47 protein-coding genes and 1 pseudogene (1 of these 48 cut by a window edge) are annotated in these 57671 nt (G+C 38.0%); 4 read left to right on the forward strand and 44 right to left on the reverse strand.

What is annotated here, in order from left to right; genetic code table 11:
- A pseudogene (locus CZ490_RS15250) lies at positions 1 to 1072 on the forward strand (IS3 family transposase); the annotation flags it as partial.
- A gap of 49 nt (positions 1073 to 1121) precedes the next feature.
- Here the strand turns inward: CZ490_RS15250 and csrA are convergent.
- The 12 genes from csrA to CZ490_RS15310 form a co-directional block, all read right to left on the reverse strand.
- Positions 1122 to 1355, reverse strand: coding sequence for a carbon storage regulator CsrA (csrA, locus tag CZ490_RS15255; RefSeq protein WP_077619695.1), 234 nt, complete (start codon positions 1353 to 1355; stop codon positions 1122 to 1124).
- Positions 1356 to 1366: 11 nt separating this feature from the next.
- A complete protein-coding gene (gene fliW, locus CZ490_RS15260) occupies positions 1367 to 1804 on the reverse strand; it encodes a flagellar assembly protein FliW (protein WP_077619696.1) in 438 nt (145 codons plus the stop codon).
- A gap of 12 nt (positions 1805 to 1816) precedes the next feature.
- Positions 1817 to 2407, reverse strand: coding sequence for a DUF6470 family protein (locus tag CZ490_RS15265; RefSeq protein ID WP_077619697.1), 591 nt, complete (start codon positions 2405 to 2407; stop codon positions 1817 to 1819).
- A 45-nt stretch (positions 2408 to 2452) separates the two neighbouring features.
- Positions 2453 to 3331 carry a flagellar hook-associated protein FlgL gene (flgL, locus tag CZ490_RS15270; protein WP_077619698.1) on the reverse strand — a complete coding sequence of 293 codons (879 nt, stop codon included), beginning with the start codon at positions 3329 to 3331 and terminating at the stop codon, positions 2453 to 2455.
- A 9-nt stretch (positions 3332 to 3340) separates the two neighbouring features.
- A complete protein-coding gene (gene flgK, locus CZ490_RS15275; RefSeq protein ID WP_077619699.1) occupies positions 3341 to 4894 on the reverse strand; it encodes a flagellar hook-associated protein FlgK in 1554 nt (517 codons plus the stop codon).
- A 66-nt stretch (positions 4895 to 4960) separates the two neighbouring features.
- Positions 4961 to 5443 carry a flagellar protein FlgN gene (locus CZ490_RS15280; RefSeq protein ID WP_077619700.1) on the reverse strand — a complete coding sequence of 161 codons (483 nt, stop codon included), beginning with the start codon at positions 5441 to 5443 and terminating at the stop codon, positions 4961 to 4963.
- 20 nt (positions 5444 to 5463) lie between these two features.
- The gene (flgM, locus tag CZ490_RS15285; RefSeq protein ID WP_077619701.1) at positions 5464 to 5724 is read right to left on the reverse strand and encodes a flagellar biosynthesis anti-sigma factor FlgM; all 261 of its coding nucleotides are present in this window, start codon (positions 5722 to 5724) and stop codon (positions 5464 to 5466) included.
- 75 nt (positions 5725 to 5799) lie between these two features.
- Positions 5800 to 6204, reverse strand: coding sequence for a TIGR03826 family flagellar region protein (locus tag CZ490_RS15290; protein ID WP_077619702.1), 405 nt, complete (start codon positions 6202 to 6204; stop codon positions 5800 to 5802).
- Positions 6205 to 6287: 83 nt separating this feature from the next.
- Positions 6288 to 6992: a ComF family protein gene (locus tag CZ490_RS15295; protein WP_077619703.1), complete on the reverse strand. Its 705-nt coding sequence runs from the start codon at positions 6990 to 6992 to the stop codon at positions 6288 to 6290.
- A gap of 3 nt (positions 6993 to 6995) precedes the next feature.
- A complete protein-coding gene (locus CZ490_RS15300; RefSeq protein ID WP_234987246.1) occupies positions 6996 to 7259 on the reverse strand; it encodes a late competence development ComFB family protein in 264 nt (87 codons plus the stop codon).
- 206 nt (positions 7260 to 7465) lie between these two features.
- The gene (locus tag CZ490_RS15305; RefSeq protein ID WP_077619705.1) at positions 7466 to 8053 is read right to left on the reverse strand and encodes a class D sortase; all 588 of its coding nucleotides are present in this window, start codon (positions 8051 to 8053) and stop codon (positions 7466 to 7468) included.
- A gap of 66 nt (positions 8054 to 8119) precedes the next feature.
- Positions 8120 to 9610 carry an ATP-dependent helicase ComFA gene (locus CZ490_RS15310; protein WP_077619706.1) on the reverse strand — a complete coding sequence of 497 codons (1491 nt, stop codon included), beginning with the start codon at positions 9608 to 9610 and terminating at the stop codon, positions 8120 to 8122.
- Between the two features lie 103 nt (positions 9611 to 9713).
- On the opposite strand from CZ490_RS15310, the gene CZ490_RS15315 reads away from it, so the two are divergent.
- Positions 9714 to 9956 (forward strand): hypothetical protein, encoded by a 243-nt coding sequence (locus CZ490_RS15315; RefSeq protein ID WP_077619707.1) that lies wholly within the window; start codon positions 9714 to 9716, stop codon positions 9954 to 9956.
- 65 nt (positions 9957 to 10021) lie between these two features.
- On the opposite strand, the gene CZ490_RS15320 is transcribed toward CZ490_RS15315, so the two are convergent.
- From CZ490_RS15320 to CZ490_RS15430, 23 genes are all read right to left on the reverse strand, one after another.
- Complete coding sequence (locus tag CZ490_RS15320; RefSeq protein ID WP_077619708.1) at positions 10022 to 10864, reverse strand: DegV family protein; 843 nt, start codon at positions 10862 to 10864, stop codon at positions 10022 to 10024.
- A gap of 140 nt (positions 10865 to 11004) precedes the next feature.
- Positions 11005 to 11541, reverse strand: coding sequence for a BsuPI-related putative proteinase inhibitor (locus tag CZ490_RS15325; protein ID WP_159439965.1), 537 nt, complete (start codon positions 11539 to 11541; stop codon positions 11005 to 11007).
- Positions 11542 to 11641: 100 nt separating this feature from the next.
- The gene (locus CZ490_RS15330) at positions 11642 to 16150 is read right to left on the reverse strand and encodes a S8 family serine peptidase (protein WP_077619710.1); all 4509 of its coding nucleotides are present in this window, start codon (positions 16148 to 16150) and stop codon (positions 11642 to 11644) included.
- A 411-nt stretch (positions 16151 to 16561) separates the two neighbouring features.
- Positions 16562 to 18562, reverse strand: coding sequence for a methyl-accepting chemotaxis protein (locus CZ490_RS15335; protein ID WP_077619711.1), 2001 nt, complete (start codon positions 18560 to 18562; stop codon positions 16562 to 16564).
- Between the two features lie 21 nt (positions 18563 to 18583).
- Positions 18584 to 19318 carry an EAL domain-containing protein gene (locus tag CZ490_RS15340; protein WP_077619712.1) on the reverse strand — a complete coding sequence of 245 codons (735 nt, stop codon included), beginning with the start codon at positions 19316 to 19318 and terminating at the stop codon, positions 18584 to 18586.
- Between the two features lie 511 nt (positions 19319 to 19829).
- Entirely contained in the window at positions 19830 to 20789 is a 960-nt protein-coding gene (locus CZ490_RS15345; protein ID WP_077619713.1) for a DUF4145 domain-containing protein, read from the reverse strand.
- 88 nt (positions 20790 to 20877) lie between these two features.
- Positions 20878 to 22257: a CorA family divalent cation transporter gene (locus CZ490_RS15350; RefSeq protein ID WP_077619714.1), complete on the reverse strand. Its 1380-nt coding sequence runs from the start codon at positions 22255 to 22257 to the stop codon at positions 20878 to 20880.
- A 79-nt stretch (positions 22258 to 22336) separates the two neighbouring features.
- Positions 22337 to 23680: a J domain-containing protein gene (locus tag CZ490_RS15355; RefSeq protein ID WP_077619715.1), complete on the reverse strand. Its 1344-nt coding sequence runs from the start codon at positions 23678 to 23680 to the stop codon at positions 22337 to 22339.
- Between the two features lie 74 nt (positions 23681 to 23754).
- A complete protein-coding gene (locus CZ490_RS15360) occupies positions 23755 to 25050 on the reverse strand; it encodes a tetratricopeptide repeat protein (protein WP_077619716.1) in 1296 nt (431 codons plus the stop codon).
- A 10-nt stretch (positions 25051 to 25060) separates the two neighbouring features.
- A complete protein-coding gene (locus CZ490_RS15365) occupies positions 25061 to 26794 on the reverse strand; it encodes an Hsp70 family protein (protein ID WP_077619717.1) in 1734 nt (577 codons plus the stop codon).
- Positions 26795 to 27142: 348 nt separating this feature from the next.
- Positions 27143 to 28213, reverse strand: a complete 1071-nt coding sequence (grpE, locus tag CZ490_RS15370) for a nucleotide exchange factor GrpE (protein WP_077619718.1) — start codon at positions 28211 to 28213, stop codon at positions 27143 to 27145.
- Complete coding sequence (locus tag CZ490_RS15375) at positions 28210 to 29673, reverse strand: AAA family ATPase (RefSeq protein ID WP_077619719.1); 1464 nt, start codon at positions 29671 to 29673, stop codon at positions 28210 to 28212. Before CZ490_RS15375 ends, grpE begins: the two co-directional genes overlap by 4 nt.
- A gap of 17 nt (positions 29674 to 29690) precedes the next feature.
- Complete coding sequence (locus CZ490_RS15380; protein ID WP_142255389.1) at positions 29691 to 31109, reverse strand: J domain-containing protein; 1419 nt, start codon at positions 31107 to 31109, stop codon at positions 29691 to 29693.
- Between the two features lie 25 nt (positions 31110 to 31134).
- The gene (locus CZ490_RS15385; RefSeq protein ID WP_077619721.1) at positions 31135 to 31809 is read right to left on the reverse strand and encodes a vWA domain-containing protein; all 675 of its coding nucleotides are present in this window, start codon (positions 31807 to 31809) and stop codon (positions 31135 to 31137) included.
- Complete coding sequence (locus CZ490_RS15390; RefSeq protein WP_077619722.1) at positions 31802 to 33592, reverse strand: hypothetical protein; 1791 nt, start codon at positions 33590 to 33592, stop codon at positions 31802 to 31804. Before CZ490_RS15390 ends, CZ490_RS15385 begins: the two co-directional genes overlap by 8 nt.
- Positions 33593 to 34744, reverse strand: a complete 1152-nt coding sequence (locus CZ490_RS15395) for a hypothetical protein (protein WP_077619723.1) — start codon at positions 34742 to 34744, stop codon at positions 33593 to 33595. It lies immediately after the preceding gene.
- 51 nt (positions 34745 to 34795) lie between these two features.
- On the reverse strand, positions 34796 to 35899 hold the full coding sequence (locus CZ490_RS15400) for a PP2C family serine/threonine-protein phosphatase (protein WP_077619724.1): 1104 nt from the start codon (positions 35897 to 35899) through the stop codon (positions 34796 to 34798).
- 16 nt (positions 35900 to 35915) lie between these two features.
- On the reverse strand, positions 35916 to 36602 hold the full coding sequence (locus CZ490_RS15405) for a vWA domain-containing protein (protein ID WP_077619725.1): 687 nt from the start codon (positions 36600 to 36602) through the stop codon (positions 35916 to 35918).
- Positions 36603 to 36620: 18 nt separating this feature from the next.
- The gene (locus CZ490_RS15410; protein ID WP_077619726.1) at positions 36621 to 38606 is read right to left on the reverse strand and encodes a protein kinase domain-containing protein; all 1986 of its coding nucleotides are present in this window, start codon (positions 38604 to 38606) and stop codon (positions 36621 to 36623) included.
- 2 nt (positions 38607 to 38608) lie between these two features.
- The gene (locus tag CZ490_RS15415; protein ID WP_077619727.1) at positions 38609 to 39484 is read right to left on the reverse strand and encodes a hypothetical protein; all 876 of its coding nucleotides are present in this window, start codon (positions 39482 to 39484) and stop codon (positions 38609 to 38611) included.
- A 12-nt stretch (positions 39485 to 39496) separates the two neighbouring features.
- A complete protein-coding gene (locus tag CZ490_RS15420) occupies positions 39497 to 41644 on the reverse strand; it encodes a hypothetical protein (protein ID WP_077619728.1) in 2148 nt (715 codons plus the stop codon).
- 227 nt (positions 41645 to 41871) lie between these two features.
- On the reverse strand, positions 41872 to 42561 hold the full coding sequence (locus tag CZ490_RS15425; RefSeq protein WP_077619729.1) for a response regulator: 690 nt from the start codon (positions 42559 to 42561) through the stop codon (positions 41872 to 41874).
- Between the two features lie 195 nt (positions 42562 to 42756).
- Positions 42757 to 43896: a sensor histidine kinase gene (locus CZ490_RS15430; protein WP_077619730.1), complete on the reverse strand. Its 1140-nt coding sequence runs from the start codon at positions 43894 to 43896 to the stop codon at positions 42757 to 42759.
- 239 nt (positions 43897 to 44135) lie between these two features.
- Here CZ490_RS15430 and CZ490_RS15435 point away from each other — a divergent pair, with 239 nt between their 5' ends.
- A complete protein-coding gene (locus CZ490_RS15435) occupies positions 44136 to 44771 on the forward strand; it encodes a YigZ family protein (protein ID WP_077619731.1) in 636 nt (211 codons plus the stop codon).
- Between the two features lie 36 nt (positions 44772 to 44807).
- The gene (locus tag CZ490_RS15440; protein WP_077621089.1) at positions 44808 to 45803 is read left to right on the forward strand and encodes an LCP family protein; all 996 of its coding nucleotides are present in this window, start codon (positions 44808 to 44810) and stop codon (positions 45801 to 45803) included.
- Positions 45804 to 46129: 326 nt separating this feature from the next.
- Here CZ490_RS15440 and CZ490_RS15445 read toward each other — a convergent pair whose 3' ends face one another.
- From CZ490_RS15445 to CZ490_RS15485, 9 genes are all read right to left on the reverse strand, one after another.
- Complete coding sequence (locus tag CZ490_RS15445) at positions 46130 to 49114, reverse strand: N-acetylglucosaminidase (protein WP_159439966.1); 2985 nt, start codon at positions 49112 to 49114, stop codon at positions 46130 to 46132.
- A 184-nt stretch (positions 49115 to 49298) separates the two neighbouring features.
- Complete coding sequence (galU, locus tag CZ490_RS15450; RefSeq protein WP_077619733.1) at positions 49299 to 50174, reverse strand: UTP--glucose-1-phosphate uridylyltransferase GalU; 876 nt, start codon at positions 50172 to 50174, stop codon at positions 49299 to 49301.
- Between the two features lie 5 nt (positions 50175 to 50179).
- Positions 50180 to 51283, reverse strand: a complete 1104-nt coding sequence (locus CZ490_RS15455) for a glycosyltransferase (RefSeq protein ID WP_077619734.1) — start codon at positions 51281 to 51283, stop codon at positions 50180 to 50182.
- A gap of 33 nt (positions 51284 to 51316) precedes the next feature.
- Positions 51317 to 52567, reverse strand: coding sequence for an O-antigen ligase family protein (locus tag CZ490_RS15460; RefSeq protein WP_077619735.1), 1251 nt, complete (start codon positions 52565 to 52567; stop codon positions 51317 to 51319).
- Position 52568: 1 nt separating this feature from the next.
- Positions 52569 to 53726: a glycosyltransferase gene (locus tag CZ490_RS15465; RefSeq protein ID WP_077619736.1), complete on the reverse strand. Its 1158-nt coding sequence runs from the start codon at positions 53724 to 53726 to the stop codon at positions 52569 to 52571.
- Entirely contained in the window at positions 53723 to 55057 is a 1335-nt protein-coding gene (locus CZ490_RS15470) for a flippase (protein WP_077619737.1), read from the reverse strand. The genes CZ490_RS15465 and CZ490_RS15470 overlap by 4 nt, the downstream gene beginning before the upstream one ends.
- 85 nt (positions 55058 to 55142) lie before the next feature.
- A complete protein-coding gene (locus CZ490_RS15475; RefSeq protein ID WP_077619738.1) occupies positions 55143 to 56456 on the reverse strand; it encodes a nucleotide sugar dehydrogenase in 1314 nt (437 codons plus the stop codon).
- Positions 56453 to 57199: a Wzz/FepE/Etk N-terminal domain-containing protein gene (locus CZ490_RS15480; RefSeq protein ID WP_077619739.1), complete on the reverse strand. Its 747-nt coding sequence runs from the start codon at positions 57197 to 57199 to the stop codon at positions 56453 to 56455. Before CZ490_RS15480 ends, CZ490_RS15475 begins: the two co-directional genes overlap by 4 nt.
- 9 nt (positions 57200 to 57208) lie before the next feature.
- Positions 57209 to 57671 carry the end of a DegT/DnrJ/EryC1/StrS family aminotransferase gene (locus tag CZ490_RS15485; RefSeq protein ID WP_077619740.1) on the reverse strand. The gene runs 647 nt beyond the window's last position, so only the last 463 of its 1110 coding nucleotides appear in the window; its start codon lies beyond the right edge, outside the window; the stop codon is at positions 57209 to 57211.

Here is a 57671-nt window from a genome sequence, read left to right on the forward strand (position 1 = left end):
TTGCTTGGGGAACGGAAAAGACTTTCGAAGAACAGCCGAGACCTTCAAGGTCTCATATCAACAAGTATACCAATGGGTTAAGAAGTACGAAATTATTGGGGATGAAGCACTTAAAGATGGGCGTGGAAGGAAAAAGGAAGCAGCTGAATTAACACCAGAAGATAATTTCAAACTTCAGTTGAAAAAATTAGAAAGCGAAATCCGATTTGAAGATACATATTTAGCAATTCAAGAACTTCATGAGAAAGAAGATTTTAGTATTATCATGCTTTGTAAAATCGCTCGTATATAACGAGCAGCTTACTATAAATGGTTAAAGCGTACACCTTCCGCAAGAGAACTTCAGAATGAAGTAATTATTAAAGAGATGAAAGCTATCCATGAAAAAGTGGAAGGCATCTATGGTTATCGTAGAATGATGATGACCATAAATAGAAAACTAGATGAACGATTCAACCACAAACGCTTTTACAGACTAATGAAACTGGCTGGAATAAAGTCTGTAATTCGAATAAAAAGGAAGCTTCATAAGCACTCTACTCCTCAACATGTGGCGGAAAACGTATTAAACCGCGAATTTGCCGCAGAAAAACCAAATAAGAAATGTGTTACAGATGTAACAGAATTTAAATATGGTTCATCAAAGAAAGCTTATTTAAGCGCCATAAAAGATTTATATGATGGGTCTATTGTTAGTTATGTTTTAGGGCATTCAAATAATAATAAACTTGTTTTCGAGACCTTTGATCAAGCTATAAAGTCGTTGGATGGAGAACACCCACTTATTCATAGAAATCGTGGTTTCCAATACACTTCTCATGGCTTTAAACGTAGAATAGACAAGGCAAAGATGACACTAAGTATGTCCAGAGTTGGAAGATGTATCGATAATGGACCAATGGAATCATTTTGGGGAACACTCAAATGCGAGAAGTACTATTTGCATAAATATGAGACATTTGAAGAATTAACTAAAGCTATAAACCAGTATATACATTTCTATAATCATGATAGATATCAAAAACGACTAAACGGCCTCAGCCCTATGGAATATAGAGCTAAAGCTGTTTAAACACCTTTTTATTATTTCCACTGTCTACCTGACAGGGGGCAGTTCATGGTTAACGGGTATTTCTAAAATTTTTATTAAATTGTTTTAACAAATCAATCGAGGCTTGGGAGGCTTGATTGTTTTCGTTTTGAATTTCAAGGTAAACTTCTTTTCGATGAATTTCGACGTGCTTTGGTGCATCTATGCCAATTTTTATTTGTTCCCCACTTACTGATAAAATGGTAATTTCAATTTCATCACCAATCTTTATCGATTCATTGATCCGTCTCGTTAGTACAAGCATGCTCCCACCTCCTATTTTGTTGATACTTTGTCAAAAATATTATGCTTTGTTTGGTAACTAGTATTTGTTAAGATTACCTGTTTGCCAAGTTTCTCTTTATTATTTATCACAATTGGTGCTTGTAGGTTTGCAGTTGTTTTTTCAAACGGATCCTGGACGGTTAAGATTACATAGACAATAACATCTTTTTCCGATTCAAGCTGTAGTTGGTCAACAACTTGATCTTCAATAGTAAAATCGTACTCCTTAAAAAAGAAAAAAGGGTCAGTTATTACAAATGCAAGTTGAACATTCTCCACTGCCTGTAGTATTGAAATTCCCGTTTCCTCACCGAATGGTAAAATCACGAATTTCTTATCTTCTAAAAAACCAGGAATACCATTCTCAAACGTAATAATCTCATTTTCATCTATATGTATCTCGCCATGGTATTTCGTATCTAGTTTCATTTTTTCACATCCTTATATCTCTAGCTCGTAGTTTACACCTACGAATTTTAAATTAGCAAAATCAACATTAAGTGACTGCCTTTGTTCAAGTGTTATATCGACTTTCCCTGGTGTATACTCGTGGATAGATTTATTGATGGTGGAATTAATTTTCGGCTTATTCACGTTCACCTGTATATCGACCTCAGCCGGTACATAATTAGTCTTGACACTAAAATGTGATGGTATCCATCCAACGTTGAATTGTAATTCTGGTCCTTCGCTATTGCGTTTCGCAATTTGGGAAATTGGAGTACCGCCATTTTCAATCTTCATTAACTCATTACCTTCTTGTGCACGTCTTGCAATTCCCTCAAGTGAATCTTGATAGCCTTTATCTGCAGCTTCTGCTATTCTTCGTGAAATATGTTTTAGATCCATATCAGCCCAGGCTTCTGTTTGGTCAATTGATAGCTTTCCTGGTGTAGTTTCTATCAACAGTTCAGCCGTTGGCTGTTCGATAGATAAATCTGCCTTTGGTTGTTGAATTTCTTGAACTGGTTTTGTTGTTTGAATTCCAATTTTAGCACTTTGTGAATTTAAGCGAATTTGTGCTAACTCCATTAGTATATCGCTCCTATCAAAAAAGCTATCTCATAACAAGATAGCTTAACGTAAAAAGTCCATTAGTGTTGGTTGAATAATTCTAGATCCAATACCCAGTGATGCGCGGTGTACGGCTTCTGCGGTTGTTAAACCAATAATCACCTTTTCCATTTCGGCATCTTCATTCTCAGAAATTATTTTATTGGCAATGACTTCTTGTGAACCAAGTCGATCATCAATAAGTTCAATCCGATTGTATCTTGCACCTAGATCAGCTCGAACTGCAATAACGTTCGTCATATGAGAATCTAGAGAATCGAGGTAACTGCTAACATCACCGTCAGAATTTAAATCATTTACTAGGTTATCAAGCTCAGTAAAAATATCATTTGTATTACTACCTTTTAATAAATCATTAGGCTTTACATTCACATTGATATGGACATTCTTAGAAACTTCTAGTAAAACATCATTTGTTGATAACGAAATTTGATTACCTGCCAAATTTACCGGCGCATCTGTGGTATTCGTACCATTAAAGAGATGTTTATTCCCAACCTTCGTATTAGCAATCGTTGCAATATGCTCTTTTAATTGCTTAATTTCAACTGCGATATTTTCTTTTTCATCCGGTCCATTCGTACCTGTGCTAGCCTGTACAGTTAACTCTCTGACACGTTGCAATGCCTGTGTCATTTTATCCATCGCATCGTCAGAAGATTCCATCCATGTATATGCCTCTGATAGGTTACGCTTATATTGTTCAATTTCATTAAGGTCAGTCCGGTATCTCATTCCCTTAATCGCGATAACGGGATCATCCGATGGTTTGGTAATCTTCTTTTGTGTATTCAATTGATCTTGATATTTTCCAAGTCTTTCATAGCTGTTGCTTAGGTTTCGCAACATATTATTCGTAAGCATCGTTTGTGTTACGCGCATGTTTTACACCTACCTTCCGCCAGTTCCTAGTCCGTTTATGATACGTTCAAGCATTTCATCAAGTACTGTAATCATTCTTGCTGAACCGTTGTATGCGTGTTGGAATTTAATCATGTTTGTCATTTCTTCATCTAGTGAAACCGCACTTATCGATTGGCGTCGATTTTCAACTGAATCCTTCAGAACGGCTGAATTATCTGCCATCCGAATGGATTCCTGTGAATCTACTCCCATTGAACCAATAAGGGATTCGTAGAAAGTTTGAATGCTACCTGCTGTAATCGGAAAACCAGGTATTTTTCCAAAATCATCATTTTTCACATTTGCTAGATTTGTAGCATTATAACCATTACCAGACTCACCTTGAATCGTAGAAACGGCGATATGACTGATATTATCAATGTTAGAAGATACTTTCATTGTTGCAGCTGCATTTTTATAACCATTAGTAAATGGCTCAAAAAAGTCTCCACCTGCAACACTCTCTTCAGTTGAAGTCTTCAGTGTATAACCTTGGTTATGGACATTATTAAATTGCATCGCAAATGAATACGCCATTTTATCAAGGTCATCTATCATTTTCGAGTAAATTCCTTTTTCATTTCCATTGGCGTCAACATATCCAAAGGATTCTACTAATGCTTTTAATTCTCCATTTCGAACAATAGGGATGGCTTGTCCATCTAGTTGAAATCCTGTGACGGAACCAGTTGGCTGGTCGTTTACTCCGTCTCCGTCAGAATCCATAGCTGGAGCAACTGAAAGCTTTTTATAATTGCTGCCATCTATTAACTTCGTTTCTGTCCCATTTTCGCCAACGATAGAGATATCTAGTATTCCTTCTGCTACGGGAAGTGAGTCTCCACCACTACTTCTTGGAGGATGCACTTTGATTTCAACAAACTTAGACAACTCATCAATCAATCGATCGCGCTCGTCGTACAAATCGTTCGGTAAATATCCAACAGGTTCTATCTCGGAAATTTGCTTATTAATCTTGCTGATTTGATCAGAAAGCGAGTTTACTGTTTTCACAGTTACACTGATTTGTTTACCAAAGTCATCTTTTATCGCAGTTAGCGAGTTTGATAGATAGTTGAATGTATTAGCTACCATTTCACCACGTTGGCGCACTACCGAACGTGCTCCCTGGTCTTCTGGGTTTGCCGCTAAGTCTTGCAATGACTGCCAAAATTGGTTCATCGTATTCGCAAGGCCAGTTTCAGTTGGCTCATTCATAATTTCTTCCATCTTCCCTAATGCATTTGCACGAGTTTCCCAGTAGCTTGTTTTTGTTTGCTCACCACGAAATTGAACGTCTAAAAAGCTTTCGCGCACACGCTGGATTGTACCTGCCTCTACACCAGTTCCAATCTGACCAGGCATTCTTTCAGCATTAAGCCCAGGAGACGGAAATGGATTTGATTGAACAAAATTAACACGTTGTCTTGAGTAACCAGGTGTATTTGCATTCGCTATATTGTGTCCAGTTGTATATAACGCACTTTGCTGTGTCATCATGCCACGGCGTGCTGTTTCTAATCCATGAAAAGTTGATACCATTTTTTCCTCCTCGGGGCCTGACCCCCACTGTGATAAAGTATTACAGTGTTAAAGTGAATAAAAGAGTTAAGCTTTCGAGTCAAACATCGAGCGTGCTTGCTTTTTCTCTTTTGTTCCCGCTGGGTTTCCGTAGGTTGCAGTTTGCTCGTGCGGCATAAGCATGTCCATTGACATGTTCACATACTGCAGTGACTGGTGTGTGAGCTGTTGGTTTAATTCGTTCACTGCCTTTAAGTCTGCAGTCACATTAACCAGTTCTTCATGTAATTCCACAAGTTCTGATCGCACAGGCTCCTTTGAAGCCTCAATACATTTAGACAATGTCTTCTCTTGAACCCGTGGTCCAAGCAGCTTTTCAACAATGGCAATCCGTTCGTTTTCCACTTGTCTGATGGCTAGAATGTATTTCTGCTCTTCCTTCATTTGTTCGTTGAGGGCATCAATGTCACCTTTTTTCAAGATGTCTGTTTTACGCTCTGAAAGCTTAAGTAAGTTCTGATGTAACAGTAGTATCTTTTTTAGCGTTGTGACTAAGTTTTCAGCTGACATAATGACCCTCCGTTCTCAAACTACTTTTTAAAATAAAAATCGTATACGCTTTTCGCAACGTCTTCTGCGTTCACCTTATAGGTTCCGCTTTGAACTTGTTGCTTGAGCGCTTCAACCTTTTCCTGACGAGCTACTGTTATTGGTGATGTTTCTTGTAGTTGCTTTGCAGCAGAAGAAATTTCAACCTTGTCTGTCTGCGCTGACTTTTCAGTAGCAGCCATTTTGTTCATTTGCTTTTTATATGGATTCATTCCTACTGGACCGAATTGATTAATCTTCATCGTAAAACCTCGCTTTCTCTCCGAATCGCACGTCTTTTTATTATTATCGGTAAGAACGCGATATTGTTTAGTATTTTACTTTACAAAATACGTTCTTTTTTCACGTTCACGAAGCTCTTTTAACCGTTCCTCTTCTTTTTCGAAGGTGGATAGCTCGGTTCTTAGTTCCTTTGCACAATCGTCGCATAAATTTCCTTCGCGTATTAGGGTGCTACATTTCTGACATGGATATCCAAGGTTAGGGAATTGTGCTAGTTTAAGCTTACCTGTCCGTATGAATTTTATAATTAATTCTTCATCGACACCGGTTCCTTGTGATGCCTCTAGAATTGTTGCAGTTCGGTTTTCACGTTTACGAATAAATGTATAAACCGTTTCAAACGCCATTTGTTCTTCTTTATAGCATTTTTCACAAACATCACGAAGATTTGTTTTAACAAAAAGACCACCACAATTAGGGCAATTCATTAGTTCACCCATCGTAAATCACTCCTGTACACCTTTTTTCTATCTATTATATCGGTGTTTTAGCAGATGTTTATAGTGTCAGTTTTTTGAAAAAATTAGCCCCTCATCAACGTCAACGACGAAACTGTCTTCGCCCCAGCCTCTAGTAACACTTTCCCAGCCTGCCGCAACGTAGATCCTGTGGTATAAATATCATCGATTAGTAGAATGTCTTTATCTGTTACTTCACCAACTACTCGGAACACATTTTCTCCCGAAATCCGCTCGGTTCGGCCTTTTTTCGATTGTTTCTCTAAATGCGTACGTGCTAGTACTTCATGAACGGGCATGTCCAACAAACCGGCCAGCGCGCTTGCTTGATTAAACCCACGTTCATATAGACGCTCGTCACTTAATGGAATTGGAACGATAAAATAGGAAGGATTAAAATGAGTTTTGAATGCTTTTTTAAGAGGTGTTTTATAAATAGAGGATATAGCGTAGTCACCACGGAATTTATAGAGGGATATCACATCTTTAGCAAAATCATTGTAGAGGTAAATCGATTGGTTCTTTTTAAGTACACCCTGCCAGTATGAATCGTTTTCCCATCGAACACAGTCATAACAGAGGTTTCCTTCTCTGTACTCACCTGGCACATCGCTAAAAGGACGACTACAGATTTCACAACGTTCACCGTCAATTTTTTCAAATTTATCGCTGCAGGATGAACACAGTGGATCAGGTGCTGCCAGCGAAAACAGGGTTGCCCATGAATCCACCTCTTCAAATGAAAGATGGCACAGCATGCATGTAGACATAGCTCAACTCCTTTTTAAATTTTCACATTGAGGATTTTTTGCGACGATACTTACAGCTTCGGCAATTTTGACATAAATATTAGCCATCATTTGTTTATCAAAATATTGCGCTTTCACATACGCCACGCCATTTTCCTTCGAGACATAACGTGGTGTTAAACTATTTAATGTGAGGGCGAATACATCGTTTTTACATTGTTCACATCGACATGGTAGATTGTATTCGGACCAATTTTCATTGATTGCTTCTGCGACTAGCGGCTCCATTGCGTTAAAGACCTTCACACGAAACTCCCCATTCTCTTCTAACTACCCTTATTATTGCACAATAAACATAAATTGGAAATATTTTTATTTATTCCTCATTTAACCATAATAGATTTCAAATCGACTTGTAAATTCCCCTTTTGGCCTAGAAATGCCTACTTCTTCCGTATTAGAAAAACCCTAAGTTGGGAGCTTAGGGTTTCTCATTAATCTACCATTTTTGCATAAAAAATAAATCGGTCTGGTGCATTTCCAATGTATCCGAATGGATAACAGGTTGTCACAACAAGTTCTTCGTTTGGAGCCGTTGATTTAATAATCGTTCGATCATCCGCATCGACAATTTTTGTATCGACAATTTCATAGGTGAATTCGCCGTATTCCAATTTCACAACAAAGGTGTCGCCAATTTCGAGCTCGTCAAACCGTCTAAAAACAGTATCTCGGTGACCTGATAAAACAATTTGATCATTTTGCGTTGGAAGCGCGGTGCCAGTGTAATGTCCAACGCCTACCTCGAGCTCTTCCTCATCTGTTCCTTCAATAATTGGCATTGATTTACCAAGCTTCGGTACCTCTAGAACGCCCATTGTATCGCCTTTTTCGTAAGTTGGAATGACAATTTCCTTGTCGATTTGCTCGTTAGCAGGAGGGGAAGATATTAGTTCCTCCGCTTGAACCAATGCATCTTTTTGTGCCTGATTGGAATCCCAAATTTGAAAAATTGAATAACCTGTCAATGATAGTCCGCCGATGATGAACAAAAGTGCAACCGTATAAATACCCTTTTTCACTGGAAAACACCGCCTTATTCGTACTTTGTCCGTTACCTTTAATCATAATAAAAATAACGCTTAAAATCAATCAACGAAGCCATTTTGCACTGCTTCTTTATTCATATTTTCTATATGCTGTTTTGCTTTAATCATTTCTCTAGTTCTTCCGTAATGAAAAAATATAATCTCACCAGTTGGGTGCTTCGCACTTCTTCCAACACGACCTGAAATTTGCACTAAGGCACTCTCGGTGAAAATTTTGTCTTCTGCACCGAGAACCGCTACATCAATATCCGGCACGGTTACGCCTCTTTCTAAAATAGTGGTGGTCACAAGGATGGGTATTTCTCCTGCTCGAAAACGTGCCACCTTGTCTTTTCTGTCAGGATCCTCTGCATGAACGCCTTGAATTCTGGGGTCAATTGCTTGTAATAGGGAAACCATTTTTTCGAGATAAGTAATCCGCGGTACAAACAAAAATGCCTGCTTATTCATTTTCAGATGTTCCTTAACCCAGAACACCACGTTTCTCGGAAGCTTCTTCTTTTTCAATAACTTCTCCCAGTTGCCACACCACACAAACTCTGGCACTGGCAAGGGATAGCGATGATACCTAGCTGGAATCGTTACTGCTTTTCGTTTACCTGCTACAATTTCCTTTTTCCAGGTTTGATTGGGTGTTGCAGTAAGGAAGATGGTGGAGGAAATATTTTTTTTAGCTTGATTCACCGCATATTGCAGCATCGGTTCGGCTGAATACGGAAAGGCATCGACTTCATCGATAATAATTATATCGAAGGCTTTGTAAAAGCGGAGTAGTTGGTGGGTGGTGGCTAGTGTAATAGGAGCTGTCTTGTTGCGGTCCTCACTTCCACCATACAAGGCGATGACATCGATTGCCGGGAACGACTCCTTAATCCGAGGAGCAAGTTCAATTACAACATCGGTCCTCGGTGTTGCAATGCAGACATTTTTACCCGTAAGTAAGGCCGTCTCCATTCCCTCAAATAAAATCTCTGTTTTCCCCGCTCCGCACACAGCCCAAATCAAAAGCTCGTCATTTGAATGGACCGCTTGAATAAGTTCTGTGGAAGCTTTCTGTTGGCCTGCAGAAAGTGTTCCCTCCCACGCGAGTGGCTTAACCGGAATTTGCGTGTTCGTATTTGGACCACTCCAGGTTACAAGCACCGTACACTCACTCATCCGCCCCATATTGATGCATTTCCTGCAGTACGTACATTCCTCTTTACACCTTGCACAGCCAAAAGATGCAAAAAGTTTCTGATCAGCATTCCCACATCGTACGCAGGAATAACCATCCTTCGTTTTCTCGATGCATTTTCTGTAGTGTAAATATCCATTGATATAGTGGGTATGTATTTCTTCTAAGGAAAAAGGGAGTTCTTCGAGGAGGAGCTGCTTGCCGGTGAGTAGATTTTGAAGTTCAGTGGAGTATTTAAAAGAAGGATTTAATGGTTGGGGAAAGCTTGATTCGTAATCGGAAATTCGCTTGGAGTCAGGCTTGTTCGATAATGACTCAGGGATTAATGTTTCGTTTTCTAGTGAGAATCGCATATAAAACCTCCAATTTTTATTGTGCTTACGTGGGATGATTCTTCATACATGTTTATTTTTCCAACTATTTGGAGACTACTATTGGTGAAAGGGAGGGATTGAAATGATGAAGTGGATTTTAGAACATGGGTTGTTGCTTTGCATCGGTTTGATTCTACTCATCGGATCATTTGCGGTTTTATTTCAGGAGAAAATACAAATTACGTCCTCAACATGGACAGTTCTTTTGTTAGTTTATTTTATTGTACTTAGCTTGTATAGTAGCTATGAGCACAAACAAACTGTCGCCGAGGAAAATAACAATAAAGAGAATACCCCTCAAGATGAACAATTACTCAAAAATTAGGAGAATCTCCTAATTTCTTTTTTTGCCCAAGAAGAGCGCCGCACCCCTAGCACGGCGCACCATTTTTATTTCTGATACCAACCTAGCCCAATCGCACCTTCACCAAGATGGGTTCCGATAACAGGTCCGAAATAGCTTAGTAAAAATTCAACATTTGGGTATTTCTGTTCGAGGTCAACCTTCATCAACTTCGCTTCTTCCTCAATGTTTCCATGGATGAGCACTGCACGCATTGGCACGCCTTTACTTGCATCCTCATCGAACAATTCGAAGACACGATTCAATGCTTTTTTACGAGTGCGGATTTTTTCAAATGGCACAATTACCTTATCTTCAAAGTTAAGGATTGGTTTCACTTGAAGCAGGCTTCCCACAAATGCCGCTGCTCCGCTCAAACGACCACCACGCTGTAAATTCGTTAGGTCATCGACCATAAAATAAGCACGCATGGTTTTCTTCATTTCATTAAGTCGTTCCATAATTTCATCAGCAGGCTTACCTTCACTAGCCATCTCTGCCGCTTCAAGTGCATAAAAGCCCTGAACCATACAGCTGATTTCAGAGTCAAAGGAATGTACCTTCACTCCTTCTACCATTTCTCCAGCCGTTACGGATCCTTGGTAAGTACCACTAATACCACTTGATAGATGTACACTAATAATCGCATCATGTTCTTTACCGAGCTGTTCAAAAAGCTCCACAAATTCACCAGTCGGTGGTTGTGACGTCGTCGGAAGGTCTTTTCGAACCTTTAGTTCCTCATAAAAAGCCTCAGCCGTAATATCGACTTCCTCACGATAACTCTCGTTACCGAATACAACACTAAGTGGAATCATATGTATATTATGTTTTTCACGTAGATCCTTTGGTATGTAAGCTGTACTATCAGTTACAATCGCCGTTTTCATATTTTTACCATCCTGTCCTATACGTTATATTTCCCATTTTATATGATATTGACGGGGATGTCACTTGTTTATATAGTGGTTAGGAGTCATGGAACATCCCATTCACGTATCTTAACGATATATAGCTAAGCTATCCTAGTTTAATCTACCGTAAATGTTAATTCCTCTTTAAGGTGATTCAATTCTCTAGCAGCCACCCAAAAAATCACCTTATATTCGCCTTTCTCTAGTTGGGGAAGTCCTGCTACAAAGGTCAAGGTCTTGCCTTTTGCAAATAGAACATTCCTAATGACTTGTGCAAAAACATGTTCATCTGAGTAACGGTACACCAACTCTCCAGCTTCATTATAAATTTCGTAGTCATATTCTTGGCTGGATGTAAATTGTAGACGGAGATCTTCGTCTCCTGCGTTATGGATTTCAAATGTTATTGAGATACCTTGGTCCGTTTCCGTTTTTGAAATGGAGGTTTCAATTTTATCTAAACCAACAATTTTTTTCTGTGAACTACTAATTTTACCTATCTTTTTCCGATTATCCCTCAAATCTACTTCCTCCTCTTCCTTAATTGATTCTACATTCTTCACCGTTTTATCTATTTTCTTATCCTGTCCAATTATGAGAATCACACTGACCAACGCTAGCCCGCCAATTATGTATAGTAGGATTCTTTTCATTTCCATCTCCTTTTCATGACTTATACTACTATATTGTGGCACTTACAAAAAAATCCTACCTTTACCGAATTTCTTGTAGTAAAGGTAGGTTTTCGTTAGCTTAGAGTGTTACTTTTTTATTTCTTCTGTTTAGGATAAACAATGCAAGTGCTCCAGCTACCAGTAATACTGCACCAATTACAAGATAGTTAAACATTGATGTTGCAGTTGACGGAAGCTTACCACCCTTATCATCGTTACCTTTATCAGATCCACCTGGTTGATTTCCTGAGTTGCCCGGATTTGGATTTTGTGGCTTTGGATTTTTTGGATCTTCCGGCTTTGGTTGCTCAGGACCTGGATTTTCCTTACCAGGGTTTTCCGGTTGTTTAGGTGGTTCGTTATCATCCGGGTCCCCAGTTTTAATATTCTTCACTTCAACTACTTGAACAGCTTCAACACCGTCACTATTTTTAATGTAGACTGTGTATTTACCATTCTTGACGACTGAGAATGATTTTTCCTCAAGATCAATATTCATTCCATCATTTTGGAAATCAGCGGCTGTCTTTTCACCTTCTAGCCACTTCATTTCAACAACATCACTGTTAACATTAACGAAAATCTGTACTGGACCTTCTGTTGGTTCTGTTGTAGATGGTGTTAGTTCAATCGTAACCTCTTCTGTTGGCTCGATAATATTTTCAACAGTAATTGTTTGTAGAGCCTCAGCACCATCAAGATTTTTCACATAGACTGTGTAGGTGTCATTTACTACAACATCAAATGATTTTGTTTCAGGATCAATATCTGCTCCTCCATTAACAAAATCTGCTGCTGTCTTTTCACCTTGTAGCCATTTCATTGCAACTAGTTCACTTTCACTATCAGTAGCAACTGTAATCGATACAGGACCTTCTGTAGGCTCAGTTGTTGATGGTGTTAGTTGAACGTTGATAGGTTTAACTGGTTCAACAATATTGTCCACTACAATTGTTTGTGCTGCTTCTACGCCTGCAGTGTTCTTCACATAAACGGTGTAACTACCATTCGCGGATACATCAAATGACATGGTTGCAATGTCAATTTCATTTCCTGCCTCCGCAAAATCAGCAACCTCTTTCTTTCCTTCTAACCATTTTACAGCTTCCAATTCTTCGATGCTGTCATGAGAAACGGAAATAGTAATCGGACCTTCTGTTGGTTCTGTAGTAGAAGGACTAAGCTCCACTTTAATAGGTGTTGGTGGTACAACAATGTTCTCGATAGAAATCGTTTGTACAGCTTCCACACCTACACTATTTTTAGCATAAACAGTGTACGTACCATTTTCCATTACGTCAAATGCCATTGTTTCAAGGTTGACGTCAATACCACCTTCAACAAAGTCAGCAGCTGACTTCTCACCTTTCAAATATTTCACTGCAACTAGATCTTCTTCACTGTCAGTAGCAACTGTGACAGTAACTGAACCTTCTGTTTCTTCAGTTGTAGAAGGTGTTAATGAAACAGTAAACTCTTTAGGTGCTTCATTTTCTTTTACAGAAAGCTTAACTTCTTGTTGGGCAGTATTTGCAGCATAGTCCTCTACAAATAGAGTTAATGTATTTTCTCCGCCTTGTAAGCCTGTTAATGGAATTTCAAATGAACCATCTTGTGCGATTTCAATCGAATCTTGTGCGATAATACTACCATCTTTATTTTTAAGTTCATAAGAAACGGCCATTACGTCGTTAACGTCGTAGCTGATTCCAAAAGTTCCTGCCCAATTAACACTTGTTCCAAAGTCAACAAACTTATCGTTAATGTTTCCTGTTACCTTGTAATCAGAGCCTTCAATTTCTCCATCAACTGCGTTGAATGCAATTTCAGGAGCAGATGTTTTCACGAAGAAAGGACCATCCCACGCTAGGAATGTAATATCTCCATTGGTTAAATCCCAAGAGTTGAAATCAACCGTATATACTCCTTCTGGAATTTCTGTTTCTTCATCAGTTCCCCAATCATAATACGTACTACCAATTGGGAGTCTCCAGTACCCTTGAGGGATTATTGAAAATTCTAAATATCCTAAATATCCATCACCAAAGTACCCATCTTGAGGATTTTCAGCATTCCATAATTCAATTGATGCAGCTTGTTCATTAAATAAACCAAAATATAAATTTGTAGTATCTAATTTACCATCTCCATTTGGTGAAATAGCGTAATTTTCAAGTTCGAAATACTCTACACCAGTAGGACCTTCATCAGAAAATGCAGCGGCAAATGGTAATGCTAGTTTAGTTCCTTCACTTGCAATATGGATATATCCAAGTAATTCGTTACCCGGTGAATCCTCACCTGCCGGTACTGTTAATGTAACAGTCAGAGTCTCTTTTCCACTAAGTGTAAACGATGATTTATCGACTGTTACCTTAGCACCTGCTAGAGCACCAGTCGCTGCCTTCGTGACATCAACACTAACGTCAAAGTTACCTGAACCACCAGCTAAATCTCTTACTTCAATTTCTTTAGTAATAACTGTTTCTTTATCTGGATCCGGAACGACTTTACCGAACGTAACCGTTCCTTTTTCATGCTCGTGTATCTTGTCTTCAAATTCAGTTGTGTCTAAAGCATAAGCTAATGCCTTTGCGTTAATAGCTTCTAGTGGCTGAACAAGACCAGCACCTTGAGCAAAAACATCATATTTTTCAGTATCAAGTTGTTTTGCTGTGTTTGATAGAGCTACTTTTATGTCAGATGGCTCTAAATTAGGGTTCTTAGATAATAATAATGCCGCAATTCCCGCTACATGCGGTGTTGCCATACTTGTACCAGTAAAACGGTCATAGCTTTTAGAGTAATCAGCATCAGGGTAATCTTTACCATAAGCTGGTACAGAAGACATGATATTTGTACCAGGCGCTGATACATCTGGCTTGATATCGAAGTTTGGAGTCGATGGCCCACGTGAGCTTGAATCGTTAATATCGTCTCCTGCTAACGTCGATTTCTTATAATTACTAAAGGTTACTTGCCCTAACTTATTATCAGTAGCCGCAATTGCGTCTCTGAATTCGTTTCCTTTTGCTGTTGGAATATCGTATGTAGGGATGAAATTAAATGAATCCCCTAACAATATGTTCGCTGCTCCAGCACCATCCACATTATTGTGAATAATGATACCTAGCGCTCCCGCAGTTTTTGCAGCCGCAATCTTATCAACAAATGCAATTTCTCCACGTGATACGAGCGCGATTTTCCCTTCAACATCAAGACCTTCATAGTCTGTAGCTGCTCCTAGTCCTGGAACTGCAACTACATCAAATGTTCCAGATAGGGTATCTGCAGGGTCTGATGCAAATGTCCACCCCATTAAATTCACGTTATATTGATCTTCAAAGTCACCAGCTTTAACAGCCATTGTAGCTTCAATCTTATCTGATGGTACTGTAGAATTCCCTACAGCAATGGCAAGTGTTGCTGTAGATGGATTTCCAATTGTAGAACGATTTGGACCACTATTACCAGTTGCAACAACTGCCGTTACACCAGCAAGCACCGCATTGTTGATTGCGATAGAATCTGGAGCGGTTTCGCTATTGCTTCCTCCACCTAGTGAAAGGTTAATAATATCCATTTCTTCTTCTACTGACTTCTCAATAGCAGCCATAATACCGGAAGTTGATCCACTTCCATAAGCACCTAATACACGATAGGCATATAAATCTACTTTTGGTGCAATTCCTTTGATCCCATATTCATTGGCACCAATTGCAGCGATTGTCCCTGCCACATGTGTTCCATGGTCCGTATAGAATGTCCGCCCTGACGCATTAACCTCAGGCATGTGGGCAGGTCTTTCCTCTGGTGTTGTCTCATATGGGTCATTATCCGCACGGTCTCGCGCATAGTCATTGCCATGCGGAACAAAGTTATGTCCTCCTTTATAAATGCCTTCAAATTCTGGGTGCTCATAGTCGATACCCGTATCAAGTACAGCAACTTTAACATTTTCACCCTCGTACCCCATATCCCAAATAGCAGGAATATCTAGGTGCGAATTACTTGTATTCATGCTTGCTGAAACTTCTCCATCAACAGGAGTCATTTCCTGCAATGCATAACGCTCACTATCTGGTTCTACCCTTACGACACCTTTAATATTCACAAGCTTTTGGATGTCCTTTGCAGGTAGCGTTAAAGCTACACCATTAAATACTTTCTTATAAGAATGACCTTTTACTCCTGTGATTTTTGCCTCTTTTAGCTGTTTTTCAAATGAGGCTTGTTGCGATGTTACTTTCTTTTCAACATCTACTGCTTGTGCTGCAGAAAATGTTTTTCCTTCAAGTTCTCGCTTTCCTTTTTCAAGGGCAACTGGATCTTCAGAAAGTTGAACGATTACTGATACTTTCTTATCTCCGTTTAAATTGACTAAAGAAGGATGAATGGACGGCTTTTTTGAAGTCAAAGCCTCTTGTGCTTCAATGACTTGTTGAATTTTTGCCATTCTTTCATCTACGTTTATTTTTTTCGTGAAAGTTGATTCTGCGGATACAAGTCCTGGAGCAAAAAATGAAAACACTAGAACAAAGGTTAGTAAACTCGTAAATAATTTGTTGAACCTACTACTTTTCGACAATACCTATTCCCCTCTCTCATTCTCATATCTTTTAATACCCCTTCTACAGTTCTACTACTATATCCCTCCTTTCGAACCATTAAATGGTAGATATATGAAACACTGTAAATGTTACTACACTATAAAGAGTCAATAAATATATAAAATTCGGAATAATACGACACTATATTTACCGTTTGACATTTATTGCAATAATATGTAGTTATTTAGACGGAAATACAATCCTAACCTATCATTTCTAATAAATATATGAGTTTGAAGTCAAAGCGCGTCAAAAAAATCGTAGTATTTTGTCTATGAAATAGTAATAAAGCACTACATTATCTACCCCCAAAAAAAGAACCGAAAATGCGTCTATCTACATTTTCGGTTACTTACTATATAAAGCTATCAATTTATTTTAGTAGTTGATTACAACCTAAACTTCCTAACCGCTTCTTGTAGTTCTTCTGCCATGTACGATAGCGAAGCAGCTGATGATGCGATTTCCTGCATGGAAGCAAGTTGTTCTTCAGTTGCTGCCGACACTTCTTGCCCCTGTCCAGTTGTCTTTCTCGCAATTTCATCGATTTCACTTACCGCATCCACGACTTGGTGTGCACCTTGCGTCATTTGCGCAATCGATGCTGACACTTCTTGGATTTGTGATGAAACGTTATCGACAAATTGTTGGATCTGCGTAAAGGATTGACCAGCATTGTTAACGACAGTGATCCCCTTCTCTGCCTCTTCAGTTCCCTTGTTCATGGAGTCAACCGCTTGTTTGGTATCGTCTTGAATAGTTCCAATTAGTTGACGAATGCTTTCAGTAGATTTTGCTGATTGTTCAGCTAGCTTTCGCACCTCATCTGCTACAACCGCAAACCCTTTTCCATGTTCTCCAGCTCTTGCCGCTTCAATCGCAGCATTTAAAGCTAATAGGTTTGTTTGACTCGCAATATCAGAAATTACATTTACAATTTGATTAATCTCTTCGGATCGTTCTCCAAGTGAATGAATGATTTTTCCTAAGTCTGCTACCGATGTATTAATAGTTTGCATTTGTTGAATCGATTCCTGGATGGCCTGCTCACCATTTTCTACAATACTTAAAGCCTCAGTCGATGTTCGTGAAACGTTTTGAGCGTTCTTTTCAATTTGTTGAATGCCGATCGACATTTCTTTAACCACATCTGTTGTATGTCGAACCATTTCAGTTTGCTGCTCAGTCCCAACTGCAACCTCCTGAATCGCATTTGCAACCTGTTCAGTTGCTTGACTATTTTGTTCAGAGCTTGCTGTTAACTGTTCTGAAGATGCTGCCAATGTTTGTGATTTATCATCCACATTTGTTAACAGTTCTCTCAACGAATCCAACATCTTATTAAAGCTATTGCCTAATTGTCCGACCTCATCACTATTTTTCACATTAATGGATTGTGTCAGGTCTCCATTACTTACTTGGTCCGTAACCTGAACTAATACATTCAGTGGTCTGGTAATGCTTCTTACAATTAAGATAGCGATGATGATTCCAATTAATACAAAGATAGCTACAACTAAAAACGTTGTATATAGGATGCCTTGAGTAGCTTTGTCGATTTCACCTTGCTCCATAACACCCGCAATTTTCCAACCTGTTAAATCATTCGTGACATAAGTCGTTTCATACGTATTGCCTTCAAATTCATCAGTCAAATGACCTTCATCTTCTTCATAGATTAACTTACTATACGTTTCCCCTTGTGGTTCTGACCCGGTTTCTTGGGTAGGGTCTATTAAGTATTTTTTCTGAGCAGTTAAAATAAATGTGTATCCATTTTCACCAATAGTTAAACCATTTGTGATTTCACGTAATGATTCTAAATTGATGTCTAACCCAACGACACCAGAACCGTCCTTTATTTCTTGAGCGATGGTTACCAGAATTTCGCCTGTAGCTAAATCCTCGTAAGGTTCAGTGATAATTGCCTTCCCAGATTCAGAAACAGCTTGTTTATACCAGTCACGCTCTCTTGGGTCAAAATCCTCAGGAAGATCTGCGTGAGGGAATAAGTACATGTTTCCGTCCTTTGTACCTGAGAAAACTGTGATAACTTCAGGATGAAGGAGGGAATATTGTTCAAGTCTTTCTAATAACACAGGTACTCCTGAATCAGAGAATGATTCTTCGTTAAGGGTTGATGATAAATACTCCGCATCTGCAAACTTGGTCGAGATGCTATCTAGTATAAAATCATCTAAAATAGCGACTTTCTCGCCTGATTCATTCAGCATTTGTTCTTTAATTTTCGTTTGAGAGGTTTGGTAAGAGGTAAAACCAATCGTTAAACTCGGTAGTAAGATAATAATAATAAATGAAATGTATAATTTCTTTCCAATTGTAAAATGGAACAGGTTGCTGAACTTACGTTTATTTCGTTTGTTAGTCATGTTGTAATTCCTTTCTATATATTAATACGCTGTGGATACCACTTTGGCCTTTAGAGAAGCTGGTCTACCTAATAAATATCCTTGTGCATATTCGATTCCCATCGAGCGTACTATCTCTAGGTCCACTTCCCTTTCTAACCCTTCTAAAATAAGCTCGCTATTAAATTTCTCCACAAAACCCATTACGGACTTAATTAATTCTACTTTCTTATCACATGCTGCAAGTTCTTTGGAAAAATAACGGTCTAATTTCAAATAATGCGGATCTAATTCTATAAAATTCTTAATATCAGAATAACCGCTCCCGCAATCATCAATTGCAATTTTGAAGTCTAATTCTTTTAATAGTGAAGTTCTATTGACAAACGTCTTAAAATCCCCAATTTCCTCAGATTCGGAAATCTCTAAGATAATTTCTTGATTACTTAAATCATTCTTTTTCACAAGTTCCTTCACGAAATCTAAAAAGCTATCATGTAAAATAGTAGAAGGTAAAATATTTAAAAAAAGTTTGCCATCCTCTGATGTATAACCATCGGCAAGATAAGTTTCTATAGCTAATTGGATAGAAGCACAATCCATTTCATAGAGTTTCCCAGATTCTCTAGCAACCCGAAATATATAGGCGGGATTGGGCAATACGTTCGACCGAACTAATGCCTCAAAACCCAATGGTTTATTTTCCTTTACATTCATAATCGGCTGAAACTCATGGTACATCCCTACTTTTACTACTAATGGATCTGTCACCGTCACCTTTTTCACCTCCCTTAAAAGTGCTTCACTTTATTTTATTAGACTAAGCTTCAATAGATATTTATTGATAGCTTGAACCTTGCAATAAATTCACCTATTCAGAATTTTTTATGTAGTACAAATGCACTACTTCCATACCGCTATTATACAGATTTTCGACAACTTTCCAATACTTTCGACAAATTTCTACCATAGTAAATTCTTTTTCCAATAATGGTACTATTTGTCACTGGAATGGTGGCGACATTTAAAAAGGGAGAGACGTTATTGAAAATGAATAAGCAACTTGCGGTATGAAACGAATTTTCCTACTTTCTATTTATCGGTAGTCATTTTCATTTTTTTATATATTGTAAAATACACAGACTAGTTCAAATTCACCGATAATAATACCTACATGTATTATTGTAAATCTGCCCTATGTCGTAAGTGAAAATTCCACTTTATGAACTCAAAAATAGTACTAAGACAAAAAAAGCCAACCCTACTTTCAGGTCGGCTTCTATTCCTTCTAACTATGTACAGTTTCTAGCTTAATCACATCAACAACTCGTTGTAACAAGGCCACTAGTTCACCAGCTGTTTGGAATGTGAACATATAGCCATGGTTTGATTTAAGTTGGCCATCTTCCTCTTTTCTCGGAAAACGTCGTAATGCTGTACTTTTACGTGGTTTTGGCTGTATATCTTCTAATAATTTCCCTTGTTCTACTAACAAAGGGTGAACAGCAATCGTTGGCGTCACATTATCTAGTAAATAGACATACCCCGTTTTGAAATCCTCGAATTGAAATTCAGCGGCTTTTTTTGAAAGATTCATAAGTGTAAAATGTGCATTTTCAAAGGTTGCTTGGAATCTTTCTAGCGGAACCACGCTACTCGTATTTTTCGTCTCTTTACGGATAGGATTCCTCTTCTCCTTACTAACTGGTTGCTGTTTCTTTTCTTCCTTCAACTCGTTGAGCTGTTGCTCGATTTCTTTAATCTGTTGTTGAGTTTCCTTTATGTACTCTTCCATCCATTGCTTCATCCCATCAAAGTCCGGCTTATCTGTAGAAGGCAACTCATATGATGGTGCCGTAAATGTATGGCTCACATAGACTTCCGCATACCAGACGCCTAAATCGAATATCGTACGGTGTGCTTCTTTTGCGATTTCTTGGTCCATCTCAACCACTTGATGTGCTGCGATATTCCCATTTTTTCGAATGAACTCTAGCTTCTTATAGATGTCATCCTGGATGATATCTTGGCTATATAGCATTCGAACCTTTTGAACTTGGGTATGTGTAAAACTCTCAGTCATGTTTTCTTGTTCAAAAATCATCTTGACGATTAGTTCTCCAAATAAACGCGCCTGCGTTAACGCAACCTGTGGTTGATCCCATAAGAGAGCCTCCACTCGTAATGCGGACTCCTCTAACTGGCTTGAAAAATCACCAATAAAATGAAAGATGCTCTTTTTCCCCATTTTACTCTTCACTTCCTTTTCTATTAACAAAATTTTACCATATTGTTCGTTATACTCACATAATAAGTTACGATGAAGCTAGTACGACCTATTTATTTTCATTCATCCAAACGACAACAAATAGGTAGATAACAAAAGTTGATAGAAGTAACAGCCACCAATGCTCAGCTATATCGGTTATGAAATCTAAGTTCATTCCGAAGAATCCGGTAATGACGGTTACTGGGAGGAAAAAGAGAGTGATCGCCGTAATTTTGTTATTAAACTTTTCTGTCGCGACCTTCTTTTCTTGTTCTTCAATTAAATGCATTCTTTTTTCTGCCGCATCAGTATAAGACGATAATGCATCTAATTCATCATGAAGCTCATCAAATAAGTCATTTATTCGTAGATTTTCCCGGATCATTTCATATAAATGCCCGTAATGCGTGATATTGGTAACCTGATTATAGGAACTTCTTAGCATAAACCTGACGATTTGATTCCGAAGCTTAGATATAAGCAGGTTCTGCTCCGTATAGTTTTCCTCGCCTACTTGCTCGAGATCGTAGGATAGCTTAGAGGCAACATTGGATAAGCGTAAGAGCGCATATTTTTGATGAAGCGCAAGGATATAAATATAGAAATATGTGGTCTCAATTTGATGCATATAGCCTGAAACAAAGAACTCTTCTGTTCTTGAGTCGTCTGTTTTTGTAACAATATTCGCCAATCCCTCAAATGAGATTCCCCAATAACTGTTATCGAATAACGCTAATAGACCAGGGTTCTTATCAAAGTCTTTTTCAACAACACTTGGCTTATAAGTAGATTTAAAGCTTCTCCGCAATTGAAACAGATAAGAAGTTAAGAGTGATTTATTTTCTACTTCATCATTCATTTTGGCTGAACTATAGACGAGTGCATGTGTTGGATTGTCCGTTCCTTCAAAATAAGATGATACCTGAAATGACTGGGATAACTCACTAATCAACGACCCCATATGTACATGTTGCTCAGTAACCTCGTCCTTTCCAGTCCTCTTCGTAAAATATAAATCGTACTCGAATTGCTCTAGTTTTTTCGCATAATAGATGGTTTCAATTAAGGTATCGATATGTGTGCCTTCAGGAAAGCCAAGTTTTATTACCCAAAAGCCTACCTGAGTTTCAAATAAGTACAACTCTATTGATGGGATACTATATTTATATTGATCGGATTTCGTTTGCAGTGTTAGCAGTAAGTCATTTTTATTTGGCAAGCCAAATTTCGAACGAGCTTTTTGCGTCATCACAAAATGACGTCCGATCGTTTCAGGATGATTCCCGTTCGAAACGAGCTTTTCAACATGTTCAAAAAGGCGCTCCGTCTTGAGTTCGGTTTGTTTAAAATAATCGTGATTGATGGTTGTGACTGCTTCCTTATACTCCATATCATAAGCAAATGGCACAATAAGAAATGTTGCTGACTTCGTTACCTCTGTATGCATATGATGGTCGCCTCCCCTTACTAATCGAATAAGGAGAAGCTGCGGACTTCACAACTTCTCCTTATCAACAAAATCAACTCTATTGAATTTCGTTTGTGTAAATTAATTGAGATACTTCAAATCCACTACCTGTTTCGATGATATGAAATCTGCTTTCAAAACGCTTATAAGAAGACGAGCCATCGCTGTAATAAATTGTATATGCTTCTCTAGTCGTTACTTCATACGTCGCATCTCCGATTTCTTCTACAGAAACGAGTTCATACTCTAACAGCTCTTCAGTGATTCCCTTATCAATAAGGTAATTTGTGTATTCCAATTGCTCACTAAATCGAGTACTGTTTGGTGCTAGATACGGTTCTGCATACGTGAAATCCTGATAGTTTATGGCATATACACTATCCGCCAAATACTGATGCATAAATTGTTCAACACTATATACATCAACAGTTGGTTCTGGACCTCTGATGTCTTCACTACTTAATTCGTTTGTATAGAGTAATTCATTGACAAGCAACTGCTCGCCTACCTGTCTGAGGTGATATTGACTTTCAAAGCCTTTCCGTTTTGCACTACCGTCCGCGTAATTGATGACATAAACCTCTTCAGTTGTTGCGACTATTAACTCATCGTTTACATGCAAATCCTGGACCACCATGCTCACAAATTCTTCGGTCGTTCCTTTTTCCAACAGATAATTTGTGTAGGTACGCTGCTCTTCCAGCTTTTTCCCGATTGGATCTAAAAACCGTTCAACTGCGACAAAGTCTTGACCGTTAATCACATCTACAGAGGCTTGAAAGTACTGGTATAGAAAGTCTTCTACGTTTCGTTCAAGATCTGGGGTGATTTCCACTATCGCCGTTTCAACAGGCTCAGGTTCCTCTACAGGTACATCCGTAACTTCAGTTGTGTCCTCCGGTTCCATCTCTTCTACCGAAGAGTCAACCTCCTCTACAACAGGTTGACTAGATTCGGAGTTATCCTCTGACGGTGCAAAAATGGTGTACAGTATGAAGAGCGCTGCACATGCCAGAAGGATACTTAGGATGGGTCGTTTCTTTTTAGCTTTTTGATTTGTAGGCGGTACGACATCCGGTTGTTCCTTAGGTTGTTCTTGATGAACGACAGTCGGTCGTGAAGGACTTTCTTGTTCTGTGTGAGTCTGCGTTCTATGACCAGTATTAACTGGTCCTTCGGTTGAAATCCTAGTGACAGCGCGTTGCTCTTCAAGCCAAGCATCATAATGAGTACGCTGTTCCGGGTCATACAAGGTCTTGTAAGCTTTGGTAAGCTGTTGAAATTCTTCAGGATGCGTTTCGTTCGGAAATTGTCTAATCTTTATTACATAGGCCTTTTTGATTTCTACATCTGTAGCATTCTCAGAAACACCTAAAGTTCTGTAGTAGTTTTCCAGATTCATATCATTGCCCCCGCTAATGATGCGTTTCTATTTCGTAGTCTGTATTCATGGTGTAAGTTGGGTCGTGAATTTGATTATCCTTCTTGGATGACCTTTGCTAGCTTCTTTGCATAATTAGCAGTCCATTCGGTAGGGAACTGTTCTTGGACCTTTGTAAGAATGGCTAATGCATCTTCGTTCTTCCCTTCACGGTAAAAAGCATCCGCTTGAAGGACTAGGAGATCATCACGATATGGTGACTCAACAAAGTGTTGAGATTCCGAGTTGAAAAAGTGCTGGAACCACTCTGAGTCTCCAGTAAGATTTCCTACTTGTTTCTGGGTTTGAATGAAATAGTATAGGCTGTCATCACTGTAATACTCTGATGAGTCTAGTTGATAACTGACCTCAAACTTTTCCTTTGCACCAGCAAAATCACCAGCTTTATATAATGAGTACCCGCTATTAAACGCTTGTCGAGCTTCCTTTTTGCGTAAAGAGCCTACATCAAGATTTGCTTTTTCATATAAAGCCTCGGTCGTTTCATATTGTGATACCTTGGCTAATTCTAACTCCAGTTCTTGCTTTAAGCTTTCTTTTTCGGATTCAACATTCGTAAGCTTTGATTCTAGCTCGGCTATTTTTTGTTCAAATTCCGCTTTATTTACGTCTTCTGTTTGATCTGTAGTTGACGAAACCGCTTGATTAACAGGAACAGTATTCCAATCTCTTGTACCTACATACACGCCGCCGATTAGCACCGCTGCAGCCACACCTGCTGTTATGACAAGCTGTTTTTTACTGCGCTTTTTCTTACGTTGAATTGCTAATTCCTTCGCTCTTTCTCGTTCAGCATCAATCTTTTCAGTAAGCACTTCACCTTTTACAGCCTGAATGAAGGACTTAAACGATGGTGCCTTTTGAATCGAAACAGGAGCCTTTGAGAAAAAGTCAAAGGCCTGCTCTTTCTTCCCGTTTTCTATTAGTAGAATCATATAAAGACGATACACATCTTGCGGTAATGGAATAAGAGATGGGCGTTGAAGCAATGGTGAAAGACAACCTTCTGCTTCTTCTCCTCTTTTTTCCTTTAGTAATGACAACGCGAGATTGTAGACACTACGGACTTCTTCATACGCGCCTAATGTGGAAAGAACCTGTTCTCTTCTCTCTGGCAGTTGTGGAAAGTCTTTTTCATCGACTCGCTCCCAATAGGTTAGCCCCGTTAAAGGGTTTCCCATCATGATTTCAACTAAACCCGCACTCCAGTTTGTATGAGAATGAAAAGGAGCGGAAGCCAAAAGGGATGCTAACAACCCTTTTGCTTCCTCCAGCCGGTCTTCCTTTATAAGTTCGATTGCTTGGTTATACTTTCTAGATAGTTGTTTCATCGTACAACCCCTATACTAATTCAATCAAGAGATCTGTTAGCTCTTCCTCATATTTTTGAACTAAGCCACGATCGTTTTTCTCTAACGCAATTTTAATATTTTGAAGGAGGGACATTAATTTTTCTTTCTCCATTCCTTCGACTGTATTCAACATGCGCTCACCACGGGTAATCACACTCTTAACCTCTTTGTAGAGCTCTGACTGCTGGTAGTCTTTTTCAACTTGTGCTTTAGCAGCGCTCACTTCTTGCTCAGTCATCGTTCCTGCTTGTGTTTTCACGATTGCAGAAGCCTTCTTGCCAGTGCTTACAATCGTTGCTTCGACTTGAAGCGTACCATTAATGTCATAAGAGAATTTAACATCAATCGCTTCTTGTCCACTTGGTCCTGCAGGGATTCCTTCTAGAACAAAATCAGACAGGAAGATATTTTGATCGGTATATTGATTATCACCTTGGAACACATTCACATTAACACTTGTTTGGTTATCACTAACAGTGTAATATCTCTTGCTCTCTGTGATTGGGATTGTACTGTTTCTAGGAATGATTGGGTCAAAGAAACCTGGAACTGTTTGGCCACCGATTTGTCTCACAACCTCTGTACCAAGTGTGTATGGACATACATCAATAACCATGATTCCTTTTGATGTATCAATCTGACCTGTTTTGATACCAGCTTGTACTGCCGCACCTAGTGCTACAGCTTCATCAGGGTTAATATCTTTCTTTGCCTTTTTACCAAACTTCTCTTCTACAAGCTTTTGAATCAATGGAATTCGAGTTGAACCCCCAACTAGTAGAACTTCATCAATACCGGTTACCCCTAGACGAGAATCTTCTAGTGCTTTGTCCACCTCAACGAGTGTTTTTAAAGCCATATCCTTAATTAACGCTTCAAATTCCTCTCTAGTAATGCTCATGTTCACACTGACTGGAGCATTATTGTGGATCGCGATAAATGGGATGTTAATCGTTACGTTCGTTTGACTTGATAGGCTTTTCTTAATATTTTCTGCTTCAAGCTTAATTCGTGCCTTACGTTGGTTGATTTCTTCTGGCGACCCAATATTGAATAAATCAATACCTTCTTGTTGTTTGAAGTTTTCGATGATCCAATCTGTTAGGGCGTTGTCAAAGTCTACCCCACCAAGGTTGTTATCACCCGCACTCGCTTTTACCTCAACAACACCTTCGAAAATCTCAACAACGGAAACGTCGAAGGTACCTCCACCAAGGTCATACACAAGAATATGTTGGTTTTTATCAAGGTTTTCCAGACCATAGGCAATCGCTGCTGCAGTAGGTTCGTTAATAATGCGTTCTACTTTTAGCCCAGCAATTTCTCCTGCTTTTTGAGTAGCCTTACGCTGAGAGTCAGTAAAATACGCCGGTACTGTAACAACTGCTTCCGTTACCACTTCTCCTAAATATTCTTCTGCACTTTTCTTTAAATAAGTTAAGATATGAGCAGAAATAACTTCCGGGCGATAGCTTTCTCCACCTACTGTAATTGTTTCATCTGTTCCCATTAGACGTTTTACTTCAATTGCCGTACGATCAGGAATTCCTGGCATAGCCGTCTTCGCATTTTGTCCAATCGTAATTTCTTCATTAATACTAAGTTGGAATACCGAAGGAGTTGTACGTCCTCCCTCTGTATTAGGAATAATTTCTGGTTTTTCACCTTTTAAGTATGCTACTGCTGAGTTTGTTGTACCTAAATCTATACCGATAACTGCCATTATTGGTTCCCCCACTTTTTAATGTTTTATAGTGCGTGTTCAAAAAGGAGGATGAAAAGGACCCGTCGGCTAGGACGCCACGTCCTGTGGCGACGCCGACACTAGCACATCCTGTGCGTCGAAAGTTCGAGGCGGCGCAGCTCCTGCGTAGCGGAACGTATGTAGTTAATACGTGAGCAAACGTTCTTGCACGCAGGAAAAGCGCTCTTCTTTTCCAAGGAACGGAAAAACAAGCCAACGAACTTCCACAGGATGTGGTGACTTCGACGTTCGACACAGGACGTGTCGGTATTTAGTCGAAGATCCTCTAGCGATGTGTCATTTTCACCGGACTTTTTGAACAACATCTTATAGTACTGAAGTTACACTCGCTTTTCGTAATACTCTACCAGTAGACTTGTCCATAAATCCACGTTGATGGACCGCATACACTTCATATTTCTGCATTGGTACTTGTACATCATTCTGCGACACAGTCCCAATGACTTCCATTATTTTTCCGTCTACTAGTAGTCCTTTTACCGGGATTTCAGCAATTCCATGTGCTTCAAGCAATGTAATAATTTTCGTAATCGCCGCTTCAATCTCTTTACTCCATGTTGTTTCGTTTACTTTCAATGTCGCTTGGTAGACAAGGTCAAGCATGTCAAAAATCTCAATCGCCACAAGCTTCATCTTTTCGATATGTTTAAGCGATTCTTGCTTAATTTCTTCAATCTTACTTCCTTGATCTTCACTAGACACTTCACTAAACTCTTCTAATTGCTGTTGAAACTCCTGCATGAGCTTATATGTCATCCTGTTGCTATTTTTAAAGTCACCTTTGATTTGCTCCTGTAATTCGGCTAACGATTCTTTAAGCCCAGTCACAAAATCAGGCTGACCTTCACTAGGATTATAGTAAAACTCTTCTAACGGCTGTAGCTTTTCTTTCTCAAGCTCCAGTATTTCTTGTGTGGTCGCGCTCAAGATGTTCACTCCTTCCTCAAAATACGTTGGTAGTTTATTGATTAACTGCTGTTCTACACGTTCTAATTCCTGCTCCCATTTGGCGATTGGGAAATCTTCGCTAGTCAGCTTATATTGAAGTAATAACTTACAATATTGAATCCCATCAATCACCTGCTTGTGTAGGTTTAAAACCATTACCTTACAGACAAGATTTTGATAGGCTACGATGCTTCTGGCTGCCTCGAAATGAGATGGTTTTTTCCTTGCTAGCTTTTTTTTATCAAAAGGCTTAATTAAAGGAATCAGCTTTGGTTGTTCAAAATAATGGGACGTATTTAACGTGTTACTTTGCTGATGACCCGTTATTCTGATAATGACTGCATGTGTGTTCTTTCCAATATCCTCTGCGGACATTCTTTTAAACTGCTCTAATTGTTCAAAGGGATCTGGTCCATATCTTGAACTCAATTAATCAGCCCCCTTGGATCTATTTGATAATTTCCTTTTACGACTTTTTCCGCATCATCTAATGTATTCATATTGCTTAACACCATCTGCATAATCACCTTTTCGATTTCGTCGAGCTGGCCATATGGAAGGTTTTGTTGCTTACAGGTCACCACATAATTGGCTTTACAGAGAATGGCTTCCTCAATGATGTTACGTACAAGTCGGCCATTTCCATGGCTTTTCGGATTTTCACGTACCCGTTGAATGAGAATCTTCCGAAACACGACCGATGCTTCATCCGTCATTTGATATTGTTTTTGCTGAAGCATGATTTTGCCGATTTCAAGGAGTTCATCAATGCTATAATCGTCGAACATAATATGACTATTAAAGCGCGATTGTAGCCCAGGATTCGATTGTAAGAAACGGTCCATTTCATTCGGATACCCGGCTAAAATAATCACAAGCTCTTTTCGCTTGTCTTCCATTTCCTTCACAATCGTATCAATTGCTTCAATCCCGAAGTCATTGCCTTGTCCACGTACAAGCGAATAGGCTTCATCAATAAACAACACACCTTCTCGCGCTTCCTTGAGCTTTCCGAGAGTTTTCACAGCGGTATGTCCGACATACTCCCCTACTAAATCAGCTCGCCCCACTTCCACGAGATGGCCTTTTTTCAAGACGCCTAATGCTTTAAACACCTTGGCGATAATGCGCGCAATTGACGTCTTTCCTGTACCTGGATTACCACTGAAGACCATGTGTAGACTTGGCTGATTCACCTTCAACCCTTGTTCTTGTCGCAGTTGATTAAAGATAACCAGATTACAAATTTCACGAACTCGTTGTTTTACCTTTTCGAGACCGATGTAGGAATCTAGCTCCCTTAACACATCCTCAACAACCGGTTTTGTGAACTCATGGGCCTCATCGCTTTTTAAGTCGTCTCTTGCTTCAAGGGCTTTTTCCATTTCGTCAATCCAGCCAAGAATATAGCTTGTTGAGTCATTGATGGCTGACTTCGTAACGGCTGTTTTCAATGAAAACTTTGCTTTTCGTAATGCCGTTTGAACACTACTTAGGTTTTCAAGGGAAATATAGGGCATATGCTCCTTTATTTCACGACTCACAGACAGGTTCTGTGCTGCTAGCGTGCTGTGCGCATATTGAATATATGGGTTTTGGTCGGTTTCACCAACATGAAACGATATCGCCGAAAGCCACTCACGTTCCGCTTCTTCGATATAGCCTTTTCCTTCGTACATCTGAGCAAGTCGCTGATGCCATTTACTTAGGAATTGGTAAAACGGCAAAAGGGAGTGCTTGTTTTCCAATTGTACTTTCTCGATAAGTCGGTACGCTCTGAACAGATGATAATGCACAAGTGACGTGTCCTCGGCAACTATCGCTTCCCTTATTTCCTTATCAAGTGCATTCATTGATTCAAACAACATCTCTAGCCTTGTTTGGTCCATGCTGGTCCCTCCTCATTCTACTGAAGGTCACGAAAGAACGATTCATTAAGGTTGAATAGAGACGGATACTGCATCTCTAACCGATTGACCGATCGTCTCAGTGAACGATCAGATTCATCAATCATATCGGCCTTAATCGATTCAAACATTTCCTTTTTCTCCTCATCCGAATCGAAATAAATGAGGTAATACGCAATTAACCGTTTGATTGGATGGCAAACATCATAGTCATCTTTTAGGCGTTCAAACTCTTCCTCACATTGAATCGCCTCTTTACAGGTCGCCATAAAATCCGCTAACGCTTTTTCTCTCGTTTCATAGAGATGCGGGTATTTAATGAGTACTCGCTTAATCGACTTTAACGTTTCTTTTGGATTGTAAAAGGAGCTGTCGTGTAAGTTATTGTAGGCTGTATTGCTGTACTCATTAAACTCTTCTTCCGTAAAATCATTACCATGGAGGTAAAGGATAAAGATATTCTTTACCCACTTCATGACCTTTTCGTCCCGCTCAAGCATCTCAAATTCATCATACACATTTGCACGATTGTTCGTTTCCTCTACTAATGAATCAAACTTTTCGTTGGGTTCAATCCGCTCCTTTTGAATGAACTCTAGGATTGGCTTCGCGTATCCGTACAGCTTGCGGTCATATAAATCAAGAGCAAGGTCTGTTAAATCGCTGAGCATCTTCCCTCGTTCTGACTCATGCTTGTCGAGCAGATTTTTACAAAGCTTGATGGACTTCGTTAACTCGATTTGATTTCGTAAAAGAACGGACACTTTAATCCGCTTTGCTAGATAGTAAAAAACATGAAAGCTTTCTGTTTTTTCTTGGCTTGAAATGGCCTGGTCTAGAGTTTTGAGTGCTTTGTCATCTTCATCTCGATTTAAATAAAGATCAACTAACGCAAACAACGGATTCATTTCATCTGGCCACATAATATACATTTTCTTATAATGGCGAATGGCTTCATCTTCTCGTCCGGAATTCTCAAGTGCGTTCCCATAATTGAGTTGATAGGTTACATTTTCAGGCTCTTCCTGAACAACAATCCTAAACTGCTGAAGGGCTTGATTATATTCCTCTGAGAATAGAAAGCTCAAAGCATAGTAATTTCGTATTTCCGTTTGCATTGGCACGATTGATAAGACTTCTTTAAACAATCGCTTTGCCTTCTCAAAGTCATCAACGGAGTAGGCATCCATCGCTTCTTTTTGAAGCTGTTCAACCAGGTCTCCGTGAATCATTTTCATATCGTACTCTTTACGAGTTTGTGCATTTCGTAATGTATCATACGCAATCCGAATGGCTTTGAATTCTTCAGGATATTGGTCCACCGGGTATTGCTTTATTATTTTAAAATATGCTCTTTTTATTTCTTCATCCGTAGATGTCGTTTTAATCTCTAATAGCTGATAATATGTTGTCTCCAAGATCGATAATCACCTCAACCATTTCCTATTTTCGCTTAAGTTCAGACCAATCTTCAATGGAAGATAATTGAATTTGTTCAAATGGCTGGGATTCAGAGACGCGGCTAACACTATCACTTAACCATGCGAAAAATTCTTTAAACTTTACTTCACTTAAAACAAGTGGTGGGCGTACTGGAGAATATCGTTCTAGTACGTCTAAATCTGCATGATCACCGATACCGATTGGAAAAATGGTAAATTCTCCATTTTCGATTCCATTTACCGTAAGCTCGATGGACTCTTCTAATTCATCTGTCGGGGACCCATCAGATAAGAGGACAATCCACGGTTGGTAATATTGAATTCCATGTGCTTTATACAGAGCCACGCGCTCTTTTACTTGAGTCACCGCAGCCTTCATCGCCTCTCCCATTGGTGAGGCTCCACCTGTTCCGATTTTTAGACGGATGGTCGGTTTGATGGGCTGGAATTCTAAGACGGTCTTCACCTTTTCCCCAAATGTGATGATACAAATTTCAACAGATGCCTTTGACACCTCGTTTTGTAGTAAATCATTAAAAAGCTGCTGTAGACCAAGGCGCAGTTGCTTAAGGGGATTACCAGTCATCGAACCACTTGCATCCAACACTAAGCAAATCGGCATTCTTGTCGAAGGGTTATTCACCAGTTCCTCGCTTTTCAGACGTAAATCATCCACTAGTCGTCACTCCCATTTCACTTCTAAACATTGATATCGCTTCAAGAAATGTTGTATGTTCCGTCCAGTAAAGGTTCGTTTCCTTTGATTTTGACGGTTGTATTCCAGATGGATACTTGATTTCATAGAGATTGTGGCATCTTTCACATAATGGATTCGGATTCTCATCGGTAATCCGTATGTATTCTTTTTCCGGAATACGCAAATAGGTTTTACATGCCATACATTTCGCGAAAACCTTACTTTCATTTAAATCATCGATATCTTTTAAAAATAGATCAGTAGGTACTTCTTCATTTTTCAAACTATCTCTGTATAAGCGTATCGCGGTTTCCCAAACCTCAATAGGTACTCGTTGATTTTGAACAAAGGTTTGATGAAAGAGTTGCCGTAAATGAAAAGGAAGTCCTGCCCAGATTAGTGTCCAAGGGCTCTTTTCATAATTTGGTATAAAGACCGGTTGAAACGGAAATTCAAAGCGCTTATTGAGAATATGTTCCGCCGTAACGGTTGAGCCTTGAAACGTGTAAGGTAACCGACCCGGGAACAAAATCGCAAATAGCACAACCGCAATCGCATAGTAATCATGCTTCTTATCCTTTAATAGCTCATCCCTTCGAGTCAGGATTTCCTGTGGTGTAAAATTAATCAGCGAGCGATCACTACGAAATTGGTTAATTTGATACCCATCTGCATGTATAAGTGTTAGGTTTTTTTCATTCTTCACGATGATATGATCAAGGTTCACATTCCCCATCACTATTCCTTGGTCATGGAGTTGTCCGACCGTTCGCAAATAGGATAAAGCCAATTCGACGAGATGCTTTCGATTCCAATTCGGAAACTTCGATGTTAAATGCGCTTTTGTTCTTACTACCTGCTTGAGTGAAGTCCCTTTTGCTTCCTTCATCAAATAGCCGAGAAACAACTGATCCTTCGTAAAAATCAAATCAATAGGCCAGTTCACATCTTGAAAATGGACAGGCATCGCAAGCATTTCAACTAATTTCTGATACATATTCGGTGTCAGTTTTTGTTTATGAAACACTTTACAAACCAAGCCTTTTTTTACACGAAACAACGTGCTATCATGGCTCACTTCAAGTTTCTCACCAAGCGTTAATTCACCGTGTTTGAATGTTTGAACACCATCACCACTAGCCACTTGAACCGTATCTCTCACGGTCAACCGGTGATTTTCTACAACTGAGCGGTCAATTGTGGCTTCACGTTTAAAATTAGGTTTATTTTTATATTGAAAGAGCACAGGTTCTTTACTCGCTTCATTCGCGAAATTCCATTGATATGGCGACCCATCGTCCTCAATTCCAAAAATAAGGAATTCTTTATTATCAACTGCCTTTTGATTTCGCAATTGAAACACATCATTTGCTAGTGCTGTGTCTCTAGTAAATAAACAGAATAGATAGCGGTCACTGTATTTCTGAAACACATAAAGAACCGTTTTGTCGTTAATATCTGGATCATCTTTATCCCCTAAAACTTGTGCCAAGCCTGCTTTTAAATAAAGATTTATCATTCTAGCTGCAAATTTCGCTCGCTTCCGCTTTTCTTTATCCGGACTCTTTGCACTTCTTGTTACTTCCTCAATCACCCGGTATGGGATCTTCGTTGTCGCTTTCCGAACAAATAGTGCTTCTGGAAGAACTTTTGTTAGAAAGTCCTTTGACGGTGGATACATCCAGATACACGTATCAATAAAAATACGATATTGATTGGTGATTTTTAATAGATCAATTGATTGTGTTGTTTTTGTACTCATCTATAACTCATCCCAACCTTTTGTACTTGGATTAACTGGTTTGCCTTGAACAGATTCTCGATTGACCGGTACCGTATCTTTTTTTCGTTGTTTCACCTTTTGATTCGCTTGTTCTAATTTTTTAATTAAGGTATCAATCAAGGATGTTTTTTGCGACCACAACAAGCCAACGATGGCTGGAATCCATACATATTTGATTGCTGCAGTGATGCCATCCTTTGAGAAAATAACTTCTAATGTTGGTACGACTCCATTTTCAAGTCCTTGGTAGAGAACAATCAGCTGAATCAACCAGTACGTAAACACAAAGCCAATTAAAAAGCGGACGTTTATCTTAAAATAGTTCACCAACAATAGGACCAGTAGTGTTGCGAGTAAAATAAAATAAAAGTTCTCGATGGCGAAATGCTGTCTAATAAACGTACAAACAATAAAGGTAACAATCGCATACGCAATCGAGGCAAGCGACGTTTTATCCAATATCAACGAGCGGTACATGATAATCGCTAAGACGATATAAATTCCCGCTGTTTTGAGTTCTTCAGCTGGATTTGCCCCATTCCAAACAATCAGGATAAATGGGATTCCAATCCATACAAGTAATTGAGCAATCTTGATGGTCTTCGTTGTACGTTGGTACGGATACATTTTCGAACATAAAAATAAGATGATGGCCGTCAAGACTAAAAAGAGAGCATGCTCCAAGATTGCATGGTAGTTTTCATAATGGAGTAAGAAGGCTCGCAACCCTGGTGCACCAGATGTGAACGTGAAATACAAGAGTAGCCCCCAATATCCCATTAAAAATCCGGTCAGGAGATTACTAGAGAATTCACGTAACATCACAACAAAAAAGAGAATAAAAGGTATAAAGAATAATAATTTCATGTCGGCTACATTCGGGTAGAAATGATATAAAAGACCGAATGCAACGAAGCTATAGCCAAATCCCGCATATAAAACATTGGATTGGACTTTTGCTAGATAGTTAAAGACATGAATGGCTACGATAAATAGGGTTGTAACTAAGTTGATAGTAGAGCCATTTTGAAAATATAAAAGTAAATAGCCTAAGCTAAAAAATACGAATAATCGATCAATGGATTGGATTGCTTTACGGTCTATAAATTGCAATTTCCTTAGCGTTTCCATGGTTCCCCCCTCCATTTCACGTTAGTTTTATTAGATGTGATTTTAAATTTTTTATTTACCTTCCACTTCTGCTACTTCATTTTCTTCATCTGTTTCAGGTTCCTCAGAGTCTTTGCTGAGTGGTTCTTCGTACTCTAGTATTTCTGCTTCTTCATCAAGCTCTTCGTATTCTTCTACCGAATCTTCTTCGTCCGCATCAGACTCAGTCATGATTATGTCCTCTTCGAGATATGTCTCGTCAGATTCATACTCATCTGTGGTTTCCTCAGCTTGTTGCTGGTCTTCAGTGGCTGCTGTGAACTCTTCCGTGTCGGAAAGTGTTTCTGTTTCTTCAGCGAGTAAGCTACTGTGTACTCCGATAAAATTTGCCAGGTATTCAGGTGATGCTTCCAGCAACTCTTCTGGCTCCCATGATGTTAGACCTGCGAGTGCAATACTGCAGTCATCCTGGGTTTGTTGTTTAATCACCGAATCCAAGTTGGTTTTGAGCACTTCGGCGATTTTTTCATTTGGATGGTTTCGAAGCCAGTCAAGCATCCTAGGGATTGCTGGTGCGAAGCCTTGTGCTTTTTTATTAAATAAGGAATCTGCGGTTCCATCTGACATTAGGATAAAACCCGTTTTCCCTACCGTTTCTCCCTTATAGAGTCTAAGGTATCTCCAAGCTTCATCAGACGTGATGAAATACGTTGTATTCGCAAATAAACCATTTTCAGGATTGGAGAGAACCTTGAAGTTTCCTCCAGCCACTTGAAGTCCGATTACACCATCTCCGATATGACCTGCTAGGTAGCGATCACCTTTTATCGCCACATAGAGAAGGGTTGAAGCATATTCCTTGATGTTGCCACTGAAGTCTTCAATTTCTTCTAATTTCTTTAAAAGAATCCCGATAATTCTTTTGCGAAGCAGAAGTTGGTCCTCTTCACGAAACATCTCTTCAAAATGATGTTGAAGAATCTCCACCATTTTATGAACAATTGTTTTTGCTCCAATATGAGAAGAAGGCGCAGATCCTGCACCATCTGCTAAAACTAAAATGGTCATGTCTTGTGTTTGCACACAAAATGTAAAATCTTGGCATGGTATTTGCTGTTTAATATGACCACGCCCAATCGCTTGGGCACTGGCATATTTCCAATGTGTGATTGTCATCTATCTCTTCCTTTTATTAAAGTACTGCCCATTTTTGAATGGCATCCACATCAAGATTCACTTTCTCTCCTGGAGTTGAAGCCGAAATCGCAGATACACTGCTACTTAACCACTCGAAGAACTCAACGAAGTTCAATCCTTTGATTTTTAATGGTGGGCGATTTGGAGAGAACATCTTTAATGTTTCCATATCTGCATTAGGTCCAATACCTAATGGGAAAATCGTTAATTTACGGTTATTAACTAAATCAGAAGTACGTCTAGACGCCAAGGAAATATCATCAGTTGGCGCACCATCTGTCATAATCACAATCCATGGTTGGAAATAGCTAACACCTGATTGAGAATACATGTTTTTTCTTCTTTCTAAGAGATCAACTGCCAAATTAACAGCCTCACCCATTGGTGTTAATCCGTTAACAGATAGGTGCGGGATGGTTTGACGGTGAATGCTTCCAAAGTCAAATAACTGCTTCACTTCTCCTCCAAACGTAACCATGGAGATTTCCGCTGAAGCTGAAGCCATGTCATCCTTACGAATCGATTCCATGAACAGCTTAACACCCTTATTTAATTCTTTAATTGGTTCTCCATTCATGGAGTAACTTGTATCGAGCACAAGACAAATTGGTAGTCTCGTAGATGGATTTTCGTATAGTTCAATTTGTGATAGTGTAAATTCTTCTTGTGAATGATATGACATAGTAAATTCCTCCAAAAATTATTTATTGAATCGCTTCAACACATTAATGACCCGATCTAGTACCGTTTTCGGTTCATTTGTTGTAGAACTTGTCGTTGTTCTTACAGGTTGCTTTGGTACTGTATTCGGTCGTGTCGGCCTCTGAGTTGGACTTGACTGACCAGACGGATTCGTAGTAGGTCTCGGTTGTCTCGGGCGATTGTTATTCGGCCCGCTTGTCGGCCTTGGCGCAGGTCTTCCTGGTCGATTATCAGATGATGATGACTGAGCTTGACCACTCCCAGTCTGACCAGACCGCATTTTTTCCCACTCTCTCATAATCCTTATTCTGAATCTGCACTTATCGCAGATATAACGGCCGCCACCGCTTTCTACTTTGTTTTTAAAATCAATATGTACCTTTACATGCGGGTTTTTACATGTTGATTCCGTACAAACTAGGACCGCTTCACTTCCAGGTGGGATCTTCATACCATCTGGAAACAGCTCATCGCTTAAATGCCCTTTTGAAATGGTTTGTCTATATTTAACAAGAATATCTTTCAGCTCTTCTGGTGTCGCACGCTTCTTACCGTTAAACGTATTAAACAATGCTTCCTTAAGATCATACAGCAAGTGACTCCAAATATATTTCCACGAACCATCCGGTACAGTCCCTGGTCCTTCCTTACCAAGCGGATAAGGGAAGCCTAATTGCTTGATATTCTCACCTGGTGTTCCTCCCCCTTGGTGTGAATACGGAGGCTGACCCGGTAGCAAAATCATAAAAATGAGCGTGTTAACAGCAAAATATTCATGCGAGAAGCTTCTTAAAAAGGTTGAGAAGTTTTTCCCTTGTAGCTCTGGTGCCGTAAAATTAATCGTTCCAACAGGACATGGATAATTCTCAATCTGATAGCTGTCCGTATCAACGAAGAAAACTTCCTTCTCATTTTTGATTAAAATGTTCATTGGGTTGATATCCCCAATGATGATGTTACGTTCATGCAAATAGATGATTTTATTCAGAATGGTAATCCCAAGTTGAACAAGGTCTTTCCGGGTCCAGTGTGGAAAATTCTTATTTAAAACCGGTCGCAGGAACATCGTGGTTTGCATCGGTTTCCCTTCTGCTGTTTCCATGATGTACCCAACAAACTCATTGCTACTATTGGTTAAAATATCTTTTGGCCAACAAATCCCCTTTTTATCGATAGGAACTTCTAGCATTCTTCTTAATTTGTGATAGCGCTCGTGGGTAATCCGGTCCTTTTTATAAATCTTACAAACCATCCCATTAGACGAAAGAAAGATTTTCCCTTCTCCACCCGCTCCAATCTCTTCTTTTAAACGAAGATTCCCATACACTTTTGAGTATACGGTCTCGTTTATGTCTGGAACTCGACTTATCTGCATTTTTGTTTCTTTTTGTGTAACGATCTTTGTTCCTAACGCAAATTTCTCATTTGGCTTAGGTGGTGGATCGGTTCGGTGTCGCTTCGGACTAACAGGACGAGTCCCCGTAGAGGGTTGCTGTGGTGGTCTTGGCGCACTTCTCTCAAAATTCCACTCCTCTAGATTCCCCGCTTCATTCACACGAAAGGCATAGATCCGTTTCCCTTGAACCGCCTGCTGATTGTTCAAATTTAAAATATCATGTGCCAATCCACGGTCTTGAGTAATCAATGCCAGGTTGTATTTCACTCGAAACTGCTGGAATACATAAAGAAACGTTTGATCTGCAAATGGGTCACTTTTATCTCCAAAAACAGAAGCCAATCCTTGGTTCAAGTAAGTCTGAAGTAATTTCCCTGCAGCCTTTCCGCGATGCCGCTTTTCACGGTCATCATGATCCATCATCTTATTGACTTCCTGGATAATGCGTAGCGGAACAATAATTTGCTTACTGGAAGCTTGAAGGACCGTGGTTAGTTTCTTTTCCATAAAACCGCTGGCATGCGGGGTCATCCAAGTACTCGTATCAACGAAGAGTTTATAGTCTTTTACAATATCTTGAATATTCATGTTTACTCCTCATCTGGTTCTGAAGTTAGCTGTTTCTGCAAATCGGTTAAGTTTTCCTCAACCTCTAACATCATGCGTACAAGTTTCTTAGAACCCTTCTTTTGCGACGCCAAGTCAATCGCTTCTTGCACACATTCCTCTACAGTTAGAATACTTTCACCTAATTTTTCATTGATTCCCTCTAATAACCGCGAAATATATTCCGAATCTACTTCTTCTGATGTATCTGCATTCACTTCAACTTCTTCAATCTCATTATCAAAGTCGTCTTCAAAATCATCATCAAAATCAGTGTTACTACTGTACTCATATTCCACATAGCTGATTTCTTCGTCACCCTCGTCGTCGTCGATATCTTCATCAGGTCCAACTAGGTCATCTAACTTACTAAAATCAACGCCTTCAAGGGAAGGAGCTTCCACGATATCAGACACATACGAATTGACTGTACCCCAACTATCTAATCCATCCGTTATTGGCGCATCCTCCGGGCTTTCATTCGTATCTAGTTGAGGCTCTTGAACCTCATCGATAGCTGGAAATAGCATACGCAGGAAGTCTAGCATTCCTTGCTTATTCCATCTGCCTGTAAAGGATGTGAAGCGAGTAAGAGGATATCCAGTCCAAAGCGCACCTTCCTGATAAACAACGAGTATATCGTCTCCATCAAACGAATCAAGACGAGGGATTGTAAACGCCTCTAGTCGGAAATGATTTGGAATGACACCATTATCCTTCAAATAATCAAACCAACGTTTGACATCATGAATTTCATCAATTTCCTTTTGTTCTGCCTCTGACCAAATAAAGGAAGGCGCAAGTGATCCCAGTTCCTTGCTTAACCATTCCTCAGTCGCTTCTACTATTTGATTGATCATCGATTTACACCTCTAATATGGAATTTTTGTGGAGAATGCATATAAAATTCTACTTTTTTCTTCATCGGTACATTGCTCAAGTTTTACTAAATCTGACTTCCAGCTAGCAAAGAAATCTTCCATACTAGATGGGAGGCTTTCTTCAATAAATCGGTCGTAAATTTTCAATGCTGATTTCATCGCATTTTTTGCTTCTTTTTGTGTCTTTTTTCCTCCTGCTAAAAGGAATGATGCCTGTTCAAACGAGATACCAATACCAATCGAACGGAGAGTTAAGCACTCTGAATCGGCATTACATATTGAAATAGCCTTCTGGTAATAGGGCTGAGCTGCTGAATAGCTTTCGTTTTTCGCTAGATAACAACCAATCTTCCAATTAATAATCTGTAACGGATGGAAATTGTCTTCAGATGTTACATACTTATTCTTTAACATATTGGTAGCTAGAAGTGCCTTGTACATCTCATCTGCATACGGATGCACGTCTGACGTAGCTGCCATCAATCGCGTATAATGCATCAGCCCAAACAGAAAACTAGCTTTTGGTTGTTTCACAATAAAGTTGAGAAACTCATCAAATGATGTTGTTGTTGGTAATCCATAAGAACGACATAAATACTCAAACGAAGATTCAACATTTCCACGATTGCATTCAATTTGTGCTCGATATTGGTACTGTCTATGTAAGTGATGCTCTTCTTTAAACTGTTGGAATGCCGAATCAGAGTCACGAATTGCATTTTCATAGTCTTCTAGAGGAGTGTCACTAGATGCCGCCCTCATAAAATGGGCCTGTAGTCGATTCCCAAGTGTTTTGCCAAGCAAATCTGAATACAAGTCATCTTGTTGGAAATAAGGAATCTCACCTGCAATTGGTAGAATCGAAATCATCTGTGTGATAAACTCCTCTACCTTCGCCATATTTTCAATGACGCGATCAAAATCATATTTATTTAAGTCGTGAACGGCCTCACGAAGCATAAAGTCAATAACATAATCAATGTTCTCCCACTTCTTACCGAGTTCAGGGAGAACCTCTCTGATGTTTTCAATCTGCTCCTCAGCAAGCCTGATATGCCCCTGGTGCGTAGCTGTTGTAAACAAACTTAAATAGGCATCTAGATAAAATAAATGAGCCGTGATTCCACGCTCTTTCATCTTTGGGATAAGGGAGGTTGTCACCTTTTCTAACGTTTCCTTTGCTTTCGTAAAGTCACGCTCTACATGATTCAAATTCTGTAATGTAGTCAGAAATACCTGGAACTCAGCCTTACGCGCATGGTGGGGTAGCTGCTGCAAACGAGTCAGAATTAAATCAAGAAACTCATTTTCATGAAACTGACTATGGTCCTTACGACTTGAAAAACGATCAGCGACTACCCACTCAAACACGGCCATACCAACCATCCCATTTGATAGCAATCTCTTAATTGAGATCGAGGATTCATGATCAAATAACGTAAATAGATAATCATGACCAAATAAGTCGAGTAGTACTGCTTGTTGTTCGCTAGTGAACTTTCTATCTTTTCTAAAATAAGAATGACAGATGGTATCAGCTACTTTCAGGTGATTATCCCTTCTAGCTGAACCGATAGAGAAGGTCCATTTCCAATTATGTATGGAAGAAGCTAAGTTTCTTCTTGCAAGTCCAATCGCAAGCTTTTCCTCTAGTCTTACTTGATAGTCGTCTATCGGTATTTCTCGCAAATATGTTTTACCGTCTACACCACTAATCGGTTTCATTCGTAGTGCAGCAATAATTTCAATTTCGACAGACTCCTCGGTTGTTGATAGGGTTTGAAAGAGCTGAATGAGCCCTTCGGAAAGTATATTAATATAAGTAGTAGAGGCATCCACAATTTTAACTCGTTCCACATTTTCAAAAATGACATATGAAGCACCATTCGCTTTTAAATCTGTTAATAAATCAATCGCAAAATTTGAAAAAGTGTCTTTTGGTAATTCGGTACTGTGGAAATGTTCTGAATCTAAGCTGTGTTTTGTACATGACTTTATAAAGATATCACTAATACCTTTAAGACTTAGGCCTTTATCAGGAGAGAATAATAGCCCGCCCACGATTGAAGGGACTTCTTTCCCATTAAGATCCTTTATAAAGTCACCACTTTCGTCTAATAAGAGGTAGAATTTTGTCATAAAACGCTCCTTGTGTCGAATGGCATAGTACAAATTTATCATATTTTAGGATATTTTTTAATAGTTAACCAAATTTTTCTTTCCAGTATTTTGGAATGGGGGATATTGGGAGATGAATGATATTTTTATAGTGTTAATTTCTTCAATTAAAAAGAGTAAAAAAGAAATTAAAACACAAAAAAGCTAAGCCCCTTATCCAGAGCTTAGCTTTCTACATTTCTATTCATTTATTTAACTTCTACCCAACCATTCTTAATTGCTACTACAACGGCCTGGGTACGGTCGTTTACGTTCATTTTTTGCAGAATGTTACTTACGTGGTTTTTAACCGTTTTTTCACTGATATAGAGATCGTCACCAATTCCACGGTTGCTTCTTCCATCAGTCAATAGTTGAAGAACCTCACATTCACGTCTTGTTAATAGATGTAATGGACGGCGTACTTCCACTGTTGCGTATGATTGTGTTGGTACTGATTGACCACTTGCAACAGCTAGTCGACGGAATTCCTTCACTAAATTATGGGTTACCCTCGGATGTAAGTAAGATCCACCTTCTGCGACGACTTTGACAGCTTCGACTAGAGAATCTGCATCCATTTCTTTTAATAAATAACCAGTTGCTCCAGTTTTAAGGGCATGCGTCACATAGCTTTCATCATCGTGGATTGATAATATAATGACCTTCGTATCAGGGTATGTGTCTATTAATTGTTTCGTTGCTTCAATTCCGTTCAAGTTAGGCATATTGATATCCATGATAACAACATCTGGCTTATGCTTCTCAATTAATGTTAGCGCCTCTGCCCCATCATCACCCTCTGCTACGACTTGAAAGGTTGGTTCAAAATCTAGTATACGTTTTACACCCTCGCGAAATAATTGGTGATCATCAATAATAACTATGTTTGTTTTCATAAAATAACGCCTCCCCCTTTCATTTTACAATTGAGGCAATTTCGGTCAATACGCCTTTGGCAGTATTAACGTTACGATTTCATACTTTTCCTATTGATTTTGTTATATCTATTAGTAATTTATAGTAATTTAACCATTTCTTGTAACGTATCATGAAGTAAATCTGAAATCATCTCGTACCTAGAAAGGGAGAAATCAAACTTCAAATGGTACTTGAATCATGATAACTGTTCCTGCACCAACGCTTGAATCAATCGTTAGGTGTCCTTCTAGTAAATCGACACGCTCACGCATTCCGATTAAACCAAATGAGTCCTTTTTCTTTTCACGAATATCAAACCCTTTACCATTGTCCTTCACTACTACCGTTACATGATCTCTCGTTAATTCTAATTTCACAACAATCTCTCGTGCTTCTGCATGTTTGAGGGCATTTTGAACAGCTTCCTGAACCAATCGGAATAAGGCCACTTCAAACTTCGAAGGAATTCTTTTTTCTGAACCAATAAACACAAACGAAATTTTAGTCTTGTCGTTATATTCTTCGATAGTGGATAGGTATTTTTTGAGGGTCGGAATTAATCCAAGATCATCCAATGCCATTGGACGTAAATCATAGATAATCCGGCGTACCTCGTACAGCGCCGAACGCACCATTTTACGCAAATCATGAATTTCCTGAACCCCTTGTTCCGGACTCTCCCGGTAGACCTTATCGATAATTTGCGAACGTAGCATGACATTCGCTAGCATTTGAGCTGGTCCATCATGAATCTCTCGAGATAGTTTTCGACGCTCCTCTTCCTGTGCCTCAATGATTTTTAAGCCGAATGCCTGTTTTTGCTTGGCATCTTCTAAAAGCTCGCCAACCATTTTAAAATCACTATTTAAATAATTAAGAACGACGGATATTTGACCAACAAGATGATCCGCACGCTCAATAGTCTCATGTAAACCAACCAATCGTCGTTCAAGCTCATCACGACGTTCACGCAGCTGCTTTTCTTCCTGCCTAACCACAGTTAATTGCATCTGCAAATCGTGAGCCTTCTCATACGCATTTCGAATTTCATCTTCAGAATACTTATTAAACTGACCACTTACTTCGGAGAGCCTCTTTCTCGCAAAGCGAGAATGGTTTTCCAAGCGGTCCACATCATCAATAATGGTCCCAACTCGCTCTTTAATCGCCTTTAACTCATCCGTTAATGAAACAAACTCTTGCCGTGATTGCTCACCAATCCTGAAAATTTCTTCTTTACTATGATCAACGGTATGCACCATTTTTTCCAATATCGAATCAAGCAGCTTGATATCAAGCCCTTTGGTGGCCATGTTTCCACCTCCACATTCTAGATTATATATCGAATTGTTTTTGAAAAGGTATCAAATCAATTACAATTGTATTACATTCGACCTATGGCAAAACAAAACATTGATGTAAAAATAATGTCGTTTTATAATATAAGAATGGGCAAAAATTTACAAAAGAAATCCGTAAGTGTCGAATCTTGTCGCACTCCGTTATCTAACCAATTTTTTCGTAGTAAAGCCCAGCTAGGAGGTATTACGCATTGCTTCAATCCTATTATACAGTAAAAGGGTATGGCGAGCATGAAATAATTATTCAGAAATCACGCTTTATTGCGTATATAAATCGTGCAACAACTGAAGAAGAAGCACAAGAATTCATTCAAAAGATAAAAAAGCAAAACTGGGACGCAACTCATAATTGTTCAGCATACCTGATTGGGGAGCACGATCATATTCAAAAAGCAAATGATGATGGTGAGCCAAGTGGTACTGCTGGAGTACCAATACTAGAAGTACTAAAGAAAAAAAAGTTAAAAGACACAGTTGTTGTCATAACTAGGTACTTTGGAGGAATAAAATTAGGAGCAGGAGGACTTATCCGCGCTTACGGCAAGTCAACCTCAGAAGGATTACAAGCAACAGGCATCGTTGAGCGTAGGTTAATGAGGGTGATGCATACTAAAATTGATTACACCTGGCTCGGGAAAGTAGAAAACGAACTTCGCTCGTCTATCTATCAAATCAAAGAAATTAAGTATATTGATGCAGTAGAAATCGAAACCTATGTAGAAGAAGCCCAAACACCACTATTTACTGAATGGATGACAGAGCTTACAAATGGACAAGCCGAGATTTCTAACGGTGTTGTGGAGTATTTAGAAAAGAAGTTAGATTAAATAAGCTTCTAATAAAGAGGAGAAATTAAAGTGAATATGTCAAGAGAATCCGTAAAAAAGAGAAAGAAAAGAAAGCGTAGGATTTTTTTAAGAATATTTTTATTTATTCTGATTATTATTCTTGCGTTTGGCGGTTATGTTTTCTACTCCGCTATGAAGGCAGCAAACAACTCATATGAAGAAATAGACCGAGGCAGTAAATCGGAGTTACGGGAGGAAGAAGTAACTATAAGTAAGGATCCCTTCTCTGTATTACTAATGGGTATTGAGGATTATACTAGTGGAGGTAAGGGTGGTCGATCAGATACTTTAATGGTAGCTACTTTTAATCCTGATGATGAATCAATGAAGCTAGTTAGTATACCAAGGGATTCGCTTGTAACAATTCCCGGAAAGCAAAAAAAGGATAAAATTAATCACTCATATTCTTCAGGTGGGAAAGAGTTAACAATAAAAACAGTTGAGAATTACCTTGATATCCCAATTGATTATTATGCAACTATCAACTTTGAAGGCTTTGTGAATACTATTGATATTCTTGGTGGTGTCACTGTTGACGTACCTTTTGACTTTTGGGATTATAAACAGGGTGATTGGAACACCAAATATTACTTTACCGAAGGTAGGATGAAGTTAGATGGCGATGAAGCATTAACCTATGCACGAATGAGATATCGGGATCCTATGGGTGATATTGGTCGAAACGAAAGACAAAAGCAAATCGTAATGGCAGTTATTGATGAGTTGGTAAAACCATCTTCTGTAATGAAAATAGATAAAATCTCTAAAGAAATAGGCAACAATATCCAAACAAACTTAAAGGTTAGAGATTTACTTGCGATTCTTAAGCAATATCCAAATTTCGGTTCTAATAATATTGAAACACTTACACTAGAAGGACATAGTGACACGATAAATGGAATTTCTTATATTATCCCAGATGAAGATTCAGTAAATGAAGTTCATAATGAGCTTATGAATCATCTTGGTTTACAACAAGCTAACCAATATGGTTATGAAAACAACAACTGAAAATAGTAATACCCCCCACATTAAAGTGGGGGGTATTTTTCTAGCCAGAAGCCAACAATTATCATTCTGCCTGAAAGAAATATACTATAATAAAACAGTTTACAGGTACAGGAAATAGTTGTAGTAACTAAATCTATGTTTGTATTAACTATAGGATTATTATCTTTATAAAATAGGTAAGAGTATAAGTACCTATCATAGAGTGTTTTTACACATATTCAAAAGCAACTTTAAGAAATATAAAAAGACATGAGTCCGAAGTATATCAGAACTCATGTCTAGAAGACCAATATCTATATAAATTTTTTAGATTCAGGCCTTTTATATTACTGTCGATAAACTGGTAATTCAAAAGTGATGGAATAGCCATCCAGCAAACGATACAGATCATGAATTCTGCTTGTTTGTTTAACTGCCCACCCGATATCAGTAGCATATAAGTATGCTCCTGGAGTTTCTGGATTCCACTTCATTTTATATAATGTATTCTTTTGATTATGAACATACTTTTCCGCAATGAATTTAGCTCCACCAATAATTGCCTTGTCTGGGGTAGTCCAACCTTCATAATATGCCTTTTCAACGCCACATTTTAGTGCACATGAATCAGCCGCTCCAATACCGTACATATTATATACGATATTATCATACGAAGTAGCGGAAGCATCTAATATGTCAATTACCAATTGACCATCTTCATTATATTTTCTATTAATCTTCACACCTGTAGCAAGTGGAGACTTACCATTTCCAGTCTCGTGTAAAGCATGTGAAAGTAGATAGACTTCATTAATATTGTTTACTTGCCCGGCTTCAATAAAAACTGATGCTCGTCCTGTTAATATTCCTTTATCCTTAAGAATTTTTTCATTCACTTCGGTTGCAGTAACACCAGCAGTTCCGGATAGTTTCATGAACTGATAGAAAGCTGATGAATCACGACTGAAATTGTTTGGATCTAAGTAATATAGTGTATCTTCAGGGCTAGCATTTTTCCACATTGCTTTGTGTTCGATTTGGTACCAACCATTTTTCTCATCAACGATATTAACCTTGGCACCATTGCTTAGCTTTGCAACAACCCAAAAATCCGTTGATGCTCCACCTCTAACGTTCAATGTTGTAGCTGTTACATAACCAACCGTTGGATCAGATGAATCCAGTCGAATATGATCTTTTGACACAAACGTATCATAATACTTATCAGTCTGTGGCGGTGGAGATGAGGCCATTTGTTTAACCAATGATTCTTCTAAAGAAAGATCATATTGATTATAAACATAAGAAATAAATGGTCCAATCTGAACATCAGGTTTGTAAATATATCCTATTCGTCCTCCAATTGAGACTTCAAGCCATTCTCTGGAAGACTGACGAATAATTGGATATGTTAATCCCGGCTCAAGAGTTACAAATTCAACTAAATCACCTTCGGTTACAATAGAGGTCTTTTTAACCGTTGTAAAAGTTGTAGTTGACACTTTTTTACCTGTATCAACGCCGCGTAATCCCCCACCGGTTGAAGGATGAACATCACTCATCCTTACGTATGCACTGCCATGACCGTATTTTATCTTAAAGAACCCTTCAGTACGGCTCTGGATCACATATTGCTGTTCTTTTACCAAGTTTCCAACTGTAACGTTTTTACCATTCTCGTTCAAATAGATGTTTACCTTACTAAAAAGTGACTGAAAATACTTATCATTGGATGAGAAGAACATTTCAAGATGCGGTTTATATACATAACCAATTCTTCCTCCAAAGTCGACTTCCAACCAATAAGTAGAAGTCTGTCTAATGAATGGGTAGTATTCTCCTGGGTTGATTGTCCCCATTTCAACAAGACTACCAGAAGTATTGTCATATACTACTAGACTTTGCCTTGCTCGAATTGACTCTCCTGAATCTGATGTAGAATTATTCACATTCTTTATGCTAATTCCAGATGATGGCACAATATGACCATTTCTGACATAAGCGAAGGAAGAACCGTATTTAATCCTTACAAACCCTGTAATATGTCCAATTATTGCATATTCTTGTCCTTTAGCTAAACGTGCAACAGGAATACTTTTACCATTTCTATTTACATATACATAGGTTTCATCTGTGGCAACTGTAAAATACTTATCGGAGGTATTTATTTTAGTGATTACATGTGGAATATACACATAACCAATTCTTCCTCCCAAATCGACTTCAAACCAGTTTGTAGATGATTGTCTGATGACAGGATATGTCTCTCCATTCTGGATTTTAGCGAATTCTACCAAACTACCAGAAGTATTGTCATATACAGGTAAATTCCGATTAGCTGTAAAGTATCGGTCAGAATTTGATTTCCCTTTGTTTAGATTCTTAATTGTAGATCCATTACTAGGTAAAATTGCTGACTTTCTTACATAGGCATTTTGATTTCCAAACTTAACTCGGACAAAGCCCTCAATTTGACTGAGAATAACATATTCTTGCCCCTCAACCAATTCACCAACTTTTACATTAGAACCATTTTGATTCAAATAAATAGGGACATTTGCTTCATTCGACTTAAAGTACTTTTCTTTCCCCGTAAAAACTGGCTGAGTAGCAACTCTCTGCACTATTTGTTTTTGTTGTGGCATAATTAAGTCTGAAGTTATAGTTTGTGATTGAGCTTGTTCGTTTACGTCTTCTATAGGTTGGGAAACTTCCTCTTCTTCTACCTCTTCATCGACTGATACAATAGCTTCTTCACTTTCTTCCATATTCTCAGTTTTTACTATCTTTCCAAGAACATTACCAAAAATGACTGTTACTACCTCATCGTTTTCATCAAAGACTCTCAAAGATTGAGAAGGTTCAACTGTCCCTAAAACAGACGTCAAATCTTCTGAATAGATATTCGTAAGGTTTGGAACCATGAATTCAGATAGGTCGGAACTATTTTTATAGAAACTAGTATCTGCATCATCAAGAGTTTCGAATGGGATTTGCTCTGCATTTATTACTTGATCCCCCATTTGAAAGAAATAGTTTCCATCTTCCGCTTGGCTCACAAATACTATAGCACCCTTTAATAAGGTCCCAATCAATTTTCCTTCCTCATTCTGCAATTGAATATCATTAGTTAACTTTACAAGTATCTGTGCCTTTTCTTCTTGTGAGCTAGAATGTTCAAGAATCTCAACAGTTTCTATTTGTTGATTCAAAGGTTGCTGCACTTCATTTGATTTAACCTCATTAGCCATCGAAATTCCTGGAATCCCCAGCAGCAAACAAAAAGTGTACAATAAGGTAACTAATAATATCTTTTTATTACTTTTTATCATCATCACTCCCCTCCTAGCCTCTTATTATATCGAATTTATGCTAGATTGTGTCAAATTTAGACATATTTTTTTATATCGTTGTATAACTTTTTTATGAGTTTTGTTAACCCTTAGATAGAATACATGATTGATAGTAAAGAATAAACACGAAAAATTATCCAAAAAAAAAGACTCAATATGAGTCTTAACGAAAAGTCTTGGTTAGTTCTATTAAATATTGTTTAAGTTCGTTTGAAAATTCTTGACGACTAAGCGCAATCTCAATTGTAGCTTGTATAAAGCTCAATTTATCACCAATATCATACCTTTTCCCATCAAAATGTAATGCCATAACCTTTTCAATTTCATTTAATCGATTGATTGCATCCGTTAGTTGTATTTCTTCACCTTTACCAGGCTTTTGGTTTTCTAGAATTGAAAATATTTCGGGCGTTAATACATAGCGACCCATGATAGCGTAATTAGATGGAGCATCCTGAATAGAAGGTTTTTCAACTAAAGAACTTAATTCAAAAAGTTTTTCAGAGAGCTGATGATTAATTTGAATAATTCCATATTTAGACACGTCAGACTCTTCAACAGGCTGAACACCAATTACCGGAGATTGATATTCATCATAAATGTCAATTAGTTGTTTTAATGTTGGCGTTTGAGATTGAACTATATCGTCTCCTAGCAATACTGCAAATGGTTCATTACCAATAAAACGACTTGCACAGTAAATGGCATGTCCTAACCCTTTTGGTTCTTTTTGTCGAATGTAATGGATATTCGCAAAATTCGCAACAGCTTGTACTTCTTCTAACAGTTGATATTTTTCCTTTTTAGCTAGAGTATCTTCTAATTCATATGCCTTATCAAAGTGATCTTCAATTGAACGTTTTCCTCTACCAGTTACAATTATTATATCTTCAATACCTGATTCAATTGCTTCTTCAACAATATATTGAATTGTTGGTTTATCAACGATTGGAAGCATTTCCTTTGGTTGTGCCTTTGTTGCAGGTAAAAATCTTGTACCTAATCCAGCAGCTGGAATAATTGCTTTTCTTACTTTCATAGTAATCACTCCTTAATACTAGTCATATCCTTATATATAGATTCCATAATAGAAACATTTTCTTCCCAGTCATACAGGGATTCACTAAAAATTCTACCTTGTTTACCTAAACGTTCTCTTAAAGCTTCATCGTTTACAAGGTCATATAATTTTTCAGAAATCTCTTCTGCGTTTTTGGGCTCTACGACAAACCCTGTTTCTTTGTCCTTAACTACCTCAGGAAGACCACCTACATTACTAACTATGACTGGTAATCCAGATGCTGAGGCCTCTACTATTGCAACACCGAAGCTTTCACTGTCAAGGGTACTAGGAGCACAGTATATATCTATTTTATGTAAATATGCCGGCACTTCTGTATGTGGAACCGCTCCAGTGAAAGTAACAATTTCATCCATTTGGTACTCAGTGACTAAATCCTGTAGTTCTTTAAGCTGTGACCCCTTACCAACAATCAGAAGCTTGATTTGATCAACAATCTTATATTTATATTCTTTCTTTAATCGTTCTATTAATAAGTGAACGCCTTTAATCAGGTATTCAGGACCGTATTTTGATTCTAATGCCTTAATCATACCGATTGTTATCTGGTTATTAGCTTTTTCTTTACTACTAGGTTTAAATCGATTCATATCAACACCGAAAGGAGTAACTTCTATCTTCATTCCCTTGGGACTAAACTTTTCAGTTTGCTTTTTCATAACATGGCTAGTCGATGCCAACCGATCCGCGGCTCTTAGATTTTTCACTAAAATTTTTTGTTTAGATGTACTTTCATATGGGAAGTCATATACATCACTTCCCCAAACAGATAATAATGTTGGCTTATAATTAATAAACCTTGATAGGGTACCGTATCCACTTGCATAATGGGTGTTAAGAATATCAGGCTTTAATTCAGAAATTATTTTTTTTGCTTTCACCGAATTCAAATAATATCCTAGCGGTGCTCGAAATGGAAGCAAAATAATATCAATTCGAGAGTCGATTTCATGCTCTTCTGGTGGGTGCATGGTTAGAAGTGTCAATTTATGATTACGATTAACTAAAGAATTAACCCATCTTACGGTATGAATTGAATTAGCTGGTGCTAGAAAACAAATATGCATAAATAATCATTCCCTTTAAATCATTTTTCGAAGCTACGGATTGGATTGTTGACTGGAGTCATCTATCTTATCTTTTTTTACTCCCGCTACATTTATAAATGCTAATGTGACACCATATAACAACCACATTGGCCAAAAGTAAAACAATCGACTTGGCCCAATACATGCAATAACAAATCCAATATAGCTTACGAACAAGCTAAGAGCTAAAGCTGATACATGATTATCTCTTTTAAAAATGACCCAGAGCTTCTTAAATATAAAGATTAGGAAAGCTAGATAAAATATAAATAAGATTACTCCATAATTAGTACTTACCTCAATCCACCAATTATGAGGGTTTACAATTCCATTTGTCTCACTTGGATTAACATGAAGTTGGAAATTCCCAGCCCCAACACCAACAAAAAAGAAATCGATAATAGAACGGATGCCGTTATAAATTAGACTCAATCTCGTGTTCGTTGAGTTATTTTCTGTGGACTCCATCACTTCAAACACTTTATTAATGATATCCCCTGAGTAGTAGATAAGGGCTCCAATATAAAGTGGAGTGAATATCAGAAAAAACTTCACTATATGTTTTAACTGAGGGCGATAAATCATAAATAAGAAAACTACAATTTGAACAATAAAAGCGAGTATGGCAATTCTCGATCCATTCATAAACATAATAAATAATATTGAAGCCAATATAGGTAATTGAAAAATACTTTTTCTAAATCTTACAAGGAAGAATGGAGTAACCATTACTAGAAATAGAGATAAATCATTCTCATTATAAAAAAAGGCTGTTGCTACTCTCAATCCTAGTCCTCCATATTTATCCGCCTCAATAACGTATCGTGATGTACTAAGATGAGTATTAAAAGCCAATTCAACAAATGATAGCAAAATAGTAATAATACCAATAATAATAAAGGAATAATCAACCCACTTTAATAAATACTTTTGATCCATGCTAGCTATGATAGAAAAGATAAGCAGGATAAATATACCAAAGTAATATAATTCCTTAATACCCTCAACTTTATCGGAAGCCCATAGGATTGATAGAACTCCATATAAAAACCAGCCTATCAGAAAAATAAGTGCAGGTTTTATTGGTTGTATCTGAATAGGGTTAAATAACAATACATATTTAGCGAATAGATATAGACCAAAAAGGATTAATACTATCCTGAGCAATGTGACATGAAGTGGTCCTATTGGTACATTTATTAAAAAAGGATCAAGAAAAACTAAAAAGAATAAAAACAAATATAAATAACCCTTTTTTTCCATTTTACACCCTCAAAACCTGATCATATAGATTCGTAATTTTTGTTACAACTGCTTCTTCACTAAAGCGAGAAATACAATCATTGCGTATTTCATTAGCATTATAGACATGGTAGTTATCTTCGATTGATTTCATTGCTAACCCTAATCCATCGATATCCTCTACCTGAACCAACTTACCATTCAATTCATTTACTATCATCTCGGGTCCACCACAAGCAGTGGCAACTATAGGTTTACCGCAGGCTAATGCCTCTATAAACACGACGCCAAAGGTTTCAAAACGACTTGCAAGTACAAAAGCATGTGCTTTTTGAATCTCCTCTTTAACTCTTTCCCGATTTAGCTCTCCTAAAAAGATAATTTGTTTTTCAACACCGAGTTGCTTCGTTAAGGATTCTAACTCAGATTTTTCTTCACCATTACCACCTATAACTAATTCAACTGGCTTTTCTTTGAAATACTTTGCAAATGCTTGAATTAGTATATCCATCCCTTTTTTATGCTGTAAAAAGGCAACTGAGAAAAAACGAAAAACTCCTGATTGCGATAGTTTAGTTTCATCAATTTGAAACATTCCTATATCCACAATATTAGGAATGATTTTTACTTTATCCTTCGATATATAATTTTCAAGCTCCTTTGCCAAACCTGGTCCAACTGAAATGACATATTCAGCCCTCTGACATGCATAAGATATTTGTTCTTTCTCATATGGTCGAATTAAATTCCTTAAAAAGGCTGTTGAGTGTTCTGTAATCACAAATGGAACATTCTCTTTTTCGGTTAATTTAGCAACAGACCAACCTGCCCATAAACATGAATGAGCATGAAGTATATCTGGTTTTCCTTCTTTCTCGACATAAAGCTTATATAATTTTACCAATCTTGAGTAGAATACCTTTGCGGTAGCAAACGGAACACGACCTGGGATAATATTATATCCACGTAGCCGATACGTTTTCACACCATCTTCAAGTCCAACCCAAACGCCTTTTTTAGCTTTAGATACCTTCATCATCCTTGTCGTCCATACTTCGGGATACAACACTGTTACATCATGCCCAGCCTTTTGAAGGGCCTTAGCTTGTTCTTTGAAAAAGATACCATTTATCGGATTGTTTTCAGTTGGATACCACGATGGAACTATAACAATTTTCATGTTGACACCTTTCTGCGTTTAACTTTTTTTAGAATTCGTGCATAAAACTGATAGTCCTCAGATTGGATAATCAATAGTTTATATATTTTTACACCTGTTTGCTTTTTAAAAATAAACAATTTAATTACAGTAGCTAGGCTATATGTAACTGATGTTGATGCTGCAGCACCAATTATACCATAGTGAGGAACTAAGAGAATATTAAGAACTATATTAGAAACAACTGTAACAATCGAGACATTCATATTTATCTCCGGTTTTCCCCGGCCTGCTAAATCATTAGACAGTATTCGATCAACTGAGAATAAAACAATACCTGGTAATAATAGTTTAATCGCAAGTGAACTTTCTATATATTCTTCACCAAATAAAATGAGTACAACCAAATCACTTAAAAGAAAAAAGATAAAACCACTAATAATTGATAACCAAAGGACATTTCTACTTAAAATAGAGGTGAGGTGATTCTTTTCATCTTGACTTTCAAGTGATGATACCGTTGGAAACAACACAGAGGAAATGGCTTGCGAAACAATCCATAACCTTTCCGCAATAGAAACCGCCGCAGTGTAAATTCCGACAGCTGCAGGATTAATATAAAAAGAAATAATAAATATATCTGCACGATAATTTACAAATGAAAGAATATTGCTTATATGTGCTTTTATACCATATGATATTGATTTTTTAAAATAATCCTTTGAATAGACCCCGTCTTTTACCTGTACTCCAAGTCTACTTTTTAAGAAATAACGTGATAGCAAATATTGGGCAAGAATACCTAATACAAATGCGAATAGTGCTCCAATTATGTCAAGGCGAATTATAACCAAAAATAGAATTGTAAATAACAATGCTATAATTTGTCTTGATAATGAGAGCATGTTATAGCTTTTAAAATCTTGTTTGCCCTGAAAAATAACTAAATAATACTCATTTAAAAATAGAAAGGGCATTAATAATAAAATAACAAATAGATAAACAGGGTCGACGTCCTGAAAGAATTGCTCTGAGAAAAACAAAAGAAAAAGAGCTCCCAGAATTACAGAAAAGAAACTAAATAATAATCCACTTCTCGTATTTGTCTTTAAAATATCTTCGATATGGTAGTTCTTTTTACCTATATAATACACAGAAGAAGAACCTATTCCCAAGTTGAATATGGTTAGTAACATCGTAGGTAACAAGATGATAAGTTGGTAAATTCCATTACCAGTCGGCCCCAAAACCCTTGCTATGATAACGGTATAGAGTAGGCCTATTAGTATCGCAGATATTTGTCGACTAATTGTCATTAATGTGTTTTTAATGAATTGTTTTGATTCACTCATGATTATACCTCTTACAAGATAGTAGAAATAAAATAGAACTATAAATATAAATAACCATATTTATATTTATAGTTCCCTTTCGTTATTAAAGCTTATAATAATTTTCGTTCGTATTGAAGTCTTTTAGCGCGTTACGAGTATCAAATATGACTTTACTTTCATTTACGATCATATCATAATCGAAATCTGTGTGGTTCGTTAGAATTAGAGTCATTTCACTCTGATTAAGAAGTTCTTTAGTTAGTGGTAGAGTTTCAGCAAAATTCTTCCCACATTTATAACTCTTAATATAAGGATCTACTACGAGTACTTCGGCACCTTTTTCACGTAGCATTGTAATAATAGGAAGAGATGGAGATTCACGATAATCATCAATATCCTTCTTGTATGCCACTCCTAAAACAGCAATCTTTGATCCTTTTAGGGGTTTTCCATATTCATTTAAAATCTCCAAACTTTTTTGAACTACATATTCAGGCATGCTATTGTTAATTTCTCCAGCAAGCTCGATTAGACGAGTATGGTAATTATACTCACGTGCCTTCCAAGTTAGGTAGAATGGATCGATAGGAATACAGTGTCCGCCAAGTCCTGGACCTGGATAGAATGCCATAAAACCATATGGCTTTGTTTTAGCAGCATCAATTACTTCCCACACGTCAATGCCCATTCGCTTACATAAGATAGCCATTTCGTTTGCTAATGCAATGTTGATATGTCTAAATGTATTTTCAAAGATTTTTTCCATTTCAGCTACAGCAGGACTAGACACTTCGTGCACATCGCCTTCAAGAACAGCACGGTAAAGAGCAGCTGCTACCTTTGTACAGTTTTCAGTAATCCCACCAATTACTTTTGGTGTATTTTTGGTGTTATAAAATTTGTTTCCTGGATCCACACGCTCTGGGGAATACGCAACAAAGATTTGCTCTCCAACTACTAGTCCACTTGCTTCAAGTGCTGGTTTTACAATTTCCTCTGTTGTTCCAGGGTAGGTAGTAGATTCAAGAACGACGAGCATTCCTTCATGAACATACTTTGCAATTTCATTTGAAGAACTTTCCACATATGAAGTATCCGGCTGCATATGTTGATCTAACGGTGTAGGTACACAAATAGCGACTGTATCAACTTCTTTGATTTTTTCATAATCAGTTGTTGCTAGAAGTCTACCTTCCTTAATCATTTCAGATAATTCTTCATCAACCACGTCACCAATATAGTTAATCCCCTGATTAACCTGGTCAACTCTAGATTGTTGTACATCAAATCCGATTACTTTATAACCCGCCTTTGCTTTTTCAACTGCTAATGGCAGACCTACATAGCCTAAACCAACTACACCGATTACTGCATCTTTAGATTCAATTTTATTTAATAAAGTTTCAAACGTACTCATTCTGACATCTCCTTAAATTGACGAGCGTTAATTATATATTTCCACAAAATCACAATAATTAACATTAATTGAAAAAATGCTGCACCACCAAGAACTATGTAACGGAGGGAGCTTGGTTTGTTTGCGTTGTGAATAATTTCAGAAATATAAGGTTCTTTCAATTTTGATAACTGTATATCAAGCTGATGAAAATTTTCTTCCATGTACGCAAGTTGCATTGTTAATATATTTTCAACAATGTTAGTATTTAAAGATTCTGGTAATGACTTTATCAAATTGTTTTTATAATCATCATTCAGCAGGCCTTCAGGAGATTTAATTTGAGAATCTAAAAAATTATAATAATCTCTTATAGCTTGTTCTTGTAAAGAATAATTTTCTTTTAAATCCTCTTCAAACTCCTTTGCCACACTCTCTATATTTTCTTTTACCTTGGAATCGTTTGAACCAACAAGGTGTAAACTAATTACATTATTGTCTGGTATCGTTGCATTAAAACCTTCTTTAAGGTCGTCAGGTAGCATTTTCTTATATTTCCCTTTAATTAAGGCAACCTTCGACAATTCCTCATTTTGTGCAGTACCTGTATAAACATTAGCGATAGAAGAATAAGTTACTTTCTGTAAGGAGCTATAACCATACCCAAGCCCCATCCCAATTATGGTAGCCAATAATATAAGCCATTTCTTTTTCCATAAAAACGTTAAATACCCATAAAGAACATATTGATTTTGTTGTTCCATAATATCTCCTTAAGCGAAAAACTTCTCAATTACATCTATAACATATTCTTGTTGTTCCTGTTTCAATTCAGGGAACATTGGTAGAGACAATGCTTCTTTTGCTGTCTTCTCTGCAATTGGGAAATCCCCTTCTTTATAGCCAAGTTCCGCAAATACTGGTTGTAAATGTAATGGGACTGGGTAATAAACCATTGATGCCACTCCGTTTTCTTTTAAGAATTGTTGGAGTTCGTCTCTCTTTTCAACTCGAATTGTGTATTGATGGAATACATGATATCTGTTTTCTTCTTCTTTTGGTGTAACAACATGTTCAGAAAGCTTTTCATTTAATAATCTTGTATAATTTGCTGCTTTTTCACGACGTAGTTCACTCCATTGAGAGAGAAGTGGGAACTTTATATTTAGTACAGCAGCTTGCAATTCATCTAAGCGACTATTGTAACCAAGAACATGGTGATAATACTTTGGCTTA

Origin of the sequence: Litchfieldia sinesaloumensis, assembly GCF_900156865.1 — a bacterium.
Classification (GTDB): domain Bacteria; phylum Bacillota; class Bacilli; order Bacillales; family Bacillaceae_L; genus Ferdinandcohnia; species Ferdinandcohnia sinesaloumensis.

What these genes read in the sequence shown, in the direction of transcription:
- csrA (WP_077619695.1), bottom strand. Translation starts at nt 1,355, where the DNA reads ATGCTTGTACTAACGAGACGGATCAATGAATCGATAAAGATTGGTGAT.
- fliW (WP_077619696.1), bottom strand. Translation starts at nt 1,804, where the DNA reads ATGAAACTAGATACGAAATACCATGGCGAGATACATATAGATGAAAAT.
- CZ490_RS15265 (WP_077619697.1), bottom strand. Translation starts at nt 2,407, where the DNA reads ATGGAGTTAGCACAAATTCGCTTAAATTCACAAAGTGCTAAAATTGGA.
- flgL (WP_077619698.1), bottom strand. Translation starts at nt 3,331, where the DNA reads ATGCGCGTAACACAAACGATGCTTACGAATAATATGTTGCGAAACCTA.
- flgK (WP_077619699.1), bottom strand. Translation starts at nt 4,894, where the DNA reads ATGGTATCAACTTTTCATGGATTAGAAACAGCACGCCGTGGCATGATG.
- CZ490_RS15280 (WP_077619700.1), bottom strand. Translation starts at nt 5,443, where the DNA reads ATGTCAGCTGAAAACTTAGTCACAACGCTAAAAAAGATACTACTGTTA.
- flgM (WP_077619701.1), bottom strand. Translation starts at nt 5,724, where the DNA reads ATGAAGATTAATCAATTCGGTCCAGTAGGAATGAATCCATATAAAAAG.
- CZ490_RS15290 (WP_077619702.1), bottom strand. Translation starts at nt 6,204, where the DNA reads ATGGGTGAACTAATGAATTGCCCTAATTGTGGTGGTCTTTTTGTTAAA.
- CZ490_RS15295 (WP_077619703.1), bottom strand. Translation starts at nt 6,992, where the DNA reads ATGTCTACATGCATGCTGTGCCATCTTTCATTTGAAGAGGTGGATTCA.
- CZ490_RS15300 (WP_234987246.1), bottom strand. Translation starts at nt 7,259, where the DNA reads ATGGAGCCGCTAGTCGCAGAAGCAATCAATGAAAATTGGTCCGAATAC.
- CZ490_RS15310 (WP_077619706.1), bottom strand. Translation starts at nt 9,610, where the DNA reads ATGCGATTCTCACTAGAAAACGAAACATTAATCCCTGAGTCATTATCG.
- CZ490_RS15315 (WP_077619707.1), top strand. Translation starts at nt 9,714, where the DNA reads ATGATGAAGTGGATTTTAGAACATGGGTTGTTGCTTTGCATCGGTTTG.
- CZ490_RS15320 (WP_077619708.1), bottom strand. Translation starts at nt 10,864, where the DNA reads ATGAAAACGGCGATTGTAACTGATAGTACAGCTTACATACCAAAGGAT.
- CZ490_RS15325 (WP_159439965.1), bottom strand. Translation starts at nt 11,541, where the DNA reads ATGAAAAGAATCCTACTATACATAATTGGCGGGCTAGCGTTGGTCAGT.
- CZ490_RS15335 (WP_077619711.1), bottom strand. Translation starts at nt 18,562, where the DNA reads ATGACTAACAAACGAAATAAACGTAAGTTCAGCAACCTGTTCCATTTT.
- CZ490_RS15345 (WP_077619713.1), bottom strand. Translation starts at nt 20,789, where the DNA reads ATGGGGAAAAAGAGCATCTTTCATTTTATTGGTGATTTTTCAAGCCAG.
- CZ490_RS15350 (WP_077619714.1), bottom strand. Translation starts at nt 22,257, where the DNA reads ATGCATACAGAGGTAACGAAGTCAGCAACATTTCTTATTGTGCCATTT.
- CZ490_RS15355 (WP_077619715.1), bottom strand. Translation starts at nt 23,680, where the DNA reads ATGAATCTGGAAAACTACTACAGAACTTTAGGTGTTTCTGAGAATGCT.
- CZ490_RS15360 (WP_077619716.1), bottom strand. Translation starts at nt 25,050, where the DNA reads ATGAAACAACTATCTAGAAAGTATAACCAAGCAATCGAACTTATAAAG.
- CZ490_RS15365 (WP_077619717.1), bottom strand. Translation starts at nt 26,794, where the DNA reads ATGGCAGTTATCGGTATAGATTTAGGTACAACAAACTCAGCAGTAGCA.
- CZ490_RS15375 (WP_077619719.1), bottom strand. Translation starts at nt 29,673, where the DNA reads ATGGACCAAACAAGGCTAGAGATGTTGTTTGAATCAATGAATGCACTT.
- CZ490_RS15390 (WP_077619722.1), bottom strand. Translation starts at nt 33,592, where the DNA reads ATGAGTACAAAAACAACACAATCAATTGATCTATTAAAAATCACCAAT.
- CZ490_RS15395 (WP_077619723.1), bottom strand. Translation starts at nt 34,744, where the DNA reads ATGGAAACGCTAAGGAAATTGCAATTTATAGACCGTAAAGCAATCCAA.
- CZ490_RS15400 (WP_077619724.1), bottom strand. Translation starts at nt 35,899, where the DNA reads ATGACAATCACACATTGGAAATATGCCAGTGCCCAAGCGATTGGGCGT.
- CZ490_RS15405 (WP_077619725.1), bottom strand. Translation starts at nt 36,602, where the DNA reads ATGTCATATCATTCACAAGAAGAATTTACACTATCACAAATTGAACTA.
- CZ490_RS15410 (WP_077619726.1), bottom strand. Translation starts at nt 38,606, where the DNA reads ATGAATATTCAAGATATTGTAAAAGACTATAAACTCTTCGTTGATACG.
- CZ490_RS15415 (WP_077619727.1), bottom strand. Translation starts at nt 39,484, where the DNA reads ATGATCAATCAAATAGTAGAAGCGACTGAGGAATGGTTAAGCAAGGAA.
- CZ490_RS15420 (WP_077619728.1), bottom strand. Translation starts at nt 41,644, where the DNA reads ATGACAAAATTCTACCTCTTATTAGACGAAAGTGGTGACTTTATAAAG.
- CZ490_RS15425 (WP_077619729.1), bottom strand. Translation starts at nt 42,561, where the DNA reads ATGAAAACAAACATAGTTATTATTGATGATCACCAATTATTTCGCGAG.
- CZ490_RS15430 (WP_077619730.1), bottom strand. Translation starts at nt 43,896, where the DNA reads ATGGCCACCAAAGGGCTTGATATCAAGCTGCTTGATTCGATATTGGAA.
- CZ490_RS15440 (WP_077621089.1), top strand. Translation starts at nt 44,808, where the DNA reads ATGTCAAGAGAATCCGTAAAAAAGAGAAAGAAAAGAAAGCGTAGGATT.
- CZ490_RS15445 (WP_159439966.1), bottom strand. Translation starts at nt 49,114, where the DNA reads ATGATAAAAAGTAATAAAAAGATATTATTAGTTACCTTATTGTACACT.
- galU (WP_077619733.1), bottom strand. Translation starts at nt 50,174, where the DNA reads ATGAAAGTAAGAAAAGCAATTATTCCAGCTGCTGGATTAGGTACAAGA.
- CZ490_RS15455 (WP_077619734.1), bottom strand. Translation starts at nt 51,283, where the DNA reads ATGCATATTTGTTTTCTAGCACCAGCTAATTCAATTCATACCGTAAGA.
- CZ490_RS15460 (WP_077619735.1), bottom strand. Translation starts at nt 52,567, where the DNA reads ATGGAAAAAAAGGGTTATTTATATTTGTTTTTATTCTTTTTAGTTTTT.
- CZ490_RS15465 (WP_077619736.1), bottom strand. Translation starts at nt 53,726, where the DNA reads ATGAAAATTGTTATAGTTCCATCGTGGTATCCAACTGAAAACAATCCG.
- CZ490_RS15470 (WP_077619737.1), bottom strand. Translation starts at nt 55,057, where the DNA reads ATGAGTGAATCAAAACAATTCATTAAAAACACATTAATGACAATTAGT.
- CZ490_RS15475 (WP_077619738.1), bottom strand. Translation starts at nt 56,456, where the DNA reads ATGAGTACGTTTGAAACTTTATTAAATAAAATTGAATCTAAAGATGCA.
- CZ490_RS15480 (WP_077619739.1), bottom strand. Translation starts at nt 57,199, where the DNA reads ATGGAACAACAAAATCAATATGTTCTTTATGGGTATTTAACGTTTTTA.